Origin of the sequence: Pseudomonas sp. BT76 TE3572 (assembly GCF_050435365.1) — a bacterium.
Classification (GTDB): Bacteria; Pseudomonadota; Gammaproteobacteria; order Pseudomonadales; family Pseudomonadaceae; genus Aquipseudomonas; species Aquipseudomonas fluorescens_W.
The window spans coordinates 280990-338660 of the sequence record NZ_JBNDKE010000001.1; the positions used below are offsets into that span (position 1 = coordinate 280990).

The 57671-nt window shown below is 60.8% G+C and carries 51 protein-coding genes and 1 tRNA gene (2 of these 52 only partly in view); 31 read left to right on the forward strand and 21 right to left on the reverse strand.

Annotated features, from left to right (window positions below):
- The 6 genes from ABH912_RS01370 to ABH912_RS01395 form a co-directional block, all read left to right on the forward strand.
- Positions 1–1087, forward strand: the 3' portion of a protein-coding gene (locus tag ABH912_RS01370) for a DUF1302 domain-containing protein (protein ID WP_429509360.1). The gene continues 917 nt to the left of window position 1, outside the view; the window shows 1087 of its 2004 coding nt (coding positions 918–2004); its start codon lies off the left edge, out of view; its stop codon occupies positions 1085–1087.
- 41 nt (positions 1088–1128) lie between these two features.
- Positions 1129–2487: a DUF1329 domain-containing protein gene (locus ABH912_RS01375; protein WP_429509361.1), complete on the forward strand. Its 1359-nt coding sequence runs from the start codon at positions 1129–1131 to the stop codon at positions 2485–2487.
- Positions 2488–2609: 122 nt separating this feature from the next.
- On the forward strand, positions 2610–3698 hold the full coding sequence (locus tag ABH912_RS01380; RefSeq protein ID WP_429509362.1) for a WD40/YVTN/BNR-like repeat-containing protein: 1089 nt from the start codon (positions 2610–2612) through the stop codon (positions 3696–3698).
- A 15-nt stretch (positions 3699–3713) separates the two neighbouring features.
- The gene (locus ABH912_RS01385; RefSeq protein WP_429509363.1) at positions 3714–6233 is read left to right on the forward strand and encodes an efflux RND transporter permease subunit; all 2520 of its coding nucleotides are present in this window, start codon (positions 3714–3716) and stop codon (positions 6231–6233) included.
- Between the two features lie 7 nt (positions 6234–6240).
- Positions 6241–8019 carry an acyl-CoA dehydrogenase C-terminal domain-containing protein gene (locus tag ABH912_RS01390; RefSeq protein WP_429509364.1) on the forward strand — a complete coding sequence of 593 codons (1779 nt, stop codon included), beginning with the start codon at positions 6241–6243 and terminating at the stop codon, positions 8017–8019.
- A gap of 31 nt (positions 8020–8050) precedes the next feature.
- Positions 8051–9694 (forward strand): fatty acid--CoA ligase, encoded by a 1644-nt coding sequence (locus ABH912_RS01395; protein WP_429509365.1) that lies wholly within the window; start codon positions 8051–8053, stop codon positions 9692–9694.
- Between the two features lie 166 nt (positions 9695–9860).
- On the opposite strand, the gene ABH912_RS01400 is transcribed toward ABH912_RS01395, so the two are convergent.
- Positions 9861–9948, reverse strand: a tRNA-Ser gene (locus tag ABH912_RS01400).
- 123 nt (positions 9949–10071) lie between these two features.
- Here ABH912_RS01400 and ABH912_RS01405 point away from each other — a divergent pair.
- On the forward strand, positions 10072–10743 hold the full coding sequence (locus tag ABH912_RS01405) for a Bax inhibitor-1/YccA family protein (RefSeq protein ID WP_008155030.1): 672 nt from the start codon (positions 10072–10074) through the stop codon (positions 10741–10743).
- A 64-nt stretch (positions 10744–10807) separates the two neighbouring features.
- On the opposite strand, the gene ABH912_RS01410 is transcribed toward ABH912_RS01405, so the two are convergent.
- The gene (locus ABH912_RS01410; RefSeq protein ID WP_008155029.1) at positions 10808–11245 is read right to left on the reverse strand and encodes an Lrp/AsnC family transcriptional regulator; all 438 of its coding nucleotides are present in this window, start codon (positions 11243–11245) and stop codon (positions 10808–10810) included.
- 135 nt (positions 11246–11380) lie between these two features.
- Between ABH912_RS01410 and ABH912_RS01415 the strand changes: the two genes are divergently transcribed.
- The gene (locus ABH912_RS01415; protein ID WP_429509366.1) at positions 11381–12277 is read left to right on the forward strand and encodes a DMT family transporter; all 897 of its coding nucleotides are present in this window, start codon (positions 11381–11383) and stop codon (positions 12275–12277) included.
- A 15-nt stretch (positions 12278–12292) separates the two neighbouring features.
- Here the strand turns inward: ABH912_RS01415 and ABH912_RS01420 are convergent, their stop codons facing one another.
- Together ABH912_RS01420 and ABH912_RS01425 are read right to left on the reverse strand one after the other, a co-directional pair.
- A complete protein-coding gene (locus tag ABH912_RS01420; protein ID WP_429509367.1) occupies positions 12293–13333 on the reverse strand; it encodes an FUSC family protein in 1041 nt (346 codons plus the stop codon).
- 47 nt (positions 13334–13380) lie between these two features.
- A complete protein-coding gene (locus ABH912_RS01425; protein ID WP_429509368.1) occupies positions 13381–15006 on the reverse strand; it encodes an NADP-dependent glyceraldehyde-3-phosphate dehydrogenase in 1626 nt (541 codons plus the stop codon).
- Positions 15007–15249: 243 nt separating this feature from the next.
- Between ABH912_RS01425 and ABH912_RS01430 the strand changes: the two genes are divergently transcribed.
- The 17 genes from ABH912_RS01430 to ABH912_RS01510 all read left to right on the forward strand — a co-directional run bounded on the left by ABH912_RS01430 (position 15250) and on the right by ABH912_RS01510 (position 32677).
- Positions 15250–16137: a Dyp-type peroxidase gene (locus tag ABH912_RS01430; RefSeq protein WP_429509369.1), complete on the forward strand. Its 888-nt coding sequence runs from the start codon at positions 15250–15252 to the stop codon at positions 16135–16137.
- Positions 16138–16153: 16 nt separating this feature from the next.
- On the forward strand, positions 16154–17119 hold the full coding sequence (locus tag ABH912_RS01435) for a Gfo/Idh/MocA family protein (RefSeq protein WP_429509370.1): 966 nt from the start codon (positions 16154–16156) through the stop codon (positions 17117–17119).
- Between the two features lie 264 nt (positions 17120–17383).
- On the forward strand, positions 17384–18136 hold the full coding sequence (locus tag ABH912_RS01440) for a GntR family transcriptional regulator (protein ID WP_429509371.1): 753 nt from the start codon (positions 17384–17386) through the stop codon (positions 18134–18136).
- A gap of 11 nt (positions 18137–18147) precedes the next feature.
- Complete coding sequence (locus tag ABH912_RS01445) at positions 18148–19878, forward strand: fumarate reductase/succinate dehydrogenase flavoprotein subunit (protein ID WP_429509372.1); 1731 nt, start codon at positions 18148–18150, stop codon at positions 19876–19878.
- 25 nt (positions 19879–19903) lie between these two features.
- On the forward strand, positions 19904–20149 hold the full coding sequence (locus ABH912_RS01450) for a 4Fe-4S dicluster domain-containing protein (RefSeq protein WP_007946457.1): 246 nt from the start codon (positions 19904–19906) through the stop codon (positions 20147–20149).
- Between the two features lie 230 nt (positions 20150–20379).
- The gene (locus ABH912_RS01455; protein WP_429509373.1) at positions 20380–21798 is read left to right on the forward strand and encodes an ABC transporter substrate-binding protein; all 1419 of its coding nucleotides are present in this window, start codon (positions 20380–20382) and stop codon (positions 21796–21798) included.
- Between the two features lie 225 nt (positions 21799–22023).
- Positions 22024–22806, forward strand: coding sequence for an ABC transporter permease (locus ABH912_RS01460; RefSeq protein ID WP_429509374.1), 783 nt, complete (start codon positions 22024–22026; stop codon positions 22804–22806).
- Positions 22806–23654, forward strand: a complete 849-nt coding sequence (locus ABH912_RS01465) for an ABC transporter ATP-binding protein (protein WP_429509375.1) — start codon at positions 22806–22808, stop codon at positions 23652–23654. Before ABH912_RS01460 ends, ABH912_RS01465 begins: the two co-directional genes overlap by 1 nt.
- The gene (locus ABH912_RS01470; protein ID WP_429509376.1) at positions 23651–24613 is read left to right on the forward strand and encodes a HEAT repeat domain-containing protein; all 963 of its coding nucleotides are present in this window, start codon (positions 23651–23653) and stop codon (positions 24611–24613) included. The genes ABH912_RS01465 and ABH912_RS01470 overlap by 4 nt, the downstream gene beginning before the upstream one ends.
- Positions 24610–24885 (forward strand): DUF971 domain-containing protein, encoded by a 276-nt coding sequence (locus ABH912_RS01475; protein ID WP_429509377.1) that lies wholly within the window; start codon positions 24610–24612, stop codon positions 24883–24885. The genes ABH912_RS01470 and ABH912_RS01475 overlap by 4 nt, the downstream gene beginning before the upstream one ends.
- A 127-nt stretch (positions 24886–25012) precedes the next feature.
- Positions 25013–25630, forward strand: a complete 618-nt coding sequence (gene lexA / locus ABH912_RS01480; RefSeq protein WP_046056130.1) for a transcriptional repressor LexA — start codon at positions 25013–25015, stop codon at positions 25628–25630.
- Positions 25630–26247 (forward strand): translesion DNA synthesis-associated protein ImuA, encoded by a 618-nt coding sequence (imuA, locus tag ABH912_RS01485; protein ID WP_429509378.1) that lies wholly within the window; start codon positions 25630–25632, stop codon positions 26245–26247. The genes lexA and imuA overlap by 1 nt, the downstream gene beginning before the upstream one ends.
- Before the next feature lie 7 nt (positions 26248–26254).
- Positions 26255–27670 (forward strand): Y-family DNA polymerase, encoded by a 1416-nt coding sequence (locus ABH912_RS01490; RefSeq protein WP_429509379.1) that lies wholly within the window; start codon positions 26255–26257, stop codon positions 27668–27670.
- On the forward strand, positions 27646–30744 hold the full coding sequence (locus ABH912_RS01495; RefSeq protein ID WP_429509380.1) for an error-prone DNA polymerase: 3099 nt from the start codon (positions 27646–27648) through the stop codon (positions 30742–30744). Before ABH912_RS01490 ends, ABH912_RS01495 begins: the two co-directional genes overlap by 25 nt.
- Positions 30745–30941: 197 nt before the next feature.
- On the forward strand, positions 30942–31616 hold the full coding sequence (locus ABH912_RS01500; RefSeq protein ID WP_429512985.1) for a CsgG/HfaB family protein: 675 nt from the start codon (positions 30942–30944) through the stop codon (positions 31614–31616).
- 60 nt (positions 31617–31676) lie between these two features.
- A complete protein-coding gene (locus tag ABH912_RS01505; RefSeq protein ID WP_429512987.1) occupies positions 31677–32021 on the forward strand; it encodes a DUF4810 domain-containing protein in 345 nt (114 codons plus the stop codon).
- Positions 32018–32677, forward strand: coding sequence for a DUF799 domain-containing protein (locus ABH912_RS01510; protein WP_429509381.1), 660 nt, complete (start codon positions 32018–32020; stop codon positions 32675–32677). The genes ABH912_RS01505 and ABH912_RS01510 overlap by 4 nt, the downstream gene beginning before the upstream one ends.
- A gap of 245 nt (positions 32678–32922) precedes the next feature.
- Here the strand turns inward: ABH912_RS01510 and ABH912_RS01515 are convergent, their stop codons facing one another.
- The 7 genes from ABH912_RS01515 to ABH912_RS01545 form a co-directional block, all read right to left on the reverse strand.
- On the reverse strand, positions 32923–33585 hold the full coding sequence (locus ABH912_RS01515) for a flavin reductase family protein (RefSeq protein WP_429509382.1): 663 nt from the start codon (positions 33583–33585) through the stop codon (positions 32923–32925).
- 12 nt (positions 33586–33597) lie between these two features.
- Positions 33598–35085, reverse strand: a complete 1488-nt coding sequence (locus tag ABH912_RS01520; RefSeq protein WP_429509383.1) for an amidohydrolase family protein — start codon at positions 35083–35085, stop codon at positions 33598–33600.
- On the reverse strand, positions 35082–36278 hold the full coding sequence (locus ABH912_RS01525) for an amidohydrolase family protein (protein ID WP_429509384.1): 1197 nt from the start codon (positions 36276–36278) through the stop codon (positions 35082–35084). The genes ABH912_RS01520 and ABH912_RS01525 overlap by 4 nt, the downstream gene beginning before the upstream one ends.
- Before the next feature lie 155 nt (positions 36279–36433).
- Positions 36434–37498 carry an extracellular solute-binding protein gene (locus ABH912_RS01530; protein ID WP_429512989.1) on the reverse strand — a complete coding sequence of 355 codons (1065 nt, stop codon included), beginning with the start codon at positions 37496–37498 and terminating at the stop codon, positions 36434–36436.
- A 39-nt stretch (positions 37499–37537) separates the two neighbouring features.
- Positions 37538–38326, reverse strand: a complete 789-nt coding sequence (locus ABH912_RS01535) for an ABC transporter permease (RefSeq protein ID WP_033061619.1) — start codon at positions 38324–38326, stop codon at positions 37538–37540.
- Entirely contained in the window at positions 38323–39240 is a 918-nt protein-coding gene (locus tag ABH912_RS01540) for an ABC transporter permease (protein ID WP_429509385.1), read from the reverse strand. Before ABH912_RS01540 ends, ABH912_RS01535 begins: the two co-directional genes overlap by 4 nt.
- Position 39241: 1 nt before the next feature.
- The gene (locus tag ABH912_RS01545) at positions 39242–40327 is read right to left on the reverse strand and encodes an ABC transporter ATP-binding protein (protein WP_033061621.1); all 1086 of its coding nucleotides are present in this window, start codon (positions 40325–40327) and stop codon (positions 39242–39244) included.
- 140 nt (positions 40328–40467) lie between these two features.
- Between ABH912_RS01545 and ABH912_RS01550 the strand changes: the two genes are divergently transcribed.
- The 3 genes from ABH912_RS01550 (at position 40468) to uvrA (ending at position 46266) form a co-directional block, all read left to right on the forward strand.
- Entirely contained in the window at positions 40468–41157 is a 690-nt protein-coding gene (locus tag ABH912_RS01550; protein WP_008154995.1) for a GntR family transcriptional regulator, read from the forward strand.
- A gap of 320 nt (positions 41158–41477) precedes the next feature.
- Positions 41478–43589: a hybrid sensor histidine kinase/response regulator gene (locus tag ABH912_RS01555; protein ID WP_033061622.1), complete on the forward strand. Its 2112-nt coding sequence runs from the start codon at positions 41478–41480 to the stop codon at positions 43587–43589.
- A gap of 58 nt (positions 43590–43647) precedes the next feature.
- Complete coding sequence (gene uvrA, locus ABH912_RS01560) at positions 43648–46266, forward strand: excinuclease ABC subunit UvrA (RefSeq protein ID WP_033061623.1); 2619 nt, start codon at positions 43648–43650, stop codon at positions 46264–46266.
- 51 nt (positions 46267–46317) lie between these two features.
- Here uvrA and ABH912_RS01565 read toward each other — a convergent pair whose 3' ends face one another.
- The 6 genes from ABH912_RS01565 to ABH912_RS01590 are packed head-to-tail and all read right to left on the reverse strand — an operon-like array spanning position 46318 to position 51739.
- A complete protein-coding gene (locus tag ABH912_RS01565) occupies positions 46318–48261 on the reverse strand; it encodes a response regulator (RefSeq protein ID WP_429509386.1) in 1944 nt (647 codons plus the stop codon).
- Complete coding sequence (locus tag ABH912_RS01570) at positions 48251–49126, reverse strand: sensor histidine kinase (protein ID WP_033061625.1); 876 nt, start codon at positions 49124–49126, stop codon at positions 48251–48253. The genes ABH912_RS01565 and ABH912_RS01570 overlap by 11 nt, the downstream gene beginning before the upstream one ends.
- Positions 49119–50123 (reverse strand): ATP-binding protein, encoded by a 1005-nt coding sequence (locus tag ABH912_RS01575; RefSeq protein WP_429512991.1) that lies wholly within the window; start codon positions 50121–50123, stop codon positions 49119–49121. The genes ABH912_RS01570 and ABH912_RS01575 overlap by 8 nt, the downstream gene beginning before the upstream one ends.
- Entirely contained in the window at positions 50120–50524 is a 405-nt protein-coding gene (locus tag ABH912_RS01580) for an anti-sigma regulatory factor (protein WP_033061626.1), read from the reverse strand. The genes ABH912_RS01575 and ABH912_RS01580 overlap by 4 nt, the downstream gene beginning before the upstream one ends.
- Positions 50521–50883, reverse strand: a complete 363-nt coding sequence (locus ABH912_RS01585; RefSeq protein WP_033061627.1) for an STAS domain-containing protein — start codon at positions 50881–50883, stop codon at positions 50521–50523. The genes ABH912_RS01580 and ABH912_RS01585 overlap by 4 nt, the downstream gene beginning before the upstream one ends.
- Before the next feature lie 4 nt (positions 50884–50887).
- Positions 50888–51739, reverse strand: coding sequence for an STAS domain-containing protein (locus ABH912_RS01590; protein WP_033061628.1), 852 nt, complete (start codon positions 51737–51739; stop codon positions 50888–50890).
- Between the two features lie 231 nt (positions 51740–51970).
- Between ABH912_RS01590 and ABH912_RS01595 the strand changes: the two genes are divergently transcribed.
- The gene (locus tag ABH912_RS01595; RefSeq protein WP_033061629.1) at positions 51971–52159 is read left to right on the forward strand and encodes a hypothetical protein; all 189 of its coding nucleotides are present in this window, start codon (positions 51971–51973) and stop codon (positions 52157–52159) included.
- A gap of 184 nt (positions 52160–52343) precedes the next feature.
- Positions 52344–52586 carry a DUF465 domain-containing protein gene (locus tag ABH912_RS01600; RefSeq protein ID WP_033061630.1) on the forward strand — a complete coding sequence of 81 codons (243 nt, stop codon included), beginning with the start codon at positions 52344–52346 and terminating at the stop codon, positions 52584–52586.
- A 186-nt stretch (positions 52587–52772) separates the two neighbouring features.
- Here the strand turns inward: ABH912_RS01600 and ABH912_RS01605 are convergent, their stop codons facing one another.
- The 3 genes from ABH912_RS01605 to ABH912_RS01615 form a co-directional block, all read right to left on the reverse strand.
- Positions 52773–53861 (reverse strand): SMP-30/gluconolactonase/LRE family protein, encoded by a 1089-nt coding sequence (locus ABH912_RS01605; protein WP_033061631.1) that lies wholly within the window; start codon positions 53859–53861, stop codon positions 52773–52775.
- A complete protein-coding gene (locus ABH912_RS01610; protein ID WP_429509387.1) occupies positions 53858–55003 on the reverse strand; it encodes an SRPBCC family protein in 1146 nt (381 codons plus the stop codon). The genes ABH912_RS01605 and ABH912_RS01610 overlap by 4 nt, the downstream gene beginning before the upstream one ends.
- A gap of 106 nt (positions 55004–55109) precedes the next feature.
- Positions 55110–55973 carry a LysR family transcriptional regulator gene (locus tag ABH912_RS01615; RefSeq protein WP_033061633.1) on the reverse strand — a complete coding sequence of 288 codons (864 nt, stop codon included), beginning with the start codon at positions 55971–55973 and terminating at the stop codon, positions 55110–55112.
- A 423-nt stretch (positions 55974–56396) separates the two neighbouring features.
- Here ABH912_RS01615 and ABH912_RS01620 point away from each other — a divergent pair, with 423 nt between their 5' ends.
- Positions 56397–57368, forward strand: coding sequence for a zeta toxin family protein (locus ABH912_RS01620; protein ID WP_429509388.1), 972 nt, complete (start codon positions 56397–56399; stop codon positions 57366–57368).
- 124 nt (positions 57369–57492) lie between these two features.
- On the opposite strand, the gene ABH912_RS01625 is transcribed toward ABH912_RS01620, so the two are convergent.
- Positions 57493–57671, reverse strand: partial view of an amidohydrolase gene (locus ABH912_RS01625; RefSeq protein WP_429512993.1) — the final stretch only. It continues 1669 nt past the right edge of the window; the window shows 179 of its 1848 coding nt (coding positions 1670–1848); its start codon lies beyond the right edge, outside the window; the stop codon is at positions 57493–57495.

Sequence of the window (57671 nt, forward strand, 5' to 3'; positions counted from 1 at the left end):
GCCGTGCAATGCATTGACCAACGTCCGTCGCGGGCACGACCTGACGCCGGACAACCGCGGTGACTGGGGCGTTATGGCCAAGTGGTCGCCGGCCTGGCTGGATGGCACCCTCGGCGTTTACTACCGCGAAACCTCGGAAATCCTGCCGCAAGCCTGGCTGGATGCCAGAGGCCTGAGTTCGGCCAACCCCAACGGCACCCGGCCGGCAGGGCAAGTACCTGCGGTGGTCAACACGCTCAACTCGCTAAGCACGGCCACCTATCAAATGGCCTATGCCGACAACATCAAGATCGTTGGCTTGAGCCTGTCCAAGGATGTCGGCGGTGTGAGCGTGGGTTCGGACCTGAACATTCGTCACAACATGCCGCTGGCCAGTATTCCCGCGATTGTCAGCACTAACAGTCCACTGGGTTTGGGCCAGGGGCTTGGCCTGCTGCCGGCGCGCACGCCCGGCACCGGTGTGGTCTATGACACCCCGCAAAGGGGCGACAGCATGGCCGCCACCGGCGACACCTTGCACTGGACGGTCAACGGCCTGATGACCCTGCCGAAAACCCCCGTGTTCGATTCGGCGACCCTGCTCGCCGAGTTGTACTACAGCAACTTGCTCAAGCTCGATAGCAAGAACGAGGCGCTCTACAAAGGCAAGGACACCTACCACGGCATCGACCAGCCGACCCGTGACAACTGGGGCATCGCGGTCAACTTCACGCCGACCTGGTACCAGGTGTTTCCCGGCGTCGACCTCAACGCACCGATGTCCATCAACGTCGGTCTCGATGGCGTGTCACCGGTCTCCGGTGGCGGTGCCAAAGATACCGGTAACTACGCCGTCGGCCTCGGAGCCGTTGTGTACAACAAATACTTTGTCGACCTGAAGTACGTGGACTCTTTCGGCAAGGCCGACAAGTGCAATGTCAGCGGTGTGAGTACCGGTCCGAACGGAGGCGACGGCTCCACACCCAATGCCTTCAGCGGCAACGAAAACTACGCCTGTTACGCCGGTGGCTACTCAGCCTTTTCCGGTGGTGGTGCAACGACTGAGGACCGTGGCGCCGTTTACCTGACGATGAAAACCACTTTTTGATTCACCACTGATTTGCTCAATGCAAGCAGGAGAATAACAAGATGAAATTCGCCAAAACCGTGTTGGCCGCTTCGCTGGCCATGGTCCTTGCCGCCCAGGCACAGGCCGCTGTTTCAACCCAGGACGCAGCCAAATTGGGCAGCAGCCTGACCCTGGTGGGCGCCGAAAAGGCCGGGAACGCTGATGGTTCTATCCCCGCTTATGACGGTGGCCTGACCACGCCGCCGGCCAGTTTCAAATCCGGCGACAGCATGCGTCCGGATCCCTTCGCCAACGAAAAACCGTTGCTGGTGATCGACGGCAAAAACGTTGATCAGTACAAGGGCTTGCTCAGTGCAACCACGGCGGAACTGGCCAAACGTTTCCCGAGCTTCCACGTCAATGTCTACCCGACCCACCGCACCGTTTCGCTGCCCAAAGCCATCCTCGATAACGGCGTGAAGAATGCCAGCGGCGCCAAGTCCCTCGAAGGCGGTTTGGCCATCGATAACGTGCTGCCGGGCGTGCCGTTCCCGATCCCGCAGTCGGGCAACGAAGCGATGTGGAATTTCCTGCTGCGCTATCAAGGCGTGAGCATCAATTCCAAGTACGACTCCTGGAACGTCGACTCCGCCGGCGTGCCGAGCCTGGCGACCACCGGGCAGGCGTTCATTTCCTATCCGATCTACGAAAACCTGACGCAGCCGATCAGTAGCGCCGACGTGTACTACCAGATGAAGCTGTCCTACACCGGCCCCGCACGTCGGGCCGGTGAAGCGGTGATGCTCAAGGACGCCGCCAACCCTCTGCAGCAACCGCGCCGCGCCTGGCAATACTTGCCTGGCCAGCGTCGGGTCAAGCTGGCACCGAACCTGGCCTACGACACGCCTAACCCCGGCACCGCTGGCGCGGGCACCTACGACGATGTTTTCGTGTTCAACGGTGCACTGGACCGCTACGACTGGAAGCTGGTGGGCAAGCAGGAAATGATCGTGCCCTACAACACCTACAAGCTGACTTACGCCCAGGATCCCAAGTCGCTGACCACCGCCAATCACCTGGCACCTGACTACGTGCGCTGGGAAAAGCACCGCATCTGGGTGGTGGAGGGCAACCTCAAGGCCGGTGCTCGACACATCTATCAGAAGCGTCGCTTCTACCTCGATGAAGACAGCTGGACCGCTCTGGCCTCTGACCAATATGACGCCCGTGGTCAGCTGTACCGTGGCTCCTTCGCGTTCCTCAGCCAAAGCTACGACAAGCAGATCCCGGATTCCACGCCCTTCATGATCTACGACCTGGTGGGGGGCTCCTACAACATCAACGGCGTGGTTGGGCCTTACGGCGGCATCAAGTACATCGATCCGCTTTCCAAGGCGCAATGGTCGTCGGAATCCCTGGCCGGCAGCGGCATTCGCTAAGCCAACCGCAATAAAGCGCACGCAGGGTCCACTGCTCACAAGGCGTGGACCGTGCGGCGCCCGGTGTGAACGTCAGACACACGGATGTGTGTCCCGGCGCGGTTTTCCGAAGAGGACGCGGTATGTGTTCGTATAAGAATTATTTGCAGGTGGCGTTTGGCGTGGTGCTCGGCCTGTTGCAGGGCGTCACCCACGCGGCCGATTACGTCGATGTGCTGGACCTGCCCGCCAGGGTCAGTGCGTTGGCCATCAACAGTCCGTTGTCCGGCATGGCCCGCGCCGGTGAGCGCGTGATCGCCGTCGGCCAGCGTGGCCATATTCTGTTTTCCGATGATTCCGGCAAGCACTGGCAGCAGGCAGCGGTGCCGGTCAGTGCCGACCTCAATGCCGTGAGTTTTCCTTCCGCCACCCAGGGCTGGGCGGTGGGCGGCGACGGCGTGGTGTTGCACAGCAACGACGCCGGTGCGACCTGGCGCAAGCAACTGGACGGACGCGAGATCGGCGCCTTGCTGGTCAAGCATTACAGCGAGTTGGCCCGTGCAGAACCTGGCAACGAACAATGGCCACTGCTGGTCGCCGAAGGTGAGCGCCTGGTGGCGCAGGGCGCCGACAAACCCTTGCTCGATGTCTGGTTCGCCAACGACCGTCTCGGCTATGTGGTCGGGGTGTTTAACCTGATCCTGCGCACCGAGGATGGCGGCCAGAGCTGGACCCCGTTCCAGGACCGCACCGACAACCCGCAGGGCTTTCACCTCAACGCCATCGCCTCCACCGGCGATGCGCTGTACATCGCCGGCGAGCAGGGCTTGTTGCTGAAATGGAATGACGCCCAACAGCGCTTCGCCGCCGTGCAGACACCTTATCAGGGCAGCTTTTTCGGCGTGCTCGGCAAGCCAGGGGAAGCGCTCGTCTACGGCTTGCGCGGCAATGTGCTGCGCAGCACCGATGGCGGTCTCAGCTGGACCCCGCAGGACAGTGGCCTGCACGTCAGCATCACCGCCGGCATCGTCGATGCGCAGGGTGATTACCGCTTGTTCACTCAGGGCGGGCAGATGCTGGTGAGCCAGGGCGCTGGTGCGCAAATGCACTGGGTGCAGCACGCCGAGCCGGTCCCGGTGACGGGCGTCACGCGCGCCGCCGACGGTGCGCTGGTGGTGGTTGGCAGCCGTGGTGCACGGACGCTGTCCGTTGATAAGCCCTCGAACCTTTAGAGCGAGAACCCAGACATGGGCAATATCAAACAAGAAACCATGCCGGTGATCCGCGATCTGCGGGACTTCGACCGCCAATCCGGCAATCGTCTGGAGCGGCTGGTGTTCAACTCCCGTCCGCTGTTCATGCTGCTGATGGCGCTCGCCACCGTGGTGTTGGGCTACATGGCCGCGACTCGCCTGGAGCTGCGCCCCAGCTTCGAGAAAATGATTCCGCAGAGTCAGCCGTACATCCAGAACTTCCTGGAAAACCGCCAGTCGTTGCGCGGTCTGGGCAACTCGGTGCGGGTGGTGGTGGAGAACACACAGGGTGATATTTTCGACCCCGGTTACCTGGACGTGCTCAAGCAGGTCAATGACAAATTGTTCCTCACCGAAGGCGTCGACCGCGCCTGGATGAAGTCGCTGTGGAGCCCGGCAGTGCGCTGGACCGAAGTCACCGAGGAAGGTTTCCAGGGTGGTCCGGTGATGCCCGACACCTATGAGGGCAAGCCTGAGCAAATAGAACAGCTGCGCCAGAACATTTCCCGCGCCGGTATCGTCGGCAGTCTGGTGGCCAGCGACTACAAATCGAGCATGCTGATCGTGCCGCTGCTGGACAAGGCCACGGCCAGCGGTCAGCGCATCGACTACCACGCCTTTTCGCAGATGCTCGAAGAGCAGTTGCGCGACAACATCGAGTTCGCCGGCGACAGCGCTGCACGCAAGGCCGGGGAGGAGGGCAAGGGTCAGTACAAAGTCCGGGTGATCGGTTTCGCCAAATTGATGGGCGACCTGATCGACGGGCTGATTCAGGTGATGATGTTCTTCGGCCTGGCCGTCGTCACTTCGCTGATCATCATTTACGCCTACACCCGCTGCGTGCGCAGCACCTTGCTGGTGGTCGGCTGCTCGCTGATTGCGGTGGTCTGGCAGCTTGGCATCGTCGCCTGGCTCGGCTATGCCATCGACCCGTACTCAGTGCTGGTGCCTTTTCTGATCTTCGCCATCGGTGTGTCCCACGCGGCGCAGAAGATGAACGGCATCATGCAAGACATCGCCCGTGGCACCCACAAACTGATCGCCGCACGCTACACCTTCCGCCGTCTGTTCATTGCCGGCGTCACCGCGCTGCTGGCCGACGCCGTTGGATTCGCGGTGCTGATGCTGATCGATATTCCGGTGATCCGCGACCTGGCGATCACCGCCAGTATTGGTGTGGCGGTGCTGATTTTCACCTCGCTGTTGCTGATGCCGGTGGCGCTGTCTTATGTCGGCGTTGGCGCCAAGGCTGCCGAGCGTGCGCTGAAAATCGACACGCGCGCAGAAGGGCACAAAGGCTTCGGCAAACTGTGGGACTTGCTCGACCGCTTCACCACGCGCAAGTGGGCCACTGGCGCGGTATTGGTCGCGGTGCTGATGGGCATCGGCGGCTTCATGGTCAGCCTGCAGCTGAAGATCGGCGATCTGGAAAGTGGCGCGCCGGAGTTGCGTGCCGACTCTCGCTATAACCGTGACAACGCCTACATCACCAGCCACTACGCGCTGTCCAGCGACCTGTTCGCGGTGATGATCAAGACCGCACCGGAAGGCTGCTTGAACTACAAGACGCTGATCCTCGCCGACCGTCTGGCCTGGGAGCTGCAGCAATATCCGGGCGTACAGGCGACGGCTTCGCTGGTCAACGCGGTGCGCCAGATCACCGCCGGCACCTATGAAGGCAACCCCAAGCTCAACAGCATCCAGCGCAATCAGGACGTGCTGAACTACGCCGCGCAGCAAGCCTCGGTCAACTCTCCTGAGTTGTTCAACACCGATTGTTCGCTGATGCCGGTGATCACCTTCCTCAAGGATCACAAGGCCGAGACGCTGGATGCCGTGGTGGGCATCGCCGAAAAATTCGCCCGGGACAACAACAGCGAAGATCGCCAGTTTCTGCTGGCGGCCGGGTCGGCCGGGATTGAGGCGGCGACCAACATTGTGGTGCGCGAGGCCAATCGCACAATGCTGCTTTATGTCTATGCAGCGGTGACGGTGTTCTGCCTGATCACCTTCCGCAGTTGGCGCGCGACCCTGGTCGCCCTGTTGCCACTGGTGCTGACGTCGATCCTCTGCGAAGCGTTGATGGTGGCCATGGGCATTGGGGTAAAGGTCGCGACCCTGCCGGTGATCGCATTGGGCGTGGGCATCGGCGTGGATTACGCGTTGTACCTGCTCAGCGTGCAGTTGCATTACCAGCGCCAGGGCCTGCCGCTGTCTCAGGCTTACCGCAACGCCGTGTCGTTTACCGGTCGGGTCGTGGGCCTGGTGGGCATCACCCTGGCGGCCGGCGTGGTGTGCTGGGTCTGGTCGCCGATCAAGTTCCAGGCCGACATGGGCGTCCTGCTGACCTTCATGTTCCTGTGGAACATGCTCGGCGCGCTGGTGCTGATTCCTGCCCTGTCTTATTTCCTGCTGCGCGAACGGGCGCTTCAGCCGGGTCCTGATGCGCAGACCGCTAACACTGAAATCTCTCAACGCCAGGGTGTGCCGCATGCCCTGACCACTTCCGAGTAAGCCAACCATGTCTGATTACAATGCTCCTTTGCGCGATATGCGCTTCGTACTCAACGAAGTCTTCCAGGTGTCCCGGCTATGGGCCCGGTTACCCGGCCTGGCCGAGGTGATCGATGAAGAAACGGCCGCCGCGATCCTTGAAGAGGCCGGCAAGATCAGTGGCGAAGTTATCGCACCGTTGAACCGCAGCAGTGACGAACAGGGTTGCACTTGGAGCAACGGCTCCGTCCAGGCGCCGGACGGTTTTGTCGCGGCCTATCAGGCATTCGCCGAAGGTGGATGGGTGGGTGTTGGCGGTGATCCGCAGTTCGGTGGCATGGGCATGCCAAAGGCGATTTCGGCTCAGGTCGAGGAGATGGTCAACTCGGCCAGCCTGTCGTTCGGCCTGTACCCGATGCTGACCGCCGGTGCGTGCCTGTCGATCAATGCCCACGCCAGTCAGGAACTCAAGGAACGCTATTTGCCGAACATGTACGCCGGCACCTGGACTGGTTCCATGTGCCTGACCGAGGCGCATGCCGGCACGGACCTGGGCCTGATTCGCACCCGAGCCGAACCTCAGGCCGACGGCAGTTTCAAGATCAGCGGCAGCAAGATTTTCATCACTGGCGGCGAGCACGACCTGACCGAAAACATCATTCATCTGGTACTGGCGCGGTTACCCGATGCACCCGCCGGTCCTAAAGGTATTTCGCTGTTTCTGGTGCCCAAGGTGCTGGTCAATGACGATGGCTCGCTGGGTGAGCGCAACGCGCTGTCCTGCGGTTCCATCGAGCACAAGATGGGCATCAAGGCTTCTGCCACGTGCGTGATGAACTTTGACGGCGCGACTGGCTGGATCATCGATGCGCCGAACAAGGGCCTGGCGGCGATGTTCACCATGATGAACTACGAGCGTCTGGGCGTGGGTATCCAGGGCCTGGCGTTGGGTGAGCGTTCGTACCAGAGCGCCGTCGAATACGCCCGTGACCGGCTGCAAAGCCGTTCGCCGACGGGCGCGCAGAACAAGGACAAAGCCGCCGATCCAATCATCGTTCACCCGGATGTGCGGCGCATGCTGTTGACCATGAAAGCCTTGAACGAAGGCGGGCGGGCGTTTTCAAGCTATGTGGCCCTGCAACTGGACATCGCCAAGTACAGCGATGACGCGGCAAGCCGCAGCCGCGCCCAGGAACTGGTGTCGCTGCTGACCCCGGTGGCCAAGGCATTCCTCACCGACATGGGGCTGGAAACCACGGTGCATGGCCAGCAGATTTTCGGCGGCCACGGTTACATCCGCGAATGGGGCCAGGAGCAATTGGTTCGCGACGTGCGCATCACCCAGATCTACGAAGGCACCAACGGTATCCAGTCACTGGACCTGGCCGGGCGAAAAATCGTCGGCAGCGGCGGGGCGCTGTACCGGCTGTTCGCGTCGGAAATCCGCAACTTTACCGCCAATGCCTGCGCTGACCTCGGTGAGTTCACCAAACCGTTGAACGCCGCCGTCGACACCCTCGACGAACTGACCGCATGGCTGCTGGACCGAGCCCATAACAACCCGAATGAAATCGGCGCGGCTTCGGTCGAGTACCTGCACGTATTCGGCTACACCGCGTACGCCTACATGTGGGCGCGAATGGCCAAAACCGCCATGAGCACGCATTCCAAGGACGCTTTCTACGCCGGCAAACTGGCCACCGCGCGCTTCTACTTCGCCCGTCTGCTACCACGTATTCATTCGTTGAGTGCATCGGCCAAGGCTGGCAGCGAATGCCTCTATCAACTGGATGCAGAGCAGTTCTGAGCCCACGTAAAAAGGACCGGGAACCACAACCATGATGGCGACAAAAATAATTCCGCCCGCCGACGGCGCCTACGCCTATCCCTTGCTGATCAAGCAATTGCTGCTGTCTGGCGTGCGCTACGAGCCGGGCCGGGAAATCGTGTATGCCGACAAACTGCGCTACAGCTACCAGACGCTCAACCAGCGGATCCACCGGCTGGCCAACGCCTTGACCGCTGCCGGCGTCAAGGCCGGGGACACCGTGGCCCTGCTCGACTGGGACAGCCATCGCTACCTGGAATGTTTCTTTGCCGTGCCGATGATCGGCGCGGTGCTGCACACCGTGAACATCCGTCTTTCGCCGGATCAGGTGCTCTACACCATGAACCATGCCGAGGACGACCTGGTGCTGGTGCATGACGATTTTCTGCCTCTGGTTGAACAGATTCAGGGGCAGCTAAAAACCGTCAAAGGTTACCTGCAGCTAACGGACGACACAGCCACTCACACGTCGCTACCGGTGCTGGGGGAATATGAAAACCTGTTGGCCGGGTCGGCCGACCAGTACGACTTTCCCGACTTCGATGAAAACTCCGTCGCGACCCTGTTCTACACCACGGGCACCACTGGCGCCCCCAAAGGCGTGTATTTCACCCACCGCCAATTGGTCTTGCACACCTTGAATGCTGTGGGCACTTTGGGCGTCTATCAGGGGTTGCCGCTGCTGCGCTCCGATGATGTCTACATGCCGATCACGCCGATGTTTCACGTGCATGCCTGGGGTGTGCCGTATGTCGCCACCCTGATGGGGATCAAACAGGTGTACCCCGGCCGCTACGAGCCCAACAGCCTGGTCAGGCTGTATCGAGAGGAAAAGGTCACGTTCTCCCACTGTGTGCCGACCATTTTGCAAATGATCCTGAACTGCGAGGAAGCGCAACGGACTCGTTTCGATGGCTGGAAAATGCTCCTGGGTGGCAGCGCGCTGACATTAGGTATTGCCAGCGAAGCGAGCGCCAAAGGTATTCAGGTGCACAGCGGTTATGGCATGTCGGAAACCTGTCCATTGCTGTGCCTGACTTACCTGCGTGACGAAGACCTCGATCAATCCACGCAAGCCCAACTGGCCACCCGTATCAAGACGGGGACACCTGTGCCGATGGTCGACCTGAAAATCATCGATGCCAGTGGCAATGACGTTCCTCATGACGGCGAGTCCCTGGGCGAGATCGTGGTGCGCGCACCCTGGCTGACCCAAGGCTATTTGAAGGAGCCCGAAAAGGGCGCCGAATTGTGGCTCAACGGCTGGCTGCACACCGGCGACATGGCCTCTATCGACGCCTTGGGTGGCGTGGAAATCAAGGATCGCATCAAGGATGTGATCAAGACGGGCGGGGAGTGGATCAGCTCCCTGGAACTGGAGAGCCTGATCAGCGAACACTCGGCCGTCATGTCGGTCGCCGTCGTGGGCATCGCCGATGAGCAATGGGGTGAACGGCCGATGGCGCTGGTGGTGTGCGAGCCAGGGCAGTACCTCGACCGCAAGATTCTGGAGACGCACCTTCAAGGGTTTGTCGAGCGTGGCCGTATTAATAAATGGGCGATTCCCAAGCAGTTCAAGTTCGTTGCTGAGATTCCTAAGACCAGTGTCGGGAAGATTAACAAGAAGCTTATCCGGGAGAGCGAATTGGGCTGAGAAAGGTACGGGGGGGGGGCTGCGCAGCTGACCACGTCGCGGATCAATGCGCGAATATCGTGTTCGGAAGCACGGCTCACCGAGGCCAAGGTATGGGCTGGCAGGTTTTTTCCAAACCCCAGAAACGACAAAGCCCTGAATAATCAGGGCTTTGTCGGTACAAATATGGCGGAGGCGATGGGATTCGAACTCATGGACCTGTTACAGTCGACGGTTTTCAAGACCGTTGCCTTAAACCACTCGGCCACACCTCCGTTTGCGTTGCGGGCGCCATAATACCTGAATGAAACACACTGTCAAACTCTCTGCATAGCTTGTTACAGAGCGTCTGTTATGATCTTTGCGACTGAACGTTTCAAACCAACAGGAGTGTCGCCATGCGCGAACAGGATTACGCAGTTAATAACAGCGTGCAGGCTGAGCAGCTAGAGGTTAGCCGCGTCCTGCGCAACACTTACGGCTTACTCGCTCTCACCCTCGCATTCAGCGGCGTGATGGCGTTTGTCGCTCAGCAGATGCGTGTCGGCTACCCGAACGTTTTCGTGGTGCTGATCGGTTTCTACGGCCTTTTCTTCCTCACCAACAAACTCCGTGATTCGGCCTGGGGCCTGGTGTCGGCATTTGCCCTGACCGGTTTCATGGGGTTCCTGCTCGGCCCTATCCTCAACCGTTACCTGGGTATGCAGGGCGGCGCCGAGGTGGTCAGTTCCGCGTTTGCGATGACTGCGCTGGTGTTCGGCGGTCTGTCGGCTTACGTGCTGATTACCCGCAAGGACATGAGCTTCCTGGGTGGTTTCATCACTGCAGGCTTCTTCGTGCTGCTGGGTGCAACGCTGGCGAGCCTGTTCTTCCAGATCAGCGGTCTGCAACTGGCGATCAGCGCAGGTTTCGTGCTGTTCTCCTCGGTCTGCATTCTGTTCCAGACCAGCGCCATCATTCATGGCGGCGAGCGCAACTACATCATGGCGACCATCAGCCTGTATGTATCGATCTACAACCTGTTCATCAGCTTGTTGCAGCTGTTCGGCATCATGAGCCGCGATGACTAATCGTCAGCCTTGAGGAAAAACCCGCTTCGGCGGGTTTTTTCTTGCCTGCGATTTGAGTAAAGGGTCACGCCATCGGTGGCAAGCGGCGCTTGACCGGGGTTTTCTTGACGATCGCCGTGTTGGTTTCGGCGTGGGTGTTGAGGCGGTCGAGCAGGGTGTCCAGTTGTTCCATCGAGCGCACATGCAGGCGGGCGATGAAACAGTCGTCGCCGGTGACTTTATCGCACTCGGTAAACTCGGGAATAGCCTGTATCTGCCGTTCCACTTCCTGCAACTGGCCTGGCAGCGGACGAATACGGACGATGGCCTGGAGTTGATAACCAAAGCATTTTGGGTCGATCTCGACGGTGTAACCCTTGAGCACGCCACGCTCTTCGAGGCGGCGCAAACGCTCGGCGACGCTGGGCGAAGACAAGCCGCTGATCTGCGCCAGAGCCTTGAGCGAGCGGCGTGAGTCTTCCATCAATGCCGTGATCAGCACTTGGTCGATGTCGTCGGTCATGGCGAAACCCCTATTAGGCAATAAATTCAAATCGCCTTGATAAAAAAGGCAGATTTCGAGTTTAGCCTGCTTTTTGCTCTGGAGAAGCCTCTCGGCGGATTGGCATACTTTGGGCTCAAACACAGGAGTCTGATGATGGACAAAACAATACGTCACGGGTCATTCGAAATGACCGCCGCCATGCTGATTTCCGGGACTATCGGTTGGTTTGTGCTGGTGTCCGGGCAACCGGTGCTGGACGTAGTGTTCTGGCGTTGCGTGTTCGGCGCCGGCACGTTGTTGCTGATCTGCGCGGCATTCGGCTTCCTGCGCCCCGGCATTCTGACCCGCACCACGTTCTTGCTGGCCGTGCTCAGCGGCGTGGCGATTGTCGGCAACTGGGTGCTGTTGTTTGCTTCTTACTCCCGCGCCTCGATTGCCATCGGTACGGCGGTCTATAACGTTCAGCCGTTCATGCTGGTGGGGTTGGCCGCGTTATTCCTCAACGAGAAAATCACCCTGCAAAAACTGTTCTGGCTGGGTCTTTCGTTTCTCGGGATGCTGGCGATTGTCAGCGCACATGGCGGGCAGGGCGAGAGTGGCAACGATTACCTGATGGGCATCGCGCTGGCGCTGGGGGCGGCGTTTCTTTACGCGATTGCCGCGTTGATCATCAAACGCCTGACCGGCACACCGCCGCATCTGATCGCGCTGATTCAGGTCACCACCGGCGTGCTGTTACTCGCGCCATTTGCGCACTTTTCGGCGCTGCCGCAAGCGCCGAGCGCGTGGGCCAGTCTGGTCACCTTGGGCATTGTCCACACCGGCGTGATGTACGTGCTGCTCTACGGCGCGATCCAAAAACTGCCGACGGCACTGACCGGTGCGCTGTCCTTCATTTATCCGATTGCGGCGATTTTCGTGGACTGGTTCGCTTTCGGCCATCGTCTGGAGCCGCTGCAATGGATCGGTGTCGCCGCGATACTGTTGGCCGCTGCCGGCATGCAACAGGGTTGGAGCCCTAAGTTTCGTCGGACGGTGACGACGCAGTAAGCCATCAAAAAAACGTCAGATGTTCCAGCGCGGTGCCGTCTTGGCCAAGCGCTGGCGCATCTCGCCAATGTTGGCGGCTAATTGCCGGACCAATAACCGGTAGCCGTCCAGCGGGTTGTAAACCGGTGCGGCCAGGCTTGAATCCGACGGCAATTCGACGGGCCGACTCAGCCGCTGGGACGCACCGGATTTCAGCGCTCGGGCCATACCGATCAGTTGCACCCGAACCAGCCGATGCTCAGCTTTCAAGGCCGATTGCAGATGGGCCATGGCATCGGGATCACTGGCGTCAGGTCGGGTGTTGCCGAGGATTTCCAGGGTGCTGACGCACATCCGCAAGTGCCGCTGAATGGCATCGAGTTCGGTCATTGAGATCCGCACTTCCTTGGACACCGAAGGCATCAACGAGCGCAGTTGCACCATCACGGTGTTCAGGCGGCCCACGAGTTTATGGTGTTCGTCATCGGTGACCGATTGGCCATTGATGATGCGCCCGTAGATCGTCGCGCAGTCGCGCAAGGCATCGGCCAGGTTGTAGCGCCAGGAATAAACCGCGTAGAGCGGCAGGGCGAAAGAAAACGCCAGGGCCAGGGCGATGCCGATCAGGATGTCCACCCCACGCCATAACCCGTCGGTGATCGGATTGTCGCCATGCCCCGCGACGATAAACACGGTAATCGCCGAGAGCAGCGCGGTGTATCCGCCCTTGCCGATAGCGTGGTACGAGAAGAACCCGCAAACCACGGCCATCGCGAAATAGGTCAGCCACGGCATCCCGAGCCAGGCCTGTTGCGCCACCAGCAGCAAGCCGACGCCGGCGCCGATCAAGGTGCCGATGGCGCGCTCGGCGGCTTTTTTGCCGATGTTGCCGTGGTGCTGCAAACCGCCGATCACCACCAGCATCGTCACCGACGCCCACTCACCGTGGGGCAGATGGATGCCGGTGGTCAGCAGGATCGTTGCCAGCAACCCCAACGACACACGCACCGCGTGGATCACCCTGGCGTGGCGATAGCGCCGGTACGGGTCCAGCAACGGACGCAGCAGTCGGCGCATTAGCGGTGGCAGTCGATTGGCTCTGAATGTGCTCAGGCTCGGTCTCCTCAGAAGATGTAATCGGTGGTCAGGAAACTCGAACTGCGTCCGCTGATGATCTCGCTGATGAGTTCTTTGTTGGTTTCCTGGAACTTGGTCGCCACCAGTGTCCGGATCGAAAACACCCGCAGCGCATCATGTACCGACAGCGTGCCTTCGGCGGAGTTCTTGCGGCCGTTGAACGGGAAGGTGTCCGGGCCGCGCTGGCACTGGGCGTTGAGGTTGATCCGGCCAACTTGATTGGCAAAGGTGTCCACCAGCCGACCGACGGCTACCGGGTTGGTGCCGAAGATACTCAGCTGCTGGCCGAAGTCCGATTCCAGGACGTAATCGATCACCGTGTCCAGATGCCGGTAAGGCACAATCGGCACGACCGGGCCGAACTGTTCTTCCTGGTAGACGCGCATCTGCGGCGTCACCGGGTACAGCACGGCGGGGTAGAAGAATGAGGCGCGGGCTTCGCCGCCGTTGGGGTTGACCACGGTGGCGCCTTTGCTCACGGCGTCTGCCACCAGCGAGTGCAGGTAATCGACTTTGCTCGCTTCCGGCAACGGCGTCAGCGCCACGCCGCTGTCCCACGGCATGCCGGGTTTGAGGCTGGCGAGTTTGGCGTTGAATTTCTCGATGAAAGCCTCGACCACGTCTTCATGGACGAAGAGGATTTTCAGCGCGGTGCAGCGCTGGCCATTGAACGACAGAGAACCGGTGAGCGCTTCGCTGACCGCGTTGTCCAGATCCACCTCGGGCAGCACGATGCCGGGGTTTTTCGCATCCAGGCCCAACGCCGCACGCAAGCGGTGTGGTTTTGGATGGAGTTTTTTCAGGTCGCTGGCAGCCTTGTTGGTGCCGATAAACGCGAAGATGTCGATCTTGCCGCTGGCCATCAGCGCGCTGACGGTCTCGCGGCCGCTGCCGTAGATCACGTTGATCACCCCGGCCGGGAAGCTGTCGCGGAACGCTTCCAGCAACGGACGAATCAGCAGCACACCCAGCTTGGCCGGTTTGAACACCACGGTGTTGCCCATGATCAGCGCCGGAATCAGCGTGGTGAAGGTTTCGTTCAGCGGGTAGTTGTAAGGTCCCATGCACAACGCCACGCCCAGCGGTACGCGGCGGATCTGGCCGAGGGTGTCCTGTTCCAGTTCGAAGCGGCTGGAGCGGCGATCGAGTTCCTTGAGCGCGTTGATGGTGTCGACGATGTAGTCACAAGTACGGTCGAACTCTTTCTCCGAGTCCTTGAAGTTCTTGCCGATTTCCCACATCAGCAACTTGACCACGGCTTCGCGCTGTTCACGCATGTGTCCGAGGAAGGTCTCGACGTGCTGGATGCGTTCGGCTACGCGCATTGTCGGCCACAGACCCTGGCCCCGGTCATAGGCGCGGACGGCGGCGTCTAGGGCGGTCAGTGCGGTGTCGGCATCGAGCAGAGGCGTGCTGCCGAGGATCACTTGTTCATCGCCATTTTCGCCGGTCAGGTACACCGGGCTGCGGACTTGGGCGAGGGGGCCGGACCAGGTTTTCAGCTCGCCGTCGACCAGATACTCACGCTGCTCGGTCGGGCCGTCGAGGCGGTATTTTTCCGGGATGTCGCTGGCGTCGGGAAACAGGTTGCCTAGGATGTGTGCTGTGGTCATGTCGCTACCCCGTCTGGATTGGGTGATGCGGATAAGGTCTGTTATCGCTACGCACTGCTGTCAGGTCAAGGCCTGATCACAACGCGGCTGTCGAAAGTGGTGGCTGGATCAGCATAGCTGAATCGTTTTACCAGATGGCAACACGGATTGTCATGACCCACAGCACACTGGCGGTTTTTGACCTGAAAACACACAACGGCCGATGCTGCGGTTAAACTTCGCGCTCTTTCTAAAGGAGTTCATATGAGTTACTACCAGCCGGGCATTCTCGCCACCCCAGTTCCGCCTCAAGCTCGTCATATGTTCTTCGCACTCGAATCCGCCGCTGCCTTGCCGGCCGCGCTGGAGAATCTGAAGGGGCTGGTCGACGGGAAGTCGGCAGTGGTCGGGTTCGGTGAATCTCTGGTCAAGGCCCTCCAGGGGCAAATCGAAGGCATGCGCACCTTTCCAGCGTTGACCGGTGTCGGCGTCGACAACCCGTCGACCCAGCACGCGCTCTGGTGCTGGTTGCACGGTGTCGACCGTGGCGAATTGCTCAACCGCAGCAACGCCATCGAAGCCGCGCTGGCCCCGGCCCTGCGCCTGGTGCAGATGAACGAAACCTTCCGCCACCTCACCGGCCACGACCTGACCGGTTATGAAGACGGCACCGAAAACCCTCACGACGAAGCCGCCGTCGCCGCTGCGCTGGTGAGTGACGGCGCTGACGGAATGGTTGGCGGCAGCTTCGCCGCGATCCAGCAGTGGCAGCATGATCTGAAAGGCTTCCACGGAATGCCGCCCCATGAGAAGGACGACATCATGGGCCGTCGTTTGAGCGACAACGAAGAGATCGACGACGCGCCGATTTCCGCTCACGTCAAACGCACCGCCCAGGAAAGCTTCGCCCCCGAGGCCTTCGTGGTGCGCCGTTCCATGCCATGGATCGAAGGTGATCGCGCCGGCCTGATGTTCCTGGCCTTTGGTTTCTCCCTTGATGCCTTCGAAGCCCAACTGCGTCGCATGAGCGGTCTGGAAGACGGCATCACCGACGGTTTGTACCGCATCAGCCGGCCGATCACGGGCGGCTACTACTGGTGCCCGCCGCTCAAGGACGGTCATCTGGACCTGCGCGCACTGCGCATCGGTTAACCATCAGGGAGTGAGTATGAACGTGGTGCGCTGGGGCATGATCGGCTGTGGCAGTGTCGCTGAACGCAAGAGCGGGCCGGCCTTCTACAAGGCGCCCGGCTCGGCGCTGGTGGCTGTGATGGGGCGGCGTCTGGACGCGGTGACGGACTATGCCGCGCGCCACGGCATCGCTCGGGTCTACACCGACGTCGACGCGTTGATCAATGATCCCGAGGTCGACGCGGTGTACATCGCCACGCCGCCTGACAGTCATCACGCTTACGCCTTGAGGGTGGCCGCCGCCGGCAAACATTGCTGCGTCGAAAAACCGATGTCGTTGAATGCCGGGCAAAGCCGTGAGATGCAAAAGGTCTTTGCCGATGCCGGGCTGCACCTGTTTGTTTCCTACTACCGGCGTTCGCTGCCGCGTTTCCAGCAGGTGCGGCAATGGCTGGAGGAAGGGCGGATCGGCGAGGTCCGGCACCTGACCTGGACCCTGACCAAAGCGCCATCGCCGACCGATCTTGGCGGTACGAATAACTGGCGCACCGATCCGGCCATTGCTGGTGGTGGTTATTTCGCTGACCTGGCCAGTCATGGCTTCGATCTGTTCCAGTACCTGCTCGGTGACATCGTCGAAGTCGCCGGGTTTACCGCGCACCAGGCCGGTTTGTATGCCGCCGAGGATGCCGTCAGCGCCAGTTGGCGGTTTGCCTCGGGCGCCCTGGGCATGGGTTGCTGGAATTTCGTCGCGGACCGCCGCGAAGATCGGGTCGAGCTGATCGGTAGCAAAGGCCGGATCAGTTTTTCCGTATTCGATGAACATCCGGTTCAGCTTGAAGCCGATGAAAACCTCAGCCTGCGCATCGACAATCACGAGCACATCCAGTGGCATCACGTGTTGGGTATGAACGCCCATATCCGTGGAGAAGCGCAGCATCCCGCCGTGGCCGAGCAGGCATTGAAAACCGATTGGGTGATGGACCAGATCCTCAAGCGCTGACGTAGTCTGTAGCAGCTGTCGAGCCTGCGAGGCTGCGTTCGGCTGCGCAGCAGTCGTAAACCCTGCATGCAAGATTTCCCTGACACTCCGCGCTACCTGATTTTACGACCGCTTCGCAGTCGAACGCAGCCTCGCGCTGCTCGGCAGCTGCTACCAAGTCCGCGGTCGTTCGGCGAATCTAACCTTATGCTCAAACAGTATTTCTCAAGCCCGCCATTAGAACTTTAAGATCACGTCATAACTCGTTATAACAAGTGATCTTCCATGACCGATAACGTTCTCTCCCTCAGTAGCGTTCCGCTGCACACCCAACTACGGGACGTGCTTCGCGCTCGCATCCTCGACGGCGAATACCCGCAAGACAGCCAGATGCCTTCCGAAAGCGAACTCGGCGCGCTGTTCAAAGTCAGCCGCATCACCGTGCGCCAGGCCTTGGGGGATCTGCAGAAAGAAGGGCTGATCTTCAAGATCCACGGCAAGGGCACCTTCGTCGCCAAGCCGAAAACCTTCCAGAACGTCAGCACCCTGCAAGGCCTCGCCGAGTCCATGACCGGTCGCGGCTACGAGGTGATCAACCGCCTGCGCAGTTTCAAATTCATTCCCGCCGACAAGCTCGTCGCCGAGCGTTTGCAGGTTGCAGAAGGCGAGACCGTGGCGCAGATCAAGCGGGTTCGCCTGATCAACCGCGAGCCGATTTCCCTCGAAATCACCTACCTGCCCAAAGCCATCGGCGAGCGTCTGGAGAAGGCCGACCTGGTCACCCGCGACATTTTCCTGATCCTGGAAAACGACTGCGGCCTGGCCCTCGGTCACGCGGATCTGGCCATCGACGCGGTGCTGGCCGACAGCGACTTGACCCAGGCGCTGAACGTCGAGCCCGGCTCACCGATCATGCGCATCGAGCGCCTGACCCACGATGCCACCGGCCAGCCCGTGGACTTCGAACACCTTTACTACCGTGGCGATGCCTTCCAATACCGCCTGCGGATCGACCGGCAAAAAGGGGCGCAGGCATGACTCACGGCTCAATGACTAGAAAGACGCTCGAACAGGAATACGACATCGTTGTGATCGGCGGCGGCACCGCAGGGCCGATGGCGGCGATCAAGGCCAAGGAACGCAATCGCGATTTGCGCGTGTTGCTGATCGACAAGGCCAACGTCAAACGCAGTGGCGCGATCAGCATGGGCATGGACGGCCTGAACAACGCGATCATTCCCGGCCATTCGACGGCGGAGCAATACACCAAGGAAATCACCATCGCCAATGACGGCATCGTCAATCAGGCGGCGGTGTATGCCTACGCGACCCACAGCTTCGAAACCATCGAGCAACTGGACCGCTGGGGCGTGAAGTTCGAGAAGGACGAGACCGGCGACTACGCGGTGAAAAAGGTCCACCACATGGGCGCCTACGTGCTGCCAATGCCGGAAGGGCATGACATCAAAAAAGTCCTGTATCGCCAGTTGAAGCGGGCGCGGGTGAGCATCACCAATCGGCTGGTCTGCACGCGATTGCTGACGGACGAAGAGGGCGCGGTCAACGGTGTGATGGGCTTCGACTGCCGCACCGCCGACTTCCACGTGATCAAGGCCAAAGCCGTGATCCTCTGCTGCGGTGCCGCCGGGCGTCTCGGTTTACCGTCCTCGGGTTACCTGATGGGCACTTACGAAAACCCGACCAACGCTGGCGACGGTTACGCCATGGCCTATCACGCCGGGGCCGAACTGGCGAACCTGGAATGCTTCCAGATCAACCCGCTGATCAAGGATTACAACGGCCCGGCCTGCGCCTACGTCACTGGTCCGTTGGGCGGCTACACCGCGAACAACAAGGGTGAACGCTTCATCGAGTGCGATTACTGGAGCGGCCAGATGATGTGGGAGTTCCACCAGGAACTCGAAAGCGGCAACGGTCCGGTGTTCCTCAAACTCGATCACCTGGCCGAGGAAACCATCCAGAACATTGAAGAGATCCTGCACAGCAACGAACGCCCGAGTCGCGGCCAGTTCCACGCCAATCGCGGCACCGATTACCGCACGCAGATGGTCGAGATGCACATCTCGGAAATCGGTTTTTGCAGCGGGCATTCGGCGTCCGGCGTGTGGGTCAACGAGAAGGCTGAAACCTCGGTCAAGGGTTTGTACTCGGCGGGTGACATGGCCGCGGTGCCGCACAACTACATGCTCGGCGCGTTTACTTATGGCTGGTTTGCCGGCACCAACGCGGCGGACTTTGTCGCCGGACGCGAGTTTTCGACGGTCGATGCCCAGCAGATCGAAACGGAAAAGGCCCGGGTCTACGCACCGTTGGACCGCGAGCACGGCCTGCCGCCGGCTCAGGTCGAGTACAAGCTGCGACGCTTCGTCAACGACTACCTGCAACCGCCGAAAGTGACCAAGAAGATGCAAATCGGCCTGCAACGCTTCAGCGATATCCAGCGCGATCTCGATCAGATCAAGGCCCACAACGCCCACGAACTGATGCGCGCCATGGAAGTCAGCATGATTCGCGACTGCGCCGAAATGGCCGCCCGCGCTTCGCTGTTCCGTGCCGAAAGTCGCTGGGGGCTTTACCACTATCGGGTCGACCACCCGCAACGCAACGACAGCGACTGGTTCTGCCATTGCCATCTGAAGAAGGATGAAAACGGCGTGATGAGCAGTTTCAAGAAAGCCGTCGAGCCTTACATCATCCCGCTGGACGCCGATGAAATGCAGGCCTACGACCGGTTGCGTGTCGGTGCCTTTGCTGCCTGAGCCTCACAAAAAGAGAGACCGCGAAATGGCCTATCAACCCCAGGAAATCTTCTTCCGCTCCAACGCGCCCGTCACGGTCGATGAGGACCTTTGCATTGCCCACAAAGGCTGCACCGTGTGCGTCGATGTGTGCCCGATGGACCTGCTGGCGATCAACCCGGCCACGCAAAAGGCCTACATGGCCTTCGACGAATGCTGGTACTGCATGCCGTGTGAAAAGGACTGCCCGACCGGGGCCGTGAAAGTCGAAATTCCGTATCTGCTGCGTTGAAACACAATCCCTGTAGGAGTGAGCCTGCTCGCGATAGCGGTGGCACATCCAACATCTCATTACCTGACCCACTGCTATCGCGAGCAGGCTCACTCCTACATTGGTTTCGTGACAACCCCAAAAGGCTACCCGGCAACACCGGACGCTTGCTTCAAAACACCCCTCGTTTCCCACCACGCCCTGATCGTGGCGGAGACGACTATCCAATAAATGATTCGAGGGGATTCACCATGTCTTTGCCAACATCGCTGCGTGCAGCATTTGCCGGTCTGGTACTGGCCTCATTCACCTTGTCGGCCTCGGCCGAAACCATCCGCATTGCCATCGGCACCCAGGACACCACGATCAACTGCGCCGCCGGCGGTCTGTTGATTCGCGAACTGGGCCTGCTGGACAAATACCTGCCCCACGACGGCCCCTACAAAGACGCCAAGTACGAGGTGGAGTGGAAGAACTTCACCAGCGGCGCGCCCCTGACCAACGAGATGGTTGCCGGCAAACTCGACTTCGGCGCCATGGCCGATTTCCCCGGTTCGTTCAACGGTGTGGCGTTCGAAACCGCGGGCAAGCACAGCCTGTTTATCAGCGTGCTGTCGGGCAGCATCAAGGGCAGCGGCAACGGCATCGTGGTGCCGAGCGCCTCGAGCGTGCAGTCGCTGGCGGAGCTCAAGGGCAAGACCATTTCCGTGCCGTTCGCTTCGACAGCCCACGGCATGTTGCTGCGGGCCGTGGCTGCCCAAGGCTGGGATCCGCTTAAAGACGTGAACATCATCGCCCAGCCGCCGGAAGTCGCCGGCTCGGCCTTGCAGGCCGGGAAGATCGATGCCCATGCCGACTTCGTGCCGTTCGCCGAACTGTTCCCCAGCCGTGGTTTCGCTCGCAAGATTTATGACGGCGCCCAGGCCAATGCGCCGACCTTCCACGGTGCGCTGGTGGATCAGGCCTATGCGAAGAAGTACCCGGAAATTGTCGTGGCTTACCTGCGTGCAAGCCTTGAAGCCAACCAGTTGCTCGCGGCTGAGCCGGAGAAGTACAGCGAGTTGATCGCCAAGGTCACCGGCGTCGATGCCGAGGTCAATTACCTGTTCCACGGTCCGCTGGGTGTGCAAACCCGCGACCTGAGCTGGAAGCCGGAATACCGTCAGGCCGTCGGCACCGCTATCGATACTCTCAAGCTGTTGAAGAAGTCTGATCGCGGGTTGGACCTCAATACCTTCATCGACGACCAATACATCCGCGCTGCGTTCAAGGCCTCGAACCTGGACTACACCGCGCAACTGGCCAACTACGCGCAGACGCCGCTTAAAGCGGTGGATGCGTCGAGCGGCAAAGCGATTACCGATTTCAGTCATGTGGCGGAGATCTGGGTGCGGGGTGAGCCGAAGGTTCGGCAGTACGCCTCGGCAGAGTCGGCGTTCACTGCGTTGGTCAGCCTGAAACAGGAAGGCAAAAACATCCGCGCGGTGTATGCCCAGGCGAGTGACAGCGGGATCAAGTTGCTGGCGGATCAGGCGTGGTTTGCCAGTGATGCGAAAGGGCGGCTGAGTGCGTTTCTGCTCAAAGGCCAGGCCCAACAATTTGCCACGGCCCAGGGTGGGAAAGTCTTCGACTTCACCGACGCCACCACCCAGGCCGTCGCCAGCCGCTGAGTTGTGGGGGGAGTCAAAATCCACCCCTCACCCCAACCCTCTCCCCATAGGGGAGAGGGGGAAAGGGGGCCGATCTCCATGATTTTCAAAATCTGAGTTCGACTCGATATTTCAGGTCGATGTAACTCGAAAGAACAACTCGGTCAGTCCCCTCGCCCCTCTGGGGAGAGGGTTAGGGTGAGGGGTGGTTCTCCCGTCCTGCACCATCTACAACTGGAACCCGACATGCCCAAATCACTAACCCGCTGGATCCCCCGAGCCGCGTCACTGCTGCTCTGCCTCCTATTCTGGCAACTCGCCGCCAGTCACCACTGGAACCTCGGCCTGGTCACCTTCGCCAACGTCCCGACGCCACTGGCGGTCATCCAGGCCGCCCTCGGCCTCGGCGATTCCGGCAAGCTCGCGCAACACCTCGGCAGCAGCCTCAGTCGGGTCTTCGCCGGTTACCTCGCGGCACTGATCATCGGCATCGCGTTGGGCCTGGCCATCGGCCGCTCGAAATGGGCTGAAGACCTGCTGCTACCGCCGCTGGAAGTCCTGCGCCCGATCCCCGCCGTGGCCTGGATTCCGCTGGCGATCCTGATGTTCCCCTCGTCAGAGCTGTCGATGGTTTTCATCACCTTTACCGGCGCGCTGTTCCCGATTCTGCTCAACACCGTGCACGGCGTCGAAGGCGTCGACCCTCGGCTGATCGCCTCGGCGAAAAGCCTCGGGGCAGGGCGCCGGGCGATTCTGCTGGAGGTGATCCTGCCCGGCGCTGCGCCAAGCATCATCACCGGCCTCGCCATCGGCATGGGCACCTCATGGTTCTGCCTGGTGACCGCTGAAATGATCTCCGGCCAATACGGCATCGGTTATTACACCTGGGAGTCCTACACCATCCAGAACTACGCCGACATCGTGGTCGGCATGTTGCTGATCGGCGTACTGGGGATGGGCAGCAGCCTGCTGATCAAACGTCTGGGTGGACTGTTCACGCCCTGGCACCGACCACGAGGAAAAGCCTGATGAGCGTGATGCAAACCCCTGAAGGGCGGATCGACATCCGCCAACTGTCCATCGTTCTTGGCGAAGACAAACAAGCCTTCGAAGCCGTGCAAGGTCTGGATTGCCAGATCGAGCCGGGGCAATTCGTGTGCATTCTCGGGCCGTCCGGTTGCGGCAAATCGACCTTGCTCGGTGCGCTGGCCGGCCATTTGCAACCGCGAACCGGCACCCTGAAAGTCGACGGTGCGCCGGTCTCGGGCCCGTCCCCGCAGCGCGGCATGGTGTTCCAGCACCACACGCTGTTCCCTTGGCGCACCGTGCGCGACAACGTTGCTTTCGGCCTGAAAATGCGTGGTATCGGCAAAGCCGAACGCCACCAGGCAGCCGACGAAATCCTGGCCCTGGTGGGCCTCGAAGGATTTGCCGAGCGCTGGCCTGACCAACTCTCCGGCGGCATGCAGCAACGGGTCGAGATTGCTCGGGTGCTGATCAACCGCCCGCGCCTGTTGCTGATGGACGAACCTTTCGGCGCCCTCGACGCGCTGACCCGGTTGAACATGCAGGAGCTGCTGCTGGACATCTGGACGCGAATTCGCACCACCGTGGTGTTCGTCACCCATGACATCGATGAAGCGCTGTTCCTCGCCGATCGGCTGCTGGTCATGAGTTCGCGCCCGGGCCGGATCATCGAAGACCTGCGCCTCGATTTCCCACGGCCACGCACCACCGAACTGGTCACTAGCAACGAGTTCTCCCGCTTGAAGCGTCATTGCCTCGAGTTGCTGCGTCACGAAGACGGTCGGCAGTTACCGCGCCTGAACCCTCTCGGACTTCCCCTTGAAAACAAACTGCCGCGATTTGCCCTATGACCTCTCTATTCGATGTAACCGATAACGACGACATTCTCGCCCTGCAACCACGCCTGACGGATGAAGATCCCGGCGTGCGCAGAATTGCCCTGATCGAACTGGCCGACCTTGAAGAACCGGACGGTTTGCTTTGGCTGGTCAATCGCCTGGCGCAAGACCCGACCGAAGAAGTCCGCGCCGAAGCCGCACGATTGCTCGAAGCCTGGGAGGACGAACCGGTGGTTGAAGCGCTGTGCCAGGCCCTGACCGATCCTTCTCAAGCGGTGCAAGCGGCCGCCGCGCAAAGCCTCAGCCTGCTCAAGACCGAGGCGGCGGGGAGGGTGATTTTGCCGTGGACCGGGCATGCCGACATCAACGTGCGCATCGCCGCATTCCGGGCCTTGCGTGAGTTGCGCTTTCCCGATGCCGCCGCTGCCGCTTTAGAGGCATTGACCGACGAAGACGCCAGTGTTCGCCGCGAAGCCGTCGGCGTACTCGGCTGGCTCAAGCAGCTCGATGCCTTGCCGGCGCTTGCCCGATTGGCCAGTGACGACCCGGACACCGAAGTCCGCCGCGCCGCCACCGGTGCGCTGGGCCTGGCCTCCGACGCCCACGTGCTGCCGGCGCTGCGCCATGCCTTGCAGGACGAGGCCTGGCAAGTGCGTGAAGAAGCCGCCACCACGCTGGGCAAGGTTGGCCACGTCGACGCCGGCCCGGCCTTGGTCGAAGCCTTGAGCGACGCGTATTGGCAAGTGCGCCTGCGCGCCACCCGCAGCCTCGGTCGTTTGCGGTACGTCCCGGCCCTTGAAGCGTTGATCGAAACCCTCGGCCACCGCATCAGCAACTTGCGCAAGGAAGCTGCCCTGGCGCTCGGAGAGTTGAATGACCGAGGCGCCATCGCACCCTTGCAAGCAGCGCAGGACGACGGCGACCCGGAAGTGCGCAAAGCCGTGCGCATCGCCTTGAGTCAGCTGCAATGAACCCGGTGGCGATTGGCAATTCCCAGAGCAAACAGCAGCTGCGGTTGAACTGGCCGGATGGGCGCGAGCAGTTACTCGATCATGCCGAGTTGCGTCGACAGTGTCCGTGTTCGCAATGCCGGGCGTTTCGGTTGCAGGGGTTGAGGGTGAAAGTCGATGAGCGCATCCGTGTGGTCGAACTCAATGCCCAGGGCTACGGCCTGCAACTGATTTTCAGCGACGGCCATGAGCGCGGGATCTTCCCTTGGCCCTACCTCTCCGGTCTGACCTGAACCTGTAGGAGCGAGGCTTGCCCGCGAAGGCGGCGTACCTGACACACCGCCTTCGCGGGCAAGCCTCGCTCCTACAGGGGATTTGCTGACTGGCGGTCCTTGCCAGAAAAAAGCCAAAAGAGTACAAATGTACTCCATGACGACTTTAACTCCCCGCCGTACCGCCATCCTGACCTTTATCCGCGATCGAATCGCCGAGCATGGCCAGTCCCCGAGCCTCGCTGAAATCAGCGAGGCGTTCGGTTTCGCCTCCCGTAGCGTGGCGCGCAAGCATGTGCTGGCGCTGACCGAGGCCGGTTTCATCGAGGTCAATGCGCATCAGGCCCGAGGCATTCGTTTGCTCGGGCAGCCGGCGCGGCCCGAGTTGCTGGACATTCCGGTACTCGGCCGGGTGGCGGCGGGTGCGCCGATCGGTGCCGATGCCGAGGTTCACAGCCGTTTGCTGCTCGACCCGTCGATCTTCTCGCGGGTGCCGGATTACATGCTGCGGGTCCAGGGTGACTCGATGATCGAGGACGGCATTCTCGACGGCGATCTGGTGGGCGTGCACCGCAATCCCGAGGCGGTCAACGGCCAGATCGTCGTCGCGCGACTCGACGGCGAAGTCACCATCAAACGTTTTGAACGGGTCGGTGAGGTTGTCCGATTGCTGCCACGCAATCCGGCCTATAAGCCGATCATCGTCGAAGCCGATCAGGACCTGGCCATCGAAGGGGTGTTCTGCGGTCTGGTGAGGCAAGGGTGATGGGCGCCGTCGTTGCGCTGGATACGCTGTTCAATGGCGGCCAGGTCTGGAAGGGCCGGCCTGCGCCACCGGCCGTCAGCCCGCAACCCACCGGGCATGCCGCGCTGGATGCGGCGTTGCCTACGGGTGGCTGGCCGGAAGCGGCGCTGACCGAAATCCTTTTGGCCGGGCAGGGTGTCGGCGAGTTGCAACTGGTGTGGCCAGCGCTGGCGCGGTTGTCCGCCGCGGGCGAGCGCATCGTGCTGGTGGCGCCGCCTTACGTGCCGTATCCCCAGGCCTGGCAGAACGCCGGGGTCGATCTGCGCCAGTTGTCGATCATCCAGGCCAGCGAGCGCGATGCGCTGTGGGCAGCGGAACAATGCCTGCGTTCGGGCAGTTGCGGTGCGGTGTTGTGCTGGCCGCACAAGGCCGATGACCGGGCGTTGCGGCGCTTGCAGGTGGCGGCGGAAACCGGCTCGACCCTGGCGTTCGCCTATCGCTCGATCAATGAAGCGATCAACCCTTCGCCCGCGGCGCTGCGCATCGCCATCGATACCAGGCCTGCGCAATTGCGTGTGCTCAAGTGCCGGGGCGGGTTGGCGCGTTCGGCGCCGATTGCCTTCCCCGTGGGGCATTGAGGTTGCCATGCGCTGGGTGTGTATTCTCTTCCCGCAATTGGCGCTGGACGCGGTACTGCGTCAGCGCGCCGATCCCGATGAACCGCTGGCGCTGCTGATCGGCCCGGCCCAGCGTCGGGTATTGCAAGCGGTCAACGCTTCGGCGCGGGCGCTGGGCTTGCGTCCGGGTCAGTCGATGACCGCCGCCCAGGCCTTGAGCAAAGGGTTTGTCACGGCTGAATACGACGCTGCCGAGATCGAGCACTGGCAGCAGTTTCTGGCCGCCTGGGCTTATCGATTCAGTTCACAAGTCAGCGTGCATTACCCGCGTGCGGTGGTGTTTGAAATCGAGTCCAGCCTGGGATTGTTCGGCGCCTGGCCGCAATTCGAGGCGCGGTTGCGGACCGAGCTCGGCGAACTGGGGTTTCGCCATCGGATTGTTGCCGCGCCCAACCCGGTGGCCGCACGGGTGCTGGCCAACGCGTATGACGGTCTGGTGGTGCCCGACGATCAAGCCTTGCAACATCATCTAGGGCAGTTGCCCATCGACCGGATCGGGCTGGAAACCAGCGTTGCCACCGCGTTGTCGCGCATGGGGCTGCGCACTTTGGGTCAGGTTCAGGCGTTGCCTCGCCATAGCCTGGCCCGGCGTTTCGAGGCCCAGGTGCTCAAGCATCTGGACGCCTTGCTCGGGTTACGGCGGCTGGCGCTGGCGTTCTACCTGCCGCCGGACCGCTTCGATGTGCGCATCGAGCTCAACTTCGACGTGCAGTCCCATCAGGCGCTGCTGTTTCCGTTACGCCGATTGACCGGTGACCTGTCGGCGTTTCTTTGCGGTCGGGACAGCGGCGTGCAGCGTTTCGACCTGCACCTGGAACACGCCGGGTTGCCGGACACCGTCATCAAGGTCGGCCTGCTCAGTGCCGAACGTGATCCGGCGATGCTCTTTGAACTGGCCCGGGGCCGGTTGGAGCACGTACAGGTCGAGGCCCCGGTGCGTGGTTTTCGCCTGCGCGCCGAAGACTTGCCGGCCTTCGTTCCCCAGCGCCAGGAACTGTTCGACGACCGCCCGCAGCAGTCCTTGCCCTGGGAGCAACTGCGCGAACGCTTGCGCGCGCGGTTGGGGGATGACGCGGTGCAGGGCTTGCGGTTCCAGGCCGATCACCGGCCGGAATGCGCGTGGCAGGCCAGTGTCGACAGTCAGCGCTGTGCAGGGCTGCCTGGCGTGCAACGTCCGGGCTGGCTGCTGACTGAGCCGCTGGCGGTGCACGAAGGTTCGGCACGTATCCTGATGGGGCCGGAACGCATCGAGTCCGGTTGGTGGGACGGCGCCGATGTGCGTCGCGATTACTTCCTGATCGAAACCCGTTCCGGCCAGCAGGGCTGGGCCTATCGTGCGGTCGGTGAGGACGGCCCGTTGTGGCTGCAAGGCTGGTTCGCATGAGCATCGACTATGCCGAGCTGCACTGCCTGTCGAACTTCAGTTTCCAGCGCGGTGCTTCCAGTGCCCTCGAACTGTTTCAGCGGGCGAAAAAACAGGGTTATCAGGCCTTGGCGATCACCGATGAATGCACCCTGGCCGGTATCGTCCGCGCCTGGCAAGCGGCCAAATCCGTGGAGCTGCCACTGATCATCGGCAGCGAAGTACGCATCGAGAACGGTCCGAAACTGGTGTTGCTGGTGGAAAACCTCGAGGGTTACCAGACCCTGTGCCGACTGATTACCCGAGCCCGACGTCGCACGCAGAAAGGCCAGTATCAAGTGCTGCGGGAAGATTTCAGCGAACCTTTGCCGGGGCTGTTGGCGTTGTGGGTGCCGGACGCAGTCGATGATTTTGAACAGGGCCACTGGCTGAAACGGACCTTCGCCGAACGCCTGTGGCTGGCCGTCCAGCTGCATCGCGGCCAGGACGATAGCCGACGACTGACTGCGCTGCTGACCCTGGCAGGCGAACTGCGAATCCCTGCAGTGGCCAGCGGCGATGTGCACATGCACGCTCGTGGGCGGCGCGCCTTGCAGGACACCATGACTGCGATCCGTCATCACGTGCCGGTGGCGGAGGCCGGGCTGCGTCTTCATCCCAATGGCGAGCGGCATTTACGCAGTCTCGATGCGCTGCAATCGATCTACCCGCAAACACTGCTCGACGAAACGCTGAACATCGCCCGGCGCTGCACCTTCGACCTCGGTCAGTTGCGTTATCAATATCCCCGGGAGTTGGTGCCAGAAGGCCAGACCGCCACGTCCTGGCTGCGGCATTTGACCGAGGAGGGCATCGCGTGGCGCTGGCCAAAAGGCCCGCAGGCCCAGGTGCTGACGCAGATCGACAAGGAGTTGGAGCTGATCGCCGAGCTGGGCTACGAAAGCTATTTCCTGACGGTTCACGACATTGTGCGATTCGCCCGTGAGCAAAAAATCCTGTGTCAGGGCCGTGGTTCGGCGGCCAACTCGGCGGTGTGCTTTGCCTTGGGCATCACGGAAATCGATCCAGATCGCACCACGCTGTTGTTCGAACGCTTTCTCTCCAAGGAACGCAACGAGCCGCCGGACATCGACGTCGATTTCGAACACGAACGTCGCGAAGAAGTCTTGCAGTACGTGTTCCAGCGTTATGGCCGGACCCGCGCGGCGCTGACGGCGGTGGTCAGCACGTATCACGCGGCCGGCGCGGTGCGTGATGTGGCCAAGGCCTTGGGGTTGCCGCCGGATCAGATCAACGCCCTGGCTGATTGCTGTGGCCACTGGAGTGATGAAACACCGCCCGTGGAACGCCTGCTTGAAGGCGGGTTCGATCCCGAGAGCCCGGTGCTGCGCCGGGTGTTGAGCCTGACGGGGCAGTTGATCGGTTTCCCCCGACACCTGTCCCAGCACCCCGGTGGTTTCGTGATTTCCGAGCAGCCTCTGGACAGCCTGGTTCCGGTGGAAAACGCCGCCATGGCCGAGCGCACCATCATCCAGTGGGACAAGGACGACCTCGATGCCGTCGGGCTGCTCAAGGTGGATATCCTGGCGTTGGGCATGCTCAGTGCGATTCGCCGCTGCTTCGATCTGTTGCGCCGTCATCGCCATCGGGACTTGAGCCTGGCAACGATCCCGGCCGAAGACTCGCCAACCTACGACATGATCGGCCGTGCCGACACCATTGGCGTGTTTCAGATCGAGTCCCGGGCGCAGATGTCGATGTTGCCGAGGCTCAAGCCCCGGACCTTCTATGACCTGGTGATCGAGGTGGCGATCGTCCGTCCGGGGCCGATCCAGGGCGGGATGGTGCATCCGTACCTGCGACGCCGAAACAAGGAAGAACCGGAGATCTATCCGTCGCCGGCACTGGAAACCGTGCTCAAGCGCACCCTGGGCGTGCCGCTATTCCAGGAACAAGTGATGCAGATTGCGATTGTCGCTGCCGACTACAGCCCCGGCGAGGCCGATCAGTTGCGCCGTTCCATGGCCGCCTGGAAACGCCACGGCGGGCTGGAACCGCACAAGGATCGCCTGGCCGCCGGGATGAAGAAAAACGGTTACACGGCCGAGTTTGCCGCGCAGATCTTCGAGCAGATCAAAGGCTTTGGCAGTTATGGTTTTCCCGAATCCCACGCCGCCAGTTTCGCCTTGCTGACCTACGCCAGTTGCTGGTTGAAATGCCACGAGCCGGCAGCCTTCGCCTGTGCGCTGATCAACAGCTGGCCCATGGGCTTCTACAGCCCGGACCAGATTCTGCAGGACGCGCGCCGGCATCATTTGCAGATTCGCCCGGTGGACGTGCGCGCCAGTGACTGGGATTGCAGCCTTGAACCGATCACCGGAGCTCAACCGGCGATTCGCATGGGGTTGCGGATGATCAAGGGCTTTCGCGAGGACGATGCCCGGCGCATCGAAGCCGCACGGTCGAAGGGGGCGTTTATCGACATTGCCGACCTCGGCGAACGAGCGCGACTCGACGCCCGTGCCCAGGAGCAACTGGCCGATGCCGGTGCGCTGCGTGGCCTGGCGGGTGATCGTCATCGGGCTCGATGGGAAGTGGCGGGTGTGCAGAAACAGCTCGGTTTGTTTGCCGGTCTGCCGAGTCAGGAGGAGGGCGCGGTGTGTTTGCCCAAACCCACCGTCGGCGAGGACCTGCTAGCCGATTACAACAGTGTCGGCACCACGCTTGGCCCGCATCCGCTGGCTCTTTTGCGCGGTGAATTGAAAGCCCGGCGCTGCCGCAGTTCGAAGGAACTGCTGGAGGTCGAGCATGGGCGACCGGTCAGTGTCGCCGGGCTGGTGACCGGTCGACAACGTCCGGGCACCGCCAGTGGTGTGACCTTTGTCACCCTTGAAGATGAGTTCGGCAACGTCAACGTCATTGTCTGGCGCGATCTGGCCGACCGGCAGCGCCAGGTGTTGGTCGGCTCGCAATTGCTCAAGGTCGACGGGCGCTGGGAAAAGGAAGGCGAAGTGCGGCATTTGATTGCCGGACGGTTGAGCGACCTCAGTCCTTTGCTCGACGGAATCAGTGTGCGTAGCCGTGATTTCCGTTGAACCCGACCTGATCGTTACCACGCCTAACATTTAATACTGTCTTCAATGATGGCACTTTGGCATAATGCCGGCCGCCGACGTCCCGCACGTCGATTGTCGATTTGATTCCCCCTCGCTTTTTTTGCCGCTGCAACCCGCAGTGGCAGGCTATTGCCGTGCCGGGATAAACCGTTTTTCAAAAGGAATGCGCAGTGAGAATGATCTCTCGGATGTTGGTATCGGCGGCAGCGGTTGCCGTCTTGGGTGCGATGGCTGGGTGTGCGACCGAAAGCTCGCGCGCCTTGCCGGTAGAAAAGGTCGAAAGCGCCAGCCTCGCTTATGCCGGCGTTCGCGTACCCATGGCGGTCGGCAAGTTCGACAACCGCTCGAGCTACATGCGCGGGATCTTTTCCGACGGTGTGGATCGCCTTGGCGGTCAGGCCAAGACCATCCTGATCACTCACTTGCAGCAAACCAACCGCTTCAGCGTGCTGGATCGCGACAACATGGGCGAGATCCAGCAAGAGGCCGCGATCAAGGGCCAGTCCCAGCGCCTCAAGGGGGCTGACTTTGTGGTCACCGGTGATGTCACCGAGTTCGGCCGCAAAGAGACTGGCGATCACCAGTTGTTCGGCATTCTTGGCCGCGCCAAGACCCAGGTGGCCTACGCCAAGGTCAACCTGAACATCGTCAATATCAGCACCTCGGAAGTGGTTTATTCGACTCAGGGCGCGGGCGAATACGCCTTGTCCAACCGTGAAGTCATCGGCTTTGGCGGTACCGCTTCCTACGATTCGACCCTCAACGGCAAAGTGCTCGACCTGGCCATGCGCGAGGCGATCAATCGTCTGGTGGACGGCATGAATGCCGGTGCATGGAAACCGGGCAACTGATCAAGGTCGATGACAAGGAGCGGTACAAGCATGTTCAAGGTTTATGCGAAATGGGCGCTGATGGCGTCGACCGTGTTGGTCAGTGGTCTGTTGGCCGGCTGCAACAGCGGCCCGAAAACCCTTTACCAGTGGGAAAGCTACCAGCCGGAAGTCTACGAGTACTTCAAGGGTGAAGAGCCCAAGGAAGCTCAGGCCGAAGCCCTCGAGCGCGACCTGCAGAAGATCAGGTCCACCGGCAAGACGCCGCCACCCGGCTACCACGCTCATTTGGGCCTGTTGTACCTGAGCATGGGCAAGGACGATCAGATGGTGCAGCAATTCAGAACCGAGAAGACGTTGTTCCCCGAGTCGACGCCGTACATGGACTTTCTGCTTAAAAACGCCAAGACCGGAGACGTCCAATGATCGCGCGCTCATTGAAACTGATGGCCGGGCTACTGGCACTGGCGGTGCTCGGTGGCTGCGTCAGCCCCAAGACCGTGGACTATTCGGCCTACAAGCAAAGTCGTCCGAAAACCATTCTGGTGCTGCCGCCGCTGAACAACTCGCCGGACGTCAAGGCGTCCTACAGCCTGTTGTCGCAGGTCACGTACCCGTTGGCTGAAGCCGGTTACTACGTGCTGCCGATCGCCCTGGTCGATGAGACGTTCCGCCAGAATGGCCTGACCACGCCGGCGGATATCCATCAGGCACCGGCCAATAAACTGCAAGAAATCTTCGGTGCCGATGCTGCGCTGTACATCACCGTGACGGACTACGGCACTCGCTACATGATCATCAGCAGCGAAACCGTGGTGACGGCCAGCGCGAAACTGGTGGACCTCAAGAGCGGCACCACCCTGTGGACCGGTTCGGCCCGGGCTTCGAGCGAGGAGGGCGGTAACAACGGTGGCGGCGGTTTGATTGGCATGCTGATTACGGCGGCGGTCAAGCAAGTGATCAACAGTTCCAACGATGCCGGCCACCCGATTGCCGGTGTGACCAGCGCTCGGCTGCTGTCGGCAGGACAACCGGCGGGCTTGCTGTACGGGCCGCGTTCGCCGAAATACGGCACTGACTGAGATCGTTCGCACGCTCGCGGGCCACCCCTCACCCTAACCCTCTCCCCAGGGGGTAGAGGGGACTGACCGAGGTGTGTGGCGAAATTCATCGACCTGTTAATTCGAGTCGATTATGGATTCAGAACAAATATTTCAGGTCGCCGTATACCGTGAGATACCCACGACCAGTCCCCTCTCCCTCCGGGCGGTCCGACGTTTCGGGAGGGTTAGGGTGAGGGGTGGATCTACCTGACACAGCACAAGTCTCACTTACTCAGCGGCCAAAACCGCTCGCCACCCCCCGGCGCCTCCGTCCACGCCTGCAACGAGCGTGTCGGCAAATCGAAATAATCGCGCGTACGCGCATACCTATGCCCACCCATCCGGCCAATCGCATCGAGCCCGAGCTGATCGATATACAAGGTTTTCGGGTCGATCAATTCATCCCGCACATGCGCCATCAACACCTCCCCAAAGATAATCTCCCGTGACTGCCCGATGGACAGCGCCATCATCCGCCGACACTCCAACGCGACCGGTGCTTCGCCAATCCGTGGGCATTTGACCGTGGTGCCGGGAATGGCGGTGAGGCCGGCGGCTGTCAGCTCGTCGAAGCCAGGGGCGAACGGCACGGCGCAGACGTTCATGGCTTCCACCAGGGCATCGCTGACGATGTTCACGGTGAATTCCTGGTTGAGCTGGATATTGCGCGTGGTGTCCTTGGGGCTTTGGTCGCCGTAGTTTTCCACGCCCAACGCGAGGATTGGCGGGTCGGCCGAGAGGGCGTTGAAGAAGCTGAAGGGCGCCGCGTTGATCCGACCTTCGCCGTCGATGGTGGTGACCAGGGCAATCGGCCGTGGCACCACGCTGCCGATCAGAATCTTGTACTTGTCTCGCGGGCTCAATTGGCTGAAGTCAAAGCTTTGCATGGGCAGAGTTCTCTAAAGAAGTGGATCAATCGCGCTCAGCGGCGCGTCTGCGCTGTAGTCGTCAGCGAACGGGATGGCCGGTTTGAACAGGCCTTTCCAGTCCGGTTGACCGAAGGCCCGGTCGCTGTGGCTGCGCATCAGTTTTTCGAATTGTTGTTGGGCCTGGCGTTGCAGGGCGGGGTAGTCGACGCCTTGAACCTGACCGTCTTGCATCACGCAGCGGCCGTCGATGTAGCTGGCGATGCAGTCGTCACCGCGCCCGGCCAATACCAGGTTTTTCAGTGGGTCGAACAGCGGGCCCAGGTGCAGACCACGAAGATTGAACACTGTGATGTCGGCCTTGGCGCCCGGTGCCAAGCGGCCCAGATCATCACGGCCCAAAGCCTTGGCGCCGCCGAGGGTGGCGGCGTTGTACAAATCCAGGGTGCTGGTGAGCGAGTTGCCGCCCTCCATCAATCGCGCGATGTTCAGACCCTGACGCATGTTCTCCAACAAATCCGCTGGCCAGGTATCGGTGCCCAAGGCGAAGTTAATGCCCTTGGCCCGATAGCGACCGAAAGAGTTCAGCGCCTCGCCATCACGGGCAAACACCACCGGGCAATGCACCAGACTTGCGCCGCCATCCACCACGCGTTGCAGATCGTCATCGCCTGAGGTGTAGAGGCCGTGGGGCAGCAGACTGCGTGGGGTCAACAGATCCAGTTGCTGCAACCAGCCCAGCGGCGAAGTACCGCGCAGTTGTTCGACCATCGCCACCTCACCGAGCCCTTGGCAGCAATGCAAACGCATCGGCGCGTTCAGTTCCAGGCTGAGCGCGGCGGTGCGTTGCAGCAGGGCCGGGGTGCAGGTCTGGATGCGGTCCGGCAGCAGCGCGCCGCGAATCAAACCCTCGTGCGCACCGTCGAAATCATGGAAAAACCGAACAGCCGCATCGAGCCCGGCCATGCCTCGCGCTTCATCCCTGTGATGCCCGAGGCTTCCATCGGCGCGCCAGTAACTCATGCCGCTCATGTAGCAGGGGCCGAGGTAAGTCCGCAGCCCCAACTCGGCCGCCACACCGGCCACCGCAGAAAACTCGTCGTAGGTTTCGGCCCACTCGCGGTAATACATCGAGGTGATCGGCATGGCGGTGGTGATGCCGTTGCGGATCAGCTGAGTGAAGGCGTAACGGTATTTGAAGACTTCTTCATCAGGGCTGTAACTCTCTCTCGGGCCCGCCGCCAGGTAGTCCTCGGACCACATTCGGCCCATGTCGCGTTCATCGCCGTTGTCCAGCGTCAGCACCGTCGAATCAAGATCCCCGAGGGCATCCAGATCGATGAAGCCCGGACCGATCAACGCGTTGCCGTAATCAATCCACTGATCCACCGGCCCCGGATAATCACGTCCGACAAACACGATGCGCGAACCTTCGAACACCACTTCGCCGTCGCGCCACAGCACGTGCTGCGTGCCGTCGAACCCAACGACGCAACTGGCTTTCAATCCAATCCTTTTCACAAGCGACTTTCCAGCAGTCGGCCACCGGAGGCGATCAACTCACCGCCGCGATAAACCTGGCGCACCGGACGCGAAACCACCGCTTCACCCAGCGTCTGCACCGGCATCAGCAGAAAGTCCGCCGGCGCACCGATCTCCACTCCATAACCTTCACAGCCCAACGCCCGAGCGCCATTCAACGTCGCGGCTTCGAACGCCGCCGTCAGTTCATCGTCCTTGTTCAAGTCGAAACGAAAGGCCAGCAGCATCGCCCGTTCCAGCATGTCGCCGTTGCCCATGGGCGACCAGGCATCGCGAATGCCGTCCGAACCCAGGCACACGTTCACCCCGGTCTCGCGCAACGCAAGGAACGGCGGCACCGCGCAATCGGCCGGCGCCGAACTCATCAGGGAAATGCCCAGTGCCGCCAGGCGTTCAACCACCGGCTTGACCTGGCTCCACGGCAGCATCCCCAGGCAGTAGGCGTGGCTGATCATCACCCGACCCTGAAGCCCGAAACGTTCGGTGTAGTCGGCGATCAGTGCGATCTGCCACAGGCCCAGTTCGCCTTTGTCGTGCAGGTGAATGTCGACGCCACGCTCGAATTCACTGGCCAGTTTGAACACGAAGTCGAGCTGGGCGATGGGGTCGTTGTCGATGCCGCACGGGTCGAGGCCGCCGACGTTTTCCACGCCCAGCGCCATGGCTTCGCGCATCAGTTCGGCGGTGCCGGGGCGGCTGATCAGGCCGGTTTGCGGGAACACCACCAGTTGCAGGTCGATCAGGTCGCGGTAGCCTTCGCGCAGCTGTTGCATGGCTTCGACGTGGCGCAGGCCGAATTCCGGGTCGATGTCGACGTGACAACGCATCGTCAGCGAGCCACGGGCGATGCAGTTTTCCAGCAGCGCACCAGCGCGTTGGGCAATCGGTGCCTGGACTTCACGCAGCACGCGGCGCTCGTTGGCGATGTAGTCCTTGAGCGTCGGGCCGGCGCTGTTCGGGCGCCAGGGTTGGCCCCAGAGGGTTTTGTCGAGGTGGACGTGGCTTTCAACCAGGGCAGGGGTGAGGAGCTGGTTTTGGCCATCGATGTCGGTGGTGGTCAGGGCCGCAGTCGATGCCGGGCGGCGTTGCTTGAACAGGCCGTTTTCGATCAGCAGGTCTTCGGCGGTTGAACCGTAGGGCCGCACATTGCGCAGCCAGCGGGGTTGGGTCATATCGAACCTCAAATTTTATGGTGTATTCGCTGGCCTCTTCGCGGGCAAGCCTCGCTCCTACAGTTCGTTGTCGATCACAACGTTGCGATTCAACCCGAATCCTGTAGGAGCGAGGCTTGCTCGCGATGGCCGCGACGCGGTCTCAAGTCAGGCAATCAACCCTTGAGCTTCGACCAGATCCGGTCCTGCAGCTCTCGCGCCTTGTTGCTGCATTCTTTCTCCGGGCGCAGGCGCGAGGCGAACTCGTCGGGCATGTTGATCGCGTCCATCACCCGCCATTTGGCGTCGATCAGCTTGTCGCTCTGGATGCCATTGGCGTAGGCGATGGCGTTGGACACGGCGGCGGCGTTTTCCGGCTTCATCATCCAGTCGATGAAGATCTTCGCGTTGCCAGGGTGCGGGGCGCTTTTCGGTACGGCGAAGTTGTCCTGGAACATCGCCAGGCCTTCGCGCGGGTACACGTACTTGATGGTGCTTTTTTGCAACGTGGCCCGGGCGGTGGAGCCGTTCCAGTTCTGCATCATGATCACTTCACCGGAGGCCATGCGGTCGACAGTGTTGTCCGAGCTGTACATCTTCAAGTGCGGTTTCTGTTTTTGCAGCAGCTCCAGAATGCGCTTGGCGTCCTGCGGGTTTTCGCTGCATTCGTCGACGTTCAGGTAATGGCTGGCGGCGTTGATCACACTGCTGGAGGTGTCGAGGGCGGCGAGTTGGCCTTCGAGTTCCTTGCGCGGTTCGAAGAACTCTTTCCACGAGTCGTCCAGTTTGCCGCCGGGCACCCGCGCACTGTCATAGGAAAACCCGGTGGTGCCCCAAAGGTACGGGGCGGAGAACTTGCGGCCCGGGTCGAAACCCGGGTCGCGGAACGCCGGTTTGACGTACTGGAAGTTGGGCAGGGTCGACGCGTCGATTTGCAGCAGCAGGTTCTGGTTGATCAACGTGCGCATGATCGACTGCGACGGCACGATCACGTCATACGCCGCGCCGCCAGCCTGCAGCTTGGCCAGCAGGGTTTCGTTGCTGTCGTAGCCGTCCATGGTGACCTTGATTCCGGTCTCCTTTTCGAACTTGGCCAGCAGATCCACCGGGTAGTAGTCGGTCCAGTTGTAGAAGAACAATTCCTTGGGTTCGGCGGCCTGCGCGGTGAACACGCTGAAGCAACTGAGGGCCAGACCGGCGACGCCGTAACGCATGCTTTTGAAGATCGTGTTTTTCAACATCATGGTTTTACGCTCCGAAAGTACCGCGAAGGAAAAGGCTCATTGGTTTTTGCCGCGCTGTCCCAGCCAGAAGGCCAGCACCACCAGCACGATGGAAATCACCAGCATCAGGGTCGAAATCGCGTTGATCTCCGGCGTGACGCCGGACTTGATCGCCGAGAAGATGTACACCGGCAACGTCGTCGAACCGGGTCCGGCGACGAAGAAGGTCATGATGAAATCGTCGAGGCTGACCACGAACGCCAACACCGAACCGGACAGCACCGCCGGCCATAACAACGGCAAGGTCACCCGACGAAATACTTGCCACGGGTTGGCGTACAAATCGTTCGCCGCCTCCAGCAAGCTCTTGTCGAGGTCATTGAGCCGCGCCCGGATCGGCAGGTAGGCGAACGGAATGCAGAAGCCGATGTGCGCGACGATCACCGTCAGCAAACCGAGCTTGATCCCCAGCGCCATGAACAGCAGCAGCGTGGCCACGGCGGTGACGATCTCCGGCAGGATCAGCGGCAGGTTGATCCCGCCCTCGACCATCTTCTGTCCATAGAACGGCCGGTACGTCGCCAGTGCTGCGAGCAAGGCAATGGCCGTGGCACACACCGTGGCGATGCCGGCGACGATGATCGAGTTCAGCGCGGCGGTCTGGATCGACGGGTTGGCCAGAATCCTTGCGTACCAGGCAAAGGAGAACTCGGTCCACACCGTGGCCGAACGGTTGGCGTTGAAGCTGTAGGCGATCAGCACGAAGATCGGCACGTACAGATAGGCCAGGATCAACAGGCTGACTTCGCGGGTCAGGGGCAGTTTTTTCAGGTGCAGGGCGATCATGCGGTGGCTCCCCGACGCAGGGTCTTGGCGGTGCTGCGGCTATAAAGGGCGTAAAGCACCAGGGACAGCAGCAGAATCCCCAGCAGCAGGAACGACAGCGAACTGCCCAGCGGCCAGTTGCGCGCGGTGCCGAACTGTTGCTGGATCAGGTTGCCGATCATCAGCGTCTTGCCGCCGCCGAGAATCGCCGGGGTGATGAAGGCACCGAGACTCGGCACAAACACCAGCAGCGCGCCGGCAATCACGCCGGGCATCGACAGCGGCAGGATGATCCGCCGCAACGCGTGCCAGCGATTGGCGCCGAGGTCGTAAGCCGCTTCCACCAGACGCCAGTCGAGTTTTTCCAGGGTCGAGTAGATCGGCAAAATCATGAACGGCAGGAAGCTGTAGACCAGCCCGACGCTGACCGCGAAGTCGTTGTAGAGCAGGGTGATGCCACCGGCCTGGGGGAACAGCGCATTGATGCTTTGGGCGACCCAGCCATGTTCGCGCAGGATGATCAGCCACGCGTAGTTGCGGATCAGCAGGTTGGTCCAGAACGGGATGGTGATCAGCAAGACCATGAGGTTGCGCCGACGCGGTGTCAGGCTCGACATCCACAACGCCACCGGGAAGCCGAACAGGAAACACAGCAACGTGGTGCCTCCGGCCTGGAACACCGAGCGCAACAGGGCCTGGGCGTAGACCCAGTTCAGCTCCAGTTCACCGTCGAAACCTTCCTGGAAAAACAGCTGCACGTAGCTTTGCAATTGCCAGTCGGCCTGCCAGTCGACGCCGCCATACACATTGCGCGGCAACAGGCTGATGTAGCCCATGATGCCGAGCGGGATGGCAATCAACGCCAGCAAAGTCAGAACCACCGGGCTGAGCAACAGCGCACGGTTGAGGGCGGGAGAAGTGCTGCTGACGCTCATCTCAGGCCTCCATCAACAGGCAGGCGTGGGGTGGCAGGTTGACCGCAACGCGATCGCCTACAACCCGGCCGCGGTTCAGGCCTTCGTTGTTCTCGCGCAACATGACCTTGATGTCGTTGTTCAACCGGCACTGATAAAGGGTCGCGGTGCCGACATACAACACCGCTTCAATCACGCCGCGCAGGTGATGCGGTTGGGCCAGGTCGACCAGTTGCGAGCGTTCCGGGCGGAACGCCAGTTGCACTTTGGTGCCGTCGAAGCCTTGAGCCGGGCAAGGGATTTCCACCGGCATGCCGTTCGGCACGAACAGTTTTTCGTTCTGCTGGCCGCGCTTGAGGTGGCCGGGGAGGAAGTTGATGTCGCCGATAAACTGCGCAACGAATTGGTGCTGCGGCCGTTCGTAGATATCGTTCGGAGTGCCGATTTGCAGGATCTTGCCGGCGGACATCACGGCGATACGGTCGGACAGGGTCAGCGCTTCTTCCTGATCGTGGGTGACGAAAATGAAGGTGATCCCGGCTTCCTTCTGTACGCGCTTGAGTTCGACCTGCATTTCCTTGCGTAGCTTCAAGTCCAGCGCCGACAGCGGTTCGTCGAGCAACAGCACTTTGGGTTTCGGTGCCAGCGCCCGGGCCAGGGCCACGCGCTGTTGCTGACCACCGGACAATTCGGCCGGTTTGCGCTGGGCCAGGTGTTGCATTTGCACCAGCGCCAGCATCTCATCGACCCGTTGCGGGATGAGCTTGCGATCAAGACCCTGCATCTCGAGGCCGAAGGCGATATTCTGCGCGACGCTCATGTGTGGAAACAGCGCGTAGCTCTGGAATACTGTGTTGACCCGGCGCTTGAACGGTGGCAAATCATTGACCGGCTCGCCCGCCAGACGAATCTCGCCCTCGCTGACCTGTTCGAAGCCGGCGATGGTGCGCAGCAGGGTGGTCTTGCCGCAGCCGGAAGGGCCGAGCAGGGTGAAGAATTCATTGTCGGCAATGTCGACTGAAACGTTGTCGAGGGCTGGAGCCAGCCCCGGATCGTCGGAATACCGCTTGGAGACGTTACGCACTTCGATTGCTGTTGGATGACCCATAATGGTGCATTCCTCTAATTATTGTATGCAATATCTGGATGCAATCTAGAAATAACCGGATTAATCTGCTCGTGCAACCCCCTTTTTCAAAGGCTGCTCATCGCCTGGGGCCGGTTGTTTAGCGCTAAAGGAGTGTTCAGATGACCGAGAAAAAACTCGAGACCACGGTCGACCGCGTCTACCAAGGGGTTTACGAGGCGATCAGCAAACGTTCATTGCGTCCCGGGATGAAGCTCGGCGAAGCGTCATTGGCCGAACTTTTTAATGTCAGCCGGACGTCGGTTCGTGCCGCGCTCAAACAGTTGGAGGCCGATGGCCTGGTCACAACCGAGCCCAACAAAGGGGCGTCGGTGTCGTTGCCCAGTGATGAGGAGATCCGCTCGCTGTTTGAAACGAGGCGCCTGATCGAGATCGGCATCGTCACCGAGCTCTGTCGTCGTCGTGATACCGCCGTCACCCAGGACCTGCGTGATCACCTGTTACTGGAGGATGAAGCGCACCGCAGCGGCGACCATGAACGGCTGATTCATTTGCTCGGCGAATTCCATATCAAGCTCGCGCAAAGCCTGAACAACCCAGTGTTGCTGGACTGGTTCCGCAAGCTGATTTCCCGCGCCTCGCTGTACGCCGCCGCGCTGGATGACGACAGCCACGAGGCTTGCCGCGACGACGAACACCTGCGGCTGATCGAGTACATCGAAGCCGGCAACCAGAGCGCCGCCATCGAACTGACTTGCATGCATTTGAATGGCATCGAGAAGGCAATCCTCGACGTCGCCGCCACGCTGAAAACCGGCTACCACCCGCTCAAGCACCTGATTGAGGTCTAGCCACGCTGAAACCGTGTAGCAGCTGCCGAGCCTGCGAGGCTGCGTTCGGCTGCGAAGCAGTCGTAAAACCTGCATGCGAGTTTGTCCTGACACACCGAGGTGTTTGAATTCACGACGGCTTCGCCGCCGAACGCAGCCTCGCAGGCTCGGCAGCTGCTACAAAACCCTCAGGGCAACCCACAAAAATCTGCAGATCAAGAATCAGCTAACCTCTATGAAACCATTGGCGACGGCGATGCTCGAAAACAAACGGGCACGCACCGTCCTCATGCCGTTGCGATCCCTTAAGCCAGTCATCTACAGGGATACAGAGTCAGTCGATGCAGTTTCTAGACGATAGCCATGGGTGTGCAGGCTGGAACGGTGAAATGGCCGGGCGCATCCGCGCGTTCGACTGGAGCCTGACCGAGCTTGGGAACATGGACACCTGGCCCAGAAGCCTGTGCAGCGCGGTGCAGTTGATGCTCGCGTCGCCACTGCCGATGGTGATGCTGTGGGGCCGGCCGGGTTACATGATCTATAACGACGCGTATTCGAAATTTGCCGGTGGTCGCCATCCTTACCTGTTGGGTTCCCCGGTGGAACTGGGATGGCCGGAAGTCGCCGAATTCAATCGGCATGTGGTCGACACCTGCCTGGCCGGCGGCACCTTGTCCTATCGCAACAAAGTCCTGGAGTTGCTGCGCGACGGGGTTCCCGAAGACGTCTGGCTGGACCTCTATTACAGCCCGGTCGCTGATGACGACGGGAAACCGGCCGGGGTGATGGCGATGGTGGTCGAGACCACCGAGCATGTGATCTCCGAACGCCGCCGACAGGCCGCCGAGGACGCCTATCACGCCGACAACGAACGGGTGCGCCTGGCACTCAATGCCGGGGCTTTGCTCGGCTCGTTCGTCTGGGACATCAAAGACAATGTGCTGTCCGGCGATGAGCGTTTCGCCCGCACCTTTTCCTACCCGCCGGAGCAAAACCTCGCCGACCTGCCAATGGACATCGCCGCAGCACGGATCCATCCCGATGACCGCAGCTGGGTGGAGGAGCAGATCAACCAATCAGTGGAAACCGGCGAACCGTTTAACGCCGAGTATCGGGTCCTGCGCCCGGATGGCAGTTATCTGTGGGTGCTGGCGAGTGGGGGCTGCGAGTTCAATGAGCAGGGCGAACCGTTGCGTTTTCCCGGGGTGTTGATCGATATCCACGAACGCAAGATCGCCGAAGAATCACTGCTCAAGTTCACCCGCAATCTGGAGCAACGCGTTGCCGACGAAGTCGAAGCGCGGCTGGCCGCTGAAGAACAATTGCGTCAATCGCAGAAACTCGAAGCCATCGGCGGCCTCACCGGCGGCGTGGCCCATGACTTCAACAACCTGTTGCAGGTGATCGCCGGCAACCTGCACTTACTAGCGCGGCATGAGCCGGACAACGCCAACGTGCAGCGCCGGGTCAGCGCTTCGATTGCCGCGGTTGAACGTGGCGCCAAACTGTCTTCGCAATTGCTCGCGTTCGCCCGTCGTCAGCCCTTGTCGCCAGCGGTCTGCGACCTGCGGCAGGTCTTCGATGGGCTCGGGGAATTGTTGCAGCGGGCGCTGGGGGAAACCATCCAGATCAATGTCAGCACGGTCGAAGCCCTTTGGCACATCTACGTGGACCACAATCAACTGGAAAACGCCATCCTCAATCTGGCGATCAATGCCCGTGACGCCATGAAGGGCGAGGGGATCATTGACCTGAGCGCCGAGAACGTTGTCCTTGATCGCAAGTTTTGTGCAGGCAAGGGCATCGCCGCTGGCGACTATGTCTGCGTAGCGGTGGCTGACAAGGGGGTTGGCATGTCGCCGCAGGTGCTCGCCCAGGCTTTCGAACCGTTTTTCACCACCAAGGCCGACGGCCAGGGCACGGGGCTGGGGCTGAGCATGGTGTTCGGTTTCGTCAAGCAGAGTGACGGGCATATCGAGATTTCCAGCGTGGTCGGGCAGGGCACTCGGGTGCAGCTGTATTTCCCGCGCAGCCGGCGCCCGATGCTCAACGAAACGACACGTCATGACCCGCAACAGCGAGGCGGACACGAAACCATTCTGGTGGTCGAGGACAACGAGGCGGTGCGCAGTTCAGCAGTGGAGTTACTGAGCGAAGAAGGTTATCAAGTGCTGACGGCGGCCAACGGTGACGCCGCGATGCAGATGTTGCTGGATGGCGCCGTGGTCGACCTGATTTTCACCGACGTGGTTATGCCCGGCCTGATCAAAAGCTCGGACCTGGCCGCCTGGGCCAAGGTGCAGACGCCGCCGGTGGCCGTGCTGTTCACCTCGGGCCACACCCGTGACATTATTTCGCGCAATCACCAACTCAGCCCCGACACTTACTTGCTGAGCAAACCTTATGGCCCCGAGGCGCTCACCCAAATGGTACGCACCGTGCTCAACGGCTAACCCTCTACGCGCTGATCGTTCGTCAGAATTCTTTCCGCTATCTAACCAAGGCTGGTCCATGACTTCCAACCCTCCCTCCGGCATGGTCAGGGTGCGCGGCGCCCGGGAACACAATCTCAAAAACGTCGATGTCGACATCCCCCGGGATGCCCTGGTGGTGTTCACCGGCGTGTCCGGCTCGGGCAAGTCGTCGCTGGCGTTCTCGACCCTCTACGCCGAAGCGCAACGCCGCTATTTCGAATCCGTGGCGCCTTATGCGCGGCGTCTGATCGATCAGGTCGGGGTGCCGGACGTCGACTCTATTGAAGGCTTGCCACCGGCGGTGGCGCTCCAGCAACAACGGGGAACGCCGAGTACGCGCTCTTCGGTGGGCAGCGTGACGACGTTGTCGAGTCTGATCCGCATGCTGTACTCCCGGGCCGGCAGTTATCCGCCGGGGCAGCCGATGCTCTATGCCGAAGACTTTTCGCCCAACACGCCCCAGGGCGCGTGCGCTGAATGTCATGGATTGGGACGGGTGTATGAAGTCACCGAAGCCCTGATGGTCCCGGACCCGAGCCTGACCATTCGCCAGCGCGCGGTCGCCTCCTGGCCCACCGCCTGGCAGGGACAGAACCTGCGCGACATCCTGGTGACGATGGGCTACGACGTCGATAAACCCTGGCGCGATCTGCCGAAAAAACTGCGCGACTGGATTCTCTTCACCGAAGAAACACCCACGGTGCCGGTGTATGCCGGGCTCACCCCCGAAGAAACCAAAATCGCGCTCAAACGCAACATGGAACCGAGTTACCAGGGCACGTTCACCGGTGCCCGACGCTACATCCTGCACACCTTCAGCCATTCCCAAAGCGCGCTGATGAAGAAGCGCGTCTCGCAATTCATGCTTGGCAGCCCGTGCCCGTTGTGCGACGGCAAACGGCTCAAGCGCGAGGCGTTGTCGGTGACCTTTGCCGGTTACGACATCGGCGAACTGTCGCAGATGCCGTTGCTGCAAGTGGCCGAAGTCTTGAGACCAGTGGCCGCTCACAGCTACCTCGAACAGACCGAGGCGGCGGGCGAAGTATTGACGCACGAGCAGACCCGCGAGGCCCGCGAGCAACGAGTGGCCCACGGCGCCAGTGGTCACGCCAACGCGCCGGATGTCCGCCACACACCGAACCTGTCAGTGGAGAAACGCCTGGCCGCGCAGCGGATCGCTCAGGACTTGCTGGAACGGGTCAGCACGTTGACCGACCTGGGGCTCGGTTACCTGGCGCTGGAACGCAGCACGCCGACGCTGTCGTCCGGCGAGTTGCAGCGTCTGCGCCTGGCGACGCAATTGGGTTCGCAGTTGTTCGGCGTGATTTACGTGCTGGATGAACCGTCGGCCGGATTGCACCCGGCGGATGGCGAAGCATTGTTCGAAGCGCTGCAACGCCTGAAGGCTGCCGGCAACACCTTGTTCGTGGTCGAACATGACCTGGAAACCATGCGCCGCGCCGACTGGTTGATCGACGTTGGCCCGGCGGCCGGCGAGCATGGCGGCCAGATCCTGTATAGCGGACCACCGCCGGGGTTGGCGCAGGTGACGAACTCGCAGACGCGCGCTTATCTGTTCGCCGAGCAAGTCACTCAGCCCCAAGCCAGCCGCAAGGCGAACGATTGGCTGCGGCTCGAAGGCATCACCCGCAATAACCTGAACAACCTCAGCGTCGAGTTTCCGCTGGGCTGTTTTACCGCGGTGACCGGCGTCTCCGGTTCCGGTAAATCAAGTCTGGTCAGTCAGGCGCTGCTGGAACTGGTGGGCGCGCATCTCGGGCGCGCGGCAAGTGACAGCGAGCCAGAAGCGTTGAGCCTTGAAGACGACGCACCGCAAATGAGCGGCGGTCAAGTCACGGCGGGGCTGGAATCGATCAAGCGCCTGGTGCAAGTCGATCAGAAACCCATCGGCCGCACGCCACGCTCAAACCTGGCGACCTACACCGGGCTGTTCGACAACGTGCGCAAACTGTACGCCGCCACTCCTGAAGCGCAGGCCGAGGGTTACGACGCGGGCCAGTTTTCCTTCAACGTCGCCAAGGGCCGTTGCCCGACGTGCGAAGGTGAAGGCTTTGTCAGCGTCGAGTTGCTGTTCATGCCCAGCGTCTATGCACCGTGCTCAACCTGCCACGGCGCGCGCTACAACCCCGAGACGCTGGCGATCATCTGGCAAGGGTTGAACATCGCCCAGGTGTTGCAACTGACGGTGGACGAGGCGGTCACGGTGTTTGCCGAGCAACCGGGTATTCGCCGCTCGCTGGAAGTGCTGCGCGATATCGGCCTGGGTTACCTGCGCCTCGGCCAACCGGCGACCGAGCTGTCGGGCGGTGAAGCCCAACGGATCAAACTGGCCACCGAGCTGCAACGCAACCAGCGCGGGGCCACGCTGTATGTGCTCGACGAGCCCACCACGGGTTTGCACCCAAGGGATGTCGATCGCTTGCTCGAACAGTTGAATACGCTGGTGACGGCGGGGCATACGGTGATCGTCGTCGAACATGAAATGCGCGTGGTGGCGCAGAGTGACTGGGTGATCGACATCGGCCCGGGGGCGGGGGATCAGGGCGGGAAGATTGTCGTGGCGGGCACGCCGCAGAAAGTTGCCAACAGCAAAAAGAGCCGGACGGCACCGTTTTTGGCCAGAACCTTGGGCTAAATCAAAAGATCGTCCGAACGCGGCCCGAACCTTCGGACGATCTTTTGATCTTTAAGCGCTGTCGAGCGTGCGCCGCACCTTGGCCAGCAGTTCATTGATCTGGAACGGCTTGATCAGCATCTCCATGCGATCGCCGAGGAACACCTGACGGTTGATCGCGGTTTCGGCATAACCGGTCATGAACAGGATCGGCAGCTTTTCGCGCCAGCCCCGTGCCACATCGGCCAGCTCGCGGCCGCTCATGCGCGGCAGTCCGACGTCTGTCAGCAGCAGGTCGATGGACTCATCGTTTTGCAGGCGCTCAAGGGCACCTTCGATGTCGCCCACCTGAGTGCAACGGTAACCGGCATCCACCAACACTTCGGCCACGAACATGAGCACCGACGGCGTGTCCTCGACGATCAACACATGTTCGCCGGCACCCTGAGGATCGACGGTGGCTGGTACGAGTTCGCCGGCCGTAGGGCTGGAACTGGCCGGCAGCATAATCGTCACTTCGGTGCCGCGCCGGGCGACGCTGCGGATGTGCGCATCGCCACCTGATTGCCGGGCGAACCCGTAGATGGTCGACAACCCCAGCCCGGTGCCCTGGCCCAGCGGCTTGGTGGTGAAAAACGGTTCGAACACCTTGTCGATCACGCTGTGTTCGATACCGGTACCGTCATCGCGCACCGACAACGCGACATACGCACCATCGGCCAGATTGGGGTCGCCATGGGAATAGGCGGCATAGGTGCTGACCCAAATGTTGCCGCCCTGGGGCAAGGCATCGCGAGCGTTGATCACCAGATTGAGCATCGCACTTTCGAGCTGAATGGGGTCGACCAGGGCGATGGCGGGTTTAGTGGTCAATTCGAGTTTCAGCGCGATGCGCTCGCCGATCGTGCGCACCAGCAATTCTTCAAGGGAGCGCACATGTTCGTTGATGTCCACGGGCCGGGTATCGAGAGGCTGTTGGCGCGCGAAAGCGAGCAGGCGATGGGTCAGGGACGCGGCACTCATGGCCGAGTTCAAGGCGGCTTCGGCGTAGAACTGAACCTTGTCGGTGCGTGAGGCGGCGATCCGTTTCTGGATCAGTTCCAGGCTGGTGATGATGCCGGTCAGCAAGTTGTTGAAGTCGTGGGCGATGCCCCCGGTCAGCTTGCCCAGTGCATCCATTTTCTGCACTTGCAGCAGCTGAGCTTCGGTTCGCGCTCGCTCGGCGACTTCTTTGGCCAACTGGGTGGTGGCGTCGTCCAGCCGGGCCAGGTGCGAGCGTTCGCGGTGACGGTGTTCAGTGACATCCTCGACAAACACCAGGCTCAGTTCCGGCGTGCGGTACGGCGAAATCTGCCACTCGGTTTCGCGAACCTCACCGTGGACCCGCATGTTCAGCGTGCCTTTCCAACGCTCGCCATAGGCCAGGCGCAGACGCAGTTCCTCGATGACGATGTCCTGATCCTCGGCAAAGCACTCGCGCAAGGTGTCCGGGTTGAGATTGTTCTGAATCAGCTGCGCGAAGGCATGGTTGCATTCATGCACCTTCAACTCGGCATCCAGCACCGCAATGGGCGCCGAGACATTGACAAAGATTTCCCGAAACCGCGCCTCGCTTTCGCGCAGGGCATTTTCGGTATCACGCACCCGCAGCAAGGTGCGCAAGGTCGCGAGCAGTACATCCGGATCTATCGGGTGGATCAGGTAGGCATCGGCACCCGCGTCCAGGCCGGTAATGATGTCGCCGGTCTGGATCGAGGCCGCCGAGACGTGAATCACCGGTAGCAGGGCAGTGGCGGGTTCGGCGCGCAATTTACGCACGATGTCGAAGCCGCTCATGTCTGGCAGATTGACGTCGAGGATCAGCGCGTCGATCGTCACGCTGTCGATCAGCTCCAGGCCGTCGGTGCCGGTGCCGGCTTCGAGCACTTCATAGCCGTGGCGCTCCAGGCGTCGGCGCAGGGCGTAGCGCGTGGCGACGTTGTCGTCGACGATCAGCAAACGGATGTCACGCTTCATCGACGGGCTCCAAGGCGATGGCCAGAGGGATGATCACGAAAAAGGTCGAGCCTGTGCCCGGCGTGCTCTGAACCCCGACGTCGCCACCCAGCAGCTGCGCGAAGCGTTTGCACAAGGACAGTCCGAGCCCGGTGCCGCGAAGGCGCTTTTGCAACGGTGAGTCGACCTGAGAGAAGTCCTCGAACAATCCGTCATGTAGCTGCGGGGCGATGCCTATTCCGGTATCGCTGACGGCGAAGCGCACGTGGTCGCAGCCCTCCAGCCGGGCCGAGACCCGGACTTCCCCGCGGGTGGTGAACTTCAACGAGTTGGAAATGAAGTTGCGCAGGATCTGCGCGAGTTTCTTGTCATCGGTGTACAGCTTGGGCAGGCCCACCGGTTCTTCGAAAATCAGGTCCACGGCGCTGGCGTCGACAATCGGTCGAAACATGCCGCGCAGGGCGGCGAACAGGTCGAGCATGTCGAACCAGGCGGGTGAAATGGTGATGCGCCCGGCTTCGATTTTCGCCAGGTCCAGCAGGTCGTCGACCATGTCGCTCAACTCGCGCGCGGCAACGCTGACGAAGGCCACCTGTTTATGCTGTTCGGGGCTCAGGGGACCGTCGAGCTCATCGGTCAGCAGGCTGGTGATGCTCAGAATCGAGCCCAGTGGCGTGCGGAATTCATGGCTCATGTACGACAGAAAACGGCTTTTGAGGTCCGAGGCCTGACGCAACTGTTCGGCCTGGGTGTCGAGCTCGGCGTACAGCGCCAGAACGCCCTGGTTGGTCTCATCCAGTTCTTCGCGCAAGGCACAGGCTTCGGCCTGCAACTGCGCAACCAGCGCCGCTTGTTCGTCAATCTGACTCATGGGTGACTCAGCCATGGACGGCCTCCAGAGCAATGACCAACACCGTGACATCGTCTCGTCCACGGCAGAAATCGCGGTGCAGAATGGCGGCAATCACCGCGGGATGGCGGTGCACCAGGCCGGGGTAATCTTGCAGGTTCCAACGGGACTGCAGGCCATCGCTGTACATGATCAACAAATGTCCGTTCACTTGAGCATAGTCAAAGGGTTGCGCCTTTCGGTATTGGCCGCCGACGATGCCGGGGTGGGAGGCCAGGCCGCGGGTTTTGTCGGGTGCGATCAGGCAGGCGCCAATGTTGCCGATCCCGACGAATTTCAGATGGTCACCGTCGAACTGCGCGATCGCCAGGGCACCTCCGCGGGTGCCGGTCATGGCTTGATGAATGTCCTCAAGCAACAGCATGGGTGAGGCGAAGGGCGACAGGGCGAAAGTCTTTTCGCCGGCGCGGGCGGCACGTTCGGCTTCTTCGCCATGCCCCAGGCCATCGATCACCAAGGCGCTGATGCGTGTCCCATCGAATGCCAGGTGCCAGACATCACCGCAGGCAGGATCGTTGCGCAGCGAATGCTGGCTGACGCCGACTCGCCGGTCCGGGGCCTTGTCGCTGCGCGGATACAGCCGCGTCAGCAGCACGGCACCCCGTGAGTCGGCATAGACGTCGAACACTTCCGTCTGGCGCGACACGGCTCCAAGTCCGATGCCCTGGGTGCCGCGGGTGGAAAATCCGTCGGTCAGGCATGCGTGCAAATCAAAGCCTTGGGCGCGGTCCACGGCGAGCATTTCGATCCCCGCGCCTGACGCTCGAGGCAAGATCCGAAGGTGCAGTTCACCGCGAGCGGCGTGCTTGAGAATGTTGCTGGCCAGCTCGGTAGCCACCAGCGCCACACGTCCGGCATCGGTGGCGTCGAAGCCATGTTCTTCTGCAAGTTTCTGCGCCGTGCGCCGCGCATGGCCGACTTGGCTGCTGTCTTCGATGGGCAGCACTTGCGTCATTGAACCTGCCATATTCATGTCCATCGGGTGATCGTGATGCGAGTGCCTTTGCCGGGCGTGGTCTCGAGTTCGAACTCTTCCACCAGCCGCTTGGCGCCGGTCAGGCCCAGCCCCAAGCCGTTGCCGGAGGTCCAGCCGTCGGTCATCGCCAGTTTGACGTCGGCAATGCCCGGCCCTTCGTCGCGGAAGGTCAGGCGCAGGCCGGTACGTGTGTTTTCGTCAAGGATTTGCCAGTCCATCTCGCCACCACCGCCATAGACCATGGTGTTGCGTGCCAGCTCACTGACTGCCGTCACCAGTTTGGTCAGGTCGATCAGGCGCATGCCGCACTCGGTGGCCAACTTGCGCGCCGTCTGCCGAGCCAGCACCACGTCCTGTTCGATGTGAATCGGCTGAGTGCCGCTGCTGCGCACGGTCATTGCTCACGTACTCGTTCCTGTAGCAGTTTCATGCCGCGCTCGACATTCAGCGCAGTACTGACGCCGGGCAGGGTCAGGCCAAGCTCAACCAGGGTGATGGCAACGGCAGGTTGCATGCCGACCAGTACGGTCTGGGCATCCATGATTTTCGACAGGCCGGAGATGGTGCCGATCATCCGGCCAATGAAAGAGTCGACCATGTCCAGCGCAGAGATATCGATCAGCACGCCGTGGGCCGACGTCTTGCTGATGCGCTCCGACAGGTCGTCCTGAAGGGTCAGGGCCAACTGGTCATGCATGTCGACCTGGATGGTCACCAGCAGGAAGTCGCCCATTTGCAAAATCGGAATGCGCTCCATCGGCTCAGTCCGCCTTGCTGACAGTCAACCCCAGCCGGGTCAGGGCCAGTTTCAGGGCATCGGCCAGGTTGGCCTTGGTGACCACGCCTTGCAGGTCCAGCCCCAGGTGCACGATGGTCTGGGCGATCTGCGGACGCACGCCGCTGATGATGCAATCGGCGCCCATCAGGCGAATGGCGGTCACCGTTTTGAGCAGGTGCTGAGCCACCAACGTATCGACAGTCGGCACGCCGGTGATGTCGATAATGGCGATTTCCGAACCGGTGTCGACGATTCGCTGCAACAGCGATTCCATCACCACCTGAGTCCGTTGTGAGTCGAGGGTGCCAATCATCGGCAGCGCCAGCACGCCATCCCAGAGCTTGACCACCGGGGTCGACAGTTCCAGCAGCTCTTCCTGCTGGCGCTTGATCACCGCTTCACGGGACTTCTGGAAGGTGCGGATGGTGTGCATGCCCAGGGCATCGAGCAGTTCGGAGACTTCCCAGAGTTGCTCGGCCAACAGCGCCGGATTGTCCTGGTAGTGATTCTGCAGGAGCGCAAACAACGGGCCTTTCAGCGCAAAGATGAAGCTGGCGGTCTGGTACGAGTCCTGGCCAAGCAGGGCGCGACTGTGGGAGAGTTTTTCGAGGAACTGGCGGATCTCGTCCCAGCCCGGTGCCGCAACATTCTGGCTGTTGCCTCGTTCAAGTCCCGAGACGATCAGTTGCAGGAACTCCGATGTCTGTTGCCGCAGATCCTGCTCTTTGAGGTTGCGCGCGGCACCGCTGGCTTCAAGGCCGTTGGTCCATTCGGCCAACAGTTGCGTCTGGTTTTTTGTCATCGCATCGAGTGTGCTGGTTTGCAATGCCGCCATGTGCCTTGTCTCCCTGGAAGTGTTTGCCGGTTCCCGAATATTGACCGGCGTAAAGTCAGTGACATTTGCCGTGTCAGATAGTTGTTCGCTCCGGCAGGTATATTTGATCTGGTGCACATGGACTCTAGTAGATCGGCGATCCGTTCGAGGGAACGTTGCTTGCCGAGGGGCTTCAAATCTTCAAGGCCCGACTGTTTCAGCCGCGCACGTGCAGTGATGAACGAGGTACTTATGAAAGATGAAAGTGGTCTTGAGGAAAACGCGAAAACAGCGGAACCGGAAAGCGCAGACAAAGCGGTCGACCAGAAGCAACTTCACACCGATAACGACAATGAGTTCAGCCCGGGTTTCAAGCCCAATCCCGACCGGCCCAAACCCGGGGATGACACCGATGCCGACATCGACACCGATGGCGGCTAGTCAGGTCTCGTTAACGTGTGGCGGCCGACGAGCGGACAGAGGTTTTATTGCGATTGCGGCATGGCGACGAACGGGCGCCGCTGGTCTGATAGGCGGTCGACAGAACCGGCTAACCGAGGCCATTCTGATAGTTGGTGAACGCAATTGATCGCGTTTGCCTCCGATCAACAAACGGAGGTGTTCCATGCCGGTGCCACACGACCTTTATCAGGATCTCAAGCTCTCAAAGGAAGATATCCAGCAAAAACGCACCAAGGATCCGTTACTGGATTCACTGATCAACAAGTATTCGCAGGCGGACGCCGAGGTGGTCAAGGCTGAAACTGCCCAATCGGATGCGCCCAGTGATGACGCATTGAAGAAGCTCAAGGCGAAGCGCGTGGAGGTTAAGCAAAAGATCGTTGATCGACTCCAGACGCCGTCCTGACGCGCCCTGTCCGGTCACCGAAGATCGGTGACTGAAAATCTGGGACGGCGATAAATACCGGCACCTCGAATGTTCAGAGTCCGAATTTACGGCTCCATGCGAGGTGCCCCATCACCGAACTCCCCATCCCCCCCGGTAAATAAAAGTTCCCCAGCGAAGAACAGGGTGGCGATGGATCCACGGTGTCTATTGCAGCGCGGTACTCAACGGCAATCGCGCCATGTTTTTCGCCTTCAACGACCCGAAATACAACCAATCCCCATATTCGCGAACGGTAGTGATCGGCGAGTAGTTGTCGCGGCTGCCGTCCTGCAAGTTGGCGATCACTTTACCGTCCAGGTCCAGCCCCAGCGCAAAGGCGCGCTTCTCCACCGGTTTCGGCAGGAAAGTCATGGCTCGCACGATCATCTTGCGCACGAAGGGATGCGGTGCGGTGGCATCGAGCAGTGCGTTGCGCGGCGCATAGAGCGCCACCCAAAAGCGGTCGCGACCATTGAACGCGAGGTTGTCCGGCAACCCTGGCAAGTTGTCGATGAATAGATCGTGGGTGCCGGCTTTTGGCCCGCTCAGCCAGTAACGACTGATGCGATAGGCACCCGTTTCGTTGACCAACACAAAGGCATCGTCCGGTCCCAGGGTCACGCCGTTGGCGAATTCCAGCTTATCCAGCAGGACCGCGGTCTTTCCGGTCTGGAAGTCATAACGCAGCAAGCGGCCATCGCCGCCGTGCTCGATGATCGCGTCGCCGTCACTGCCGTAGCCAAAACGGCTGGAGGCATCGCTGAAATAGGCGTAGTGCCCGGACTTGTCGATCGCCACGTCGTCGGTGAAACCGAAGGGCACGCCGTTGGCTTCCGTGGTCAATGGAATCAGGCGGCCCTGGGCATCCAGTGACAGCAAGCCTTTGACCCCGTCGGCAATCACCAGCAGACCGCTGGGATGACGTGCCAGGCCCAAGGGTCTGCCGCCCGTATCGGCCAGGACCTTGGTGACCTTGCCGTCGAGGCTGGTACGGATCAATCGGCCGTCATGCAAACCGGTGATGAGAGCGTCTTCCTCCAGCAGCAACGCTTCCGGGCCGTCGATATCAGCGACGCCGACGCGCTTCACGCCTTTGAGGCGCTGATTGTCGGCGTAGATGCCGCTGGTGAGGGAGGGCGCCGGTGGCGGTGTCCAGGCCACCGGTTGAACCTTGGTTGGCATCAGCAGCAGGAAGGCGCCGATGGCGACAATTACCAGCAACACCACATGGCGAAACTTGATGGTTCGACTCACGCGCTGACTCCTGCCGGGGCCAACTGTTTTTGCGCCATCTCACGCAATGCCAAGATCGACGCTGCCGACTCTCGATCGATGCGGCGCTTGAGCAGCAGTCGATTGGCAATGCGCATCGCCAGGCCGCTGAACCGATACTCCAGGGTACGGACAAAGTGTGTGCCCGCGCCCTGAGCCTCGCACTCGTAAGTCACTACTAAAGACAACCCGTGATCGTCATGGGCCCAGGCACTCCAGCGGCGTCCAGGCAGGTATTCGTTAACCTCCCAGTGCAAATGTCCCTCACGCCCGCCCGCCTTGATGTCTTCCTCGAACCGCCCCCCGGCATGCAGCGGACCGCTCTGACCATCGACCTTGAGGGACGAAGGATGCCACTCCGGCCAACGGGTCACGGTGCTGGCGTAGGCGAGCACGTCAATCGGGTCTCCAGCAATATCGATCTGATGCTGCATGCGGGTCATGGTTGTTCTCGTCGGGTGCAGGTCAGTCGGTTCCGGTTCCCAATAGAGGGTGCCGAACAGGTAGTCCATCAGCGGAAAAACGATATTGAAATTGCGTTCCTGCATCAGCTCACGACGGTGATGCAGTTCATGCAGGCGGCGCATCTGGCGGATCCACGGCAACCGTGTGACGGGGTTCTCCGGCGGCAGGTGCTCGCAGGCATGGAACACTTCATAGGTCAGGTAGCCGAGGACCAGACAGCCGCCGAACATCCCGGCGACGTTGGCATCGAACTGCTCAAGCAGCCACCAGACGGGCAGGGTGATGACGACCGTGTGCAACACGATCAGCCAGGCTGGAAACAGAATCACCCGCCAGTCCCGGGCACTGTCGTAGGTCATGTGGCCGGGGGCGAAAAAGCTGTGATGGTCGCCGGCATGGCGTGCATAGAACATTCGCGCGAAGTTTTTTTTATGGTGCCCCAAGTGCCGATGGAGCATGTACACGCCGAAGTTGAAGAACAACAACGTCAATGGAATCGCCAGCCATTCCAGTGGCTGAACCTGGTGCACGGTGCTCCAGAATGCGCCGATGGCCAGCAACCCGAACAGCAGCACAAAAGCGCCGTGCAGCCATGGGTTGTAGAGGGGATGGATAGCAGCGCGGTAGCGGGCGCGGAATGCTTCGGTGGTCTGCCTCACTGCAATCACCTGTAGTTATTGTTATCTCCAGCAGATTAGACGATCCCGGCGTTTTGGCTGGACCAACCTTGAGGGCGCAACCGCCATGCTCCGGTGCAAACCGGATTCAGGTCAGCGGGTTCCAGCGTTGCGACCAGTCATCGTCGGATTTGATCACTTCGCGCAGCAGGTCGAAGGCGCGTTGCAAGGTCGCGGAGTCGCGGTCGCGGGAGTAAACCAGATAGGTCGGGTAGCTGAATTCGGGGGCTTTGGGCACTTGTTCCAGCACACCGCTTTCCAGATAGCTCTGGACCACCCGGGTGCGGAAGTAGCCGCTGCCGCCGTTTTCCAGAATGTACTGCAAACCCAGTGGGCCGAGGTTGAAGCTCAGCGCGGCTTTGGCTTTTTCCGGCAGGGCCGCATCGTGCTGACGCCGGAAGTCCGGGCCCCAGTCGATGTACACGTAGGGATCGGGTCTTGCGGCCAGGCGGATAAGGACCAGTTTTTCTTCCAGCACCTGTTCGACTTGCAGACGCGGCCAATACTCGGGCTGGTAAACCAGCGCGGCATCCAGAACCCCGAGTTCCAGTTGGCGCAGCAGGTTTTCACCGTCACGGATTTCCATGCGCAGGGCGTGGCTGGGGATCTTCTCGCGCAGCGCGCCGGCCCAACTGAGCATCAGCGGGTTGCACAAACTGACCTCGCCACCGATGTGCAATACGTCGCGGTAACCCTCGGGCAACGGCAAGTCCCGTCGCGCCGCTTCCCAGGTTTCGACCAGTTGATTGGCGTAGACCACGAAGGCTTCACCGTTAGGTGTCAGGCGCGCACCGGCGCGGTTGCGCACGAACAGGGTGCTGCCCAGCTGACTCTCGAGTTTCTGCACGCGCGCGGTGATTGCGGTCTGGGTAACGTGGAGTTTTTCGGCGGCTGCGGCAAGGCTGCCGTGGCGGACGATTTCCAGAAAGGTGCGGGCGAGATCGATGTCCATGGGGCGGCCGGTGTCGGAGGTGCAGGCATTGTAAGAGCAGGGGCTGGTAACGGATACCTCGCAGGCCGGTCTTCGAGTTTGAACGACGTCATTAGTTTATAAGAAGCAGGGTGTTACTGGAAGTGATTCTGTCACGTTGAGCATAGGGGTATTCGTTGATAGGTCGATGAAGTTTCGCTGAGTTCGATACTTAATGATGTGTGTTAGGTAGTCCATTGCTGCGTGTTCTGTAGGGGGTTTTCCGGAGTTACGGTTGATGTTTTTCTGAAATATTTTGCAAGATCTTCTCGGTTGTTCGGTGTAACAAAATTGCTTTAGCTTGAGTTGTCTTTTGAATGGCTTCGGCGATTGTCAATAACTTTTGCTATGTCGAAGTTCGGATTATTTAAAGGACTTATTTCAACTGAAAAGGAATTTCAGCACGTGTCGAATAAATATGCTTATACGAAGCAGGATGTAGAAAAAGTTTTCCATGAAATGGAAGAAGGGTTGTTCGCGTCCAGAACGCCAGGTGCGGACGACGAATCTGTGCCAAAGATGCTGGTGGTCGTTGGCGTGGAGGGGGCGGGTAAAACGCATTTGCTCAATGAGCTGCTCAATACTTCCCGCTATTCAAATTACGTCCCGCTGTACGAGCCTGAATATCGCACCCGTCATCCGCACTACGACGAGATCGAGAAGCAGGGCGTGGTCTATGCCTACAAGCAGACCGAAGCGTTTGTCAGGGATCTGGGGGCGATGATCTTTGAGAAGTCCCTTGAAGACAAGTACAGCATTATCATGGAGGCTGGCCTTGAAACCCATGAGTTTGCTGGTTTTCAAACGGGTGAGCATGCTTGTCTCTATGAATATGAGGTTCATGTCATCGCGAGCAAAAAAGATTTTGCGCACGTGTCGACCATCGTTCGGGCACTGGACAGTGTGAAGGAGAATAAGCTGGAACGCTTCGTTTCGCTTCGGGACATAGACGCGGGCATGGCGAATGCCAACGCGGTGTTGACTGCTTTCGAAGAAGCCTGTTCCAAGGTGCCTGGTTCGGAAATTACGTTGTATGAGCGTAACTTTGGTACCGATAAAAAAAGCAGGATGATTTGCCGCAGTCAGTGCACAAAAGTCGGGGAGTTGACGCCGCAGCCGATAAGCAACGGGAGTGTTTCGGTGCCGGTGGCCATGAATCAGGTGCGTATTGAATACGAGTCTGGTGTTGTCCTGTTCGGGGTATACAAGGCATTTTCCGATATTGCCGATGGAGCGATCTTTCACCGTTATGGTCGTGAAAAGATGGTGCTTGAATGTCACGCTGCTCTGGCGGGTACTCTTCATCTGGATCGGAAGGATGCGGAGTTGGCAGTGAACAATCTTTATTCTTATATTCTTAAATACGCCATTCGTTAATAAACAGGAAAATCATCGTATAAAAATAAACGGTTCGTTTTGAGCGCCGTACTCGTTGATGATTGAACTGTCGAAGGTGATTGCCGGAACTGCAAATCAGTTCCGGCTTTTTTATGCGTTTTTTCTAAAAGGCGAAACATGAACAGCCAAACGCCCCCCAAAAACCTTGAAAGTCACTGACCGGCGTGGATGACAGTCTCGCTCTCTCGTGGCTGTGCGCATGCACCGCACAAGCCCCGACGCATTGATGAACCTGCGCCGTTAGCGGCGCCAGGGGTTTCCAATGGCCCGGTACTTTGGCGA

What these genes read in the sequence shown, in the direction of transcription:
- ABH912_RS01375 (WP_429509361.1), top strand. Translation starts at nt 1,129, where the DNA reads ATGAAATTCGCCAAAACCGTGTTGGCCGCTTCGCTGGCCATGGTCCTT.
- ABH912_RS01380 (WP_429509362.1), top strand. Translation starts at nt 2,610, where the DNA reads ATGTGTTCGTATAAGAATTATTTGCAGGTGGCGTTTGGCGTGGTGCTC.
- ABH912_RS01385 (WP_429509363.1), top strand. Translation starts at nt 3,714, where the DNA reads ATGGGCAATATCAAACAAGAAACCATGCCGGTGATCCGCGATCTGCGG.
- ABH912_RS01390 (WP_429509364.1), top strand. Translation starts at nt 6,241, where the DNA reads ATGTCTGATTACAATGCTCCTTTGCGCGATATGCGCTTCGTACTCAAC.
- ABH912_RS01395 (WP_429509365.1), top strand. Translation starts at nt 8,051, where the DNA reads ATGATGGCGACAAAAATAATTCCGCCCGCCGACGGCGCCTACGCCTAT.
- ABH912_RS01405 (WP_008155030.1), top strand. Translation starts at nt 10,072, where the DNA reads ATGCGCGAACAGGATTACGCAGTTAATAACAGCGTGCAGGCTGAGCAG.
- ABH912_RS01410 (WP_008155029.1), bottom strand. Translation starts at nt 11,245, where the DNA reads ATGACCGACGACATCGACCAAGTGCTGATCACGGCATTGATGGAAGAC.
- ABH912_RS01415 (WP_429509366.1), top strand. Translation starts at nt 11,381, where the DNA reads ATGGACAAAACAATACGTCACGGGTCATTCGAAATGACCGCCGCCATG.
- ABH912_RS01420 (WP_429509367.1), bottom strand. Translation starts at nt 13,333, where the DNA reads ATGCGCCGACTGCTGCGTCCGTTGCTGGACCCGTACCGGCGCTATCGC.
- ABH912_RS01425 (WP_429509368.1), bottom strand. Translation starts at nt 15,006, where the DNA reads ATGACCACAGCACACATCCTAGGCAACCTGTTTCCCGACGCCAGCGAC.
- ABH912_RS01430 (WP_429509369.1), top strand. Translation starts at nt 15,250, where the DNA reads ATGAGTTACTACCAGCCGGGCATTCTCGCCACCCCAGTTCCGCCTCAA.
- ABH912_RS01435 (WP_429509370.1), top strand. Translation starts at nt 16,154, where the DNA reads ATGAACGTGGTGCGCTGGGGCATGATCGGCTGTGGCAGTGTCGCTGAA.
- ABH912_RS01440 (WP_429509371.1), top strand. Translation starts at nt 17,384, where the DNA reads ATGACCGATAACGTTCTCTCCCTCAGTAGCGTTCCGCTGCACACCCAA.
- ABH912_RS01445 (WP_429509372.1), top strand. Translation starts at nt 18,148, where the DNA reads ATGACTAGAAAGACGCTCGAACAGGAATACGACATCGTTGTGATCGGC.
- ABH912_RS01450 (WP_007946457.1), top strand. Translation starts at nt 19,904, where the DNA reads ATGGCCTATCAACCCCAGGAAATCTTCTTCCGCTCCAACGCGCCCGTC.
- ABH912_RS01455 (WP_429509373.1), top strand. Translation starts at nt 20,380, where the DNA reads ATGTCTTTGCCAACATCGCTGCGTGCAGCATTTGCCGGTCTGGTACTG.
- ABH912_RS01460 (WP_429509374.1), top strand. Translation starts at nt 22,024, where the DNA reads ATGCCCAAATCACTAACCCGCTGGATCCCCCGAGCCGCGTCACTGCTG.
- ABH912_RS01465 (WP_429509375.1), top strand. Translation starts at nt 22,806, where the DNA reads ATGAGCGTGATGCAAACCCCTGAAGGGCGGATCGACATCCGCCAACTG.
- ABH912_RS01470 (WP_429509376.1), top strand. Translation starts at nt 23,651, where the DNA reads ATGACCTCTCTATTCGATGTAACCGATAACGACGACATTCTCGCCCTG.
- ABH912_RS01475 (WP_429509377.1), top strand. Translation starts at nt 24,610, where the DNA reads ATGAACCCGGTGGCGATTGGCAATTCCCAGAGCAAACAGCAGCTGCGG.
- lexA (WP_046056130.1), top strand. Translation starts at nt 25,013, where the DNA reads ATGTACTCCATGACGACTTTAACTCCCCGCCGTACCGCCATCCTGACC.
- imuA (WP_429509378.1), top strand. Translation starts at nt 25,630, where the DNA reads ATGGGCGCCGTCGTTGCGCTGGATACGCTGTTCAATGGCGGCCAGGTC.
- ABH912_RS01490 (WP_429509379.1), top strand. Translation starts at nt 26,255, where the DNA reads ATGCGCTGGGTGTGTATTCTCTTCCCGCAATTGGCGCTGGACGCGGTA.
- ABH912_RS01500 (WP_429512985.1), top strand. Translation starts at nt 30,942, where the DNA reads ATGATCTCTCGGATGTTGGTATCGGCGGCAGCGGTTGCCGTCTTGGGT.
- ABH912_RS01505 (WP_429512987.1), top strand. Translation starts at nt 31,677, where the DNA reads ATGGCGTCGACCGTGTTGGTCAGTGGTCTGTTGGCCGGCTGCAACAGC.
- ABH912_RS01510 (WP_429509381.1), top strand. Translation starts at nt 32,018, where the DNA reads ATGATCGCGCGCTCATTGAAACTGATGGCCGGGCTACTGGCACTGGCG.
- ABH912_RS01515 (WP_429509382.1), bottom strand. Translation starts at nt 33,585, where the DNA reads ATGCAAAGCTTTGACTTCAGCCAATTGAGCCCGCGAGACAAGTACAAG.
- ABH912_RS01525 (WP_429509384.1), bottom strand. Translation starts at nt 36,278, where the DNA reads ATGACCCAACCCCGCTGGCTGCGCAATGTGCGGCCCTACGGTTCAACC.
- ABH912_RS01530 (WP_429512989.1), bottom strand. Translation starts at nt 37,498, where the DNA reads ATGTTGAAAAACACGATCTTCAAAAGCATGCGTTACGGCGTCGCCGGT.
- ABH912_RS01535 (WP_033061619.1), bottom strand. Translation starts at nt 38,326, where the DNA reads ATGATCGCCCTGCACCTGAAAAAACTGCCCCTGACCCGCGAAGTCAGC.
- ABH912_RS01540 (WP_429509385.1), bottom strand. Translation starts at nt 39,240, where the DNA reads ATGAGCGTCAGCAGCACTTCTCCCGCCCTCAACCGTGCGCTGTTGCTC.
- ABH912_RS01545 (WP_033061621.1), bottom strand. Translation starts at nt 40,327, where the DNA reads ATGGGTCATCCAACAGCAATCGAAGTGCGTAACGTCTCCAAGCGGTAT.
- ABH912_RS01550 (WP_008154995.1), top strand. Translation starts at nt 40,468, where the DNA reads ATGACCGAGAAAAAACTCGAGACCACGGTCGACCGCGTCTACCAAGGG.
- ABH912_RS01555 (WP_033061622.1), top strand. Translation starts at nt 41,478, where the DNA reads ATGCAGTTTCTAGACGATAGCCATGGGTGTGCAGGCTGGAACGGTGAA.
- uvrA (WP_033061623.1), top strand. Translation starts at nt 43,648, where the DNA reads ATGACTTCCAACCCTCCCTCCGGCATGGTCAGGGTGCGCGGCGCCCGG.
- ABH912_RS01565 (WP_429509386.1), bottom strand. Translation starts at nt 48,261, where the DNA reads ATGAAGCGTGACATCCGTTTGCTGATCGTCGACGACAACGTCGCCACG.
- ABH912_RS01570 (WP_033061625.1), bottom strand. Translation starts at nt 49,126, where the DNA reads ATGGCTGAGTCACCCATGAGTCAGATTGACGAACAAGCGGCGCTGGTT.
- ABH912_RS01575 (WP_429512991.1), bottom strand. Translation starts at nt 50,123, where the DNA reads ATGAATATGGCAGGTTCAATGACGCAAGTGCTGCCCATCGAAGACAGC.
- ABH912_RS01580 (WP_033061626.1), bottom strand. Translation starts at nt 50,524, where the DNA reads ATGACCGTGCGCAGCAGCGGCACTCAGCCGATTCACATCGAACAGGAC.
- ABH912_RS01585 (WP_033061627.1), bottom strand. Translation starts at nt 50,883, where the DNA reads ATGGAGCGCATTCCGATTTTGCAAATGGGCGACTTCCTGCTGGTGACC.
- ABH912_RS01590 (WP_033061628.1), bottom strand. Translation starts at nt 51,739, where the DNA reads ATGGCGGCATTGCAAACCAGCACACTCGATGCGATGACAAAAAACCAG.
- ABH912_RS01595 (WP_033061629.1), top strand. Translation starts at nt 51,971, where the DNA reads ATGAAAGATGAAAGTGGTCTTGAGGAAAACGCGAAAACAGCGGAACCG.
- ABH912_RS01600 (WP_033061630.1), top strand. Translation starts at nt 52,344, where the DNA reads ATGCCGGTGCCACACGACCTTTATCAGGATCTCAAGCTCTCAAAGGAA.
- ABH912_RS01615 (WP_033061633.1), bottom strand. Translation starts at nt 55,973, where the DNA reads ATGGACATCGATCTCGCCCGCACCTTTCTGGAAATCGTCCGCCACGGC.